This window comes from Bradyrhizobium cedriense (assembly GCF_054602315.1).
Genome location: NZ_JBTSWB010000011.1, coordinates 55535 through 111590 on the forward strand (window position 1 = coordinate 55535; position 56056 = coordinate 111590).

Below are 56056 nucleotides of genomic sequence, written 5' to 3' on the forward strand. Positions count from 1 at the left end.
GATTTATACACTGCGCCAAAGGCGAAAACGTAAGCCATGACGCAAAACCCGAAAATCGACGCGGCATCCCAATACTGAAATCGCGGGACAACGAAGATTCCGAGCATCACGCCGAGACCATGTGAAACGACCGCGGCGATCGCGAGCAGGGTCACGGGGCCGAGCGACCATGCGCGAGCGCGGGCCAGGAACTGCAGGGCAGGCGCAAGCAGGGCGAAGGCGATCACGGCGGCGAATCCGACAGCGAAGGACATCGTGCCGCTCACCCAAGGCCCGTCGACAGACGAACAAGTTTGACGAGACGCGCGACCGCCACCCCCTTGGCCGTCGGGGCGAGCCCGCCGCCCGCCGTGATCACCATCCCCGCGCCGACCAGGAGCTTCAGGCGGTTGTGCGTGAACATGCCGAGATCTCCGCCCTGCATGTAGGCCTCGGCCCATTGCTCGAGGGTGAGGGGACGTTCGGCCTGCACCAGTGCCGTGAGTAGCGTCAGCGTGAAGCCCCACGCCAGCAGGCTGAACAGGATGTAGCAGAACATCATCGCCGTTCCCAACAGCAGCAAACCGCCAAGCACGTCGTCGAGGCGGCGTTGTCCTGGAAGCGCGATACAGACGATCGCGAAGAGCACGATGACGCTGACGCAGCCCAGCCGGAAGCGGCGGCCGGATCCGCCGGTAGCGGCAATACGCGCGTAACACAGCAACAGCAGTGGAAAAGCGATGCTGAGACCAATCGCAGCGGCTTGCGCCGGGCCCGGTAGCATGTTCATTGCGGCAAACGTCCCGGATGCCTCTCAGGCCCAGTGAAGGTCTATAGGAGGTCGCATTTTTGCGGTCAAGGGAGCCCGAAGCCCCGCACTTGCGGTCGTCATGTGGGCGTGCAAATCCTTGCCGGCGATGTCCGCCCTTTCCCGTCCGAGCTTCCCCCCCTTGCTGCGCGCGATAGCCATTCTGATCGCCGTGTTGCTGATTGCGCACGCGCCGATGCTCGTGAATGACGGCCTCTTCATGGACGACTGGCTGGTGCTCAAGCCGCGTCCTGACTATCTCGTCGACATCGATTTCCTGCTGAATGGCGCCGGCCATCCGATCTTTTACAGCTACGACACGTTCGCGAACTGGACGGGGGCGCCGGTTGTCGTGATGGTATCGCTGGCGCTCGCCGGAATTGTCTTCGGCGCGGTGTGTCTGATGCTGACGGCGACACGTCTCGATCTGCTCGACCGCGCCGAGGCGGTCGGCTTCGCGCTGATCGTCTGGACCTATCCCGGCTATCAGCTTTGGGCAGGCAAGGCCAACGCGGTCTACGTTTTCAGCCTCGGACTTCTGTTCATCGGTACATGGCTGTTGACGCTCGCGTTCGGCGCACGCGGCCTGCGGCGTGTGTTGCTTCGCATAGCCGCCGCGCTGGTGTTCCTGCTGAGCTTCGCGCTCAACTCGACAATTGTGCTCTATGCCTTCGTGGTGCTCGGCCTGTTCCTTGCGATATGGCGGGGCGGTGACGCGACGCAGGGCTTGGCTCGCCGCACCTGGCTCGCAGCTTGGCGCTGTACCCTGCGCTATCCGGAATTGATGTTGCTTCCTCTGATCTATTGGGGCGCGCTCAATATCTGGTTCAAGCGGATCGGCGTCTACGCACAGCACTATGACGCCCACCTGCCGACGCTCGGCGAATTGGCCAGGGGATGGTGGGCTTTCTTCCTCACGGGCTACTGGGACGTGGTGAGCCACGCGATTCGAGCTGGGATTCAGGTCCCAACGCTCTTCATCGCGGCTGCGGTCCTCGCCGGCATCGTCTTGCTGCTGCTGCGCTCGGACACGAGGTCGAGCGCGTCCAGAGGCGCGATCACCGTCCCGATCGCACTCGCCGTGGTCTTGTTCCTCGCATTGTCATCGCCCTATCTGATCGCCGGCCTGCGGCCGTCTTCCACGCATTTCTACGAGAGCCGTCATCTGCTGATGTTCGGCGTGCCGTTGGCGCTGACACTGCTCGGGTTCAAGCGACTGGCCGAACGTTGGACCGCCCCACGCGCCGCCTTTGCGGTCATGTTCGGAGTGGGCTTGATCGTGTCGATCGGCATGCTGTGGAGCGACTACGTCTTCATGCAGGCGAGAACCCTGAAGCAGCAGGCCCTGGCACGCGACCTTGCCGGCCGTGTGCAGCCGGCGGCAACGGTTTATGCGCTCGATGACGGCTTCTTCGACTACCCGTCTCGGCATGTGCCGTTCGGCCTCGCCGAAGTCACCGGCATGCTTCGCCTCGCCTGGGGCAATCAACCATTCTTCGGATTTGCCCTGCGTGCCGAGCGGCCCGACATCCTCCGTGGGATGGACGAGGCACGGAAAGCTCCGGGAAGTGCATTCCGTCACTTCGACCCCTCAGGGCCGCAGGCGACGATCTCGTTGCAGCCGGGCCCTGGAGCCGCGCCGAACCAGACCTTGGTCCGGAAGTACTACGTGTGCCGGTTGCTGGCGCGCTGCGATGTTGCAGAGCTTCTGGCTCAGCTTGCGCAGGTCACGATCAAGGTGGGCCCGATTGCGGGCGTCTTGCCGCTCGAGGCCGCAAGCAAGAGTGTCACGCCTCGTCGCTAATTCGCCGCTTCCAGACCGCCTCTGCAAGCGCGATGTCGGTTACCGAGTCCTCGCCGGAAGCCAGGGGCTTGCGTCGTTCGGCGATATCGGAAACGAAGGCGTCGGCCTGGCGCCGAAATGCCCAGCTCACTTCACCCGTCAGCCGCGTGCTGTGACCATCGTGCTCGAGGATGACCTCCGCCGCTTGCTCGGCAAAGGGCGGGGGCAATTTCAACGTCACCGCGCCACGCTCAAAATCGATCGTCAGTCCCTCGCGCCAGGCGCCCTCGGACCCGTTCACGAGATCAAGCGTGCAAGCGATGCCGTCGAAGTCAAGGGTGATGCGTGCGGCTCCCGATGTCTCGACAGAGCTTTCGGCGACCGCTGGCGACGATCCGAGCAGGTAACGCGCCAGATTGATGATATGGCTGAAGACATTCAGAAAATTGTCGTAGCCGGGGCGCATCGCGCGCGGCATCCAGTCGGGACCGTCCTGCCAGAGTTCGAGCCCGTCGGGACGCGCTTCGCCGGTCATCACGAAATTGTCCTGCGCCCGGCCCGTGTCGCCGCCGAAGCACCAGCCTCGCGCGGCGACGATGCGTCCGAGCGACTGGTCTGCGCGGACACGTGCCACCTCGGCCAGCGCGCGTGCCACGCCGGCGTCGTGTCGTTTCATATAGCCGATGCTGTAGATGAGGTCCTGTCGCCTGGCGGCTTCGACCAGCGTCTTGGCCTGAACCGTCGTGTAGGCCATCGGCTTTTCCGACAGCACATGGCGGCCGCTGTTCAACGCGTCCAGGACGATCGGCCCGGTCGCGCGCCGCTTCGTCACGACGACCACGGCCGACACGTCGCTGTCGGCAAGCAGATCCCGATGCGTGCCATAGACCCGCGAGATGCCGAACTTCCGTGCCGCGGCGGCGGCCAGATCAGGCCGGAGATCGGCGATCGCAACGACGCGGCAGGCAGGATTGGCGGCGAAGTTGGCAAGGTGGCACATCTGGCCGACCATGCCCGTTCCGATGATGCCAATGCCTGGCCTCACTGGCTATGATCCCTTGATGCGCTTCCGGATGACGAGGAAGTGCGCCGGCTGTCCCCAGGTGTTGATGAACGCTGTATCCGTCTGGGTGAGGGCAGTGACCGCGGACGCATCCCGTCGCCCGATCGCGCCAAAGATGCGATGGAAACTGTCGAGCGTTGCCGTGATGGATTCGATGTCGGCCGCATCGTCGGCGAGAATGCCCGTCGTCCGGATCGTCTCGCGCAAGGACGCAAGGCTCGCGATCACGCGCGGCAGGCTCTCGCCGAAGGGATCGTCGATCGTCGCGTCAACGTCGAGAACCAGCTCCTCGATCAATGCCGAGATCGCCTCCACGGCATCGGGCTTGCCGACCAGGTAGAGCTTTCGTCCGCCGAGGAAGCTCAGGCGGCTGCGGTCGAGATGGCGCGTTGCGCGCCGCAGCTTCTCGTCGTCGGGCAAGACTTTCTTGTGCCAGTAGACGTCCAGACTGTCGCGATAGGCCGGCCATGTCGAATGGACGTCGAATCCCTGCTGATGCGCCGCCATGCACAAAGTCGCCGCGTCGAGGAAGTACCGATGCCTGACGAATGGATTCTCGAGAACGTCCATCAGCCAGGATTCGAAGCTGCGGGTGTGCGGGATGCTGCTCCATTTCGCATCGAACAGCATCCTCGCCGTTTCGAGCGCAGGACGGCCCGTCAATACCTTTCCCGCCGCATGTATCGCCTTGAGCGCGAGCTCGAAGAAGCCGCCATAGCGCTCGTAGTACGAAACGACGGCGTAACCGTCCGGATTGAGCAGCCGGTGGAAGATGCCAAGCCAAGTTTCGGTCGGCTGCACCGTGTAGATGAATCCTTCGGCATCGATGATGTCGAACCTGCGGTCGCTGCGGAATCCCTCGACGTCGGCCAGTGCGAGCTCGCGGAGACGTTCGGTCAGGCCGAAATGCGCGAAATAGGCCTGGATCTTCGGATGCGCATGCCGGTTCGGCTCGGCGAGCGTCATGTTCGCGCCCCAGCCCGCAAACACCAGAGCGTTCTCGCCGGAATCAGGACCGAACTCGAGCACCTCGGCATTGCGGAACAGCCGCGGCGGCAGCACCAGCTTGTCCGAAAACAGTTCGCGCCGCTGAGTGGCGTAGGCTTCGAGCTCGGCGGACGACTTGAAATTTCCGAACGTCGGCAGAACGTCCTGACGTTCGTAGTAGTTGAAGAGCTTGTCCTCAGCCATGCCGCGACCCTGCGGTCGCCTCGAGACGATCGAGCTCGCTCCAGATGTCGGACGGCGCGAAGATTGAAACGATGTGCAGTGGACGCTTCACATTCTCGCGCAGCCGGCTGCTGACCTTGGCTTCGTTCTCCTGATTCACGGCGAGAAGACAGACGAGCGGGTCAGACTTCCCGGCGAGGTCTCCCGGCGAGCGGATCGGAATTCCGGTGCCGGGCAGGAACAAGCCTTGGCGCTCCTTCTGATCGTCGACCGAGAGGTCGACCAGATCGGCCAGCTCATGGGCATTTGTGAACGTGCAGGCGCGGCAACCGGCGCCGTAGATGGCGATTTCGGCGCCATTGGCGCGGGCCTTGGCGAGGATCGGACGAAGACGCGCGCCATATTCCCTTGCGCGTTGACCGAATTTCTCGCCGACGCCGGACGGCGCAGGTGGCGGCGTCACGTCGCCTGCGGCACGGCGGGCTGCGATCGCGAGGCTGCCACCGCTGAAATTGTACTTCTTCACGGACACCGCCTCGAAGCCGTGGCGCGCCAGCAGCGCAAGCAGGGTCGGCTCCGTGAAATAGCTGACGTGCTCCTCCCAGAGGACGGAGAGGTCTCCCGCCGTCGAGCCGGGCGCGAAATCAGGCACGTCGATGAACAGCAGCCCGTCCTCGCGCAGCGCGATCTTCACGCAGTCGAAGAAGTTCTCGAAATCGACGATGTGCTCCAGCACCTGTCGCGAGACGACGAGGTCGAACTTGCCAGCCTCGGCGACAGCGTCATTACACAGCGCCGGGCTGATCATGTCGGAATAGACCTTGATGCCACGCTCGCGCGCGATCTTGCCCGACACCGGGTTGGGCTCCACGCCGACCAGGACCTTCGCGCCGCGCTCGCGCAGCTTGTCCATGAACAGGCCATCGTTGCATCCGATCTCGAACACGGATTGATGCTTGGAGAACTTCGCGATGGTGTCGAGTTCGTCCGCTTGGTGCGGCTCCGGCTTCCAGCTGCTGAAATTGTAATTGAACTGGCGATACAGGATGTCCGGATCGATCGGCTTGACGATCTGCGGCAGGCCACACTCGCCGCACGCCAGCACCTCGAACGGATAGCGCTCCTCCTGCTCGCTCCGGCTGTGCCGAAGCCGATGTGCAATCGGCATCATGCCGAGGTCGATCACCGGACGCAGGTTGGTCGAATGGCAAAGGCGGCAATGGTCGGTCACGGCTTCAACTCTTTGCAGGAAAAGCCAGGGAACATCGGCGCCCCGGCGATGTATGGCGCATTTGAAGCCTATATAGGGCCACAGCCTGCGCCACAATTCTTAAGTTGCAGAGGGTAGGCTATTCACAACATCCGCGGCCCTCGGAAAGGCCGCAGTCCTCTGAGCGTCTTCTCCTCCCGCATTGGGGCCCGGGCGAAAATTCGGTTTTACGGACTCCAGTTACCGAAGGGGCGGGGAACCGGTGCGATTGTGGCAACGCATGCTTTAGTGGCACGTGGTTAGCTGCTCGAGCACCGCGATGTCCGCTCGCTTGCCGTTGGGGGCCGAACGGTGCTTGACCACCTCGAACGGTTCTATGCCATAGGCCTCCCGATAGATGTCTTTTGATCTCGTCCGCAACGCCGAGATGCCAGCCTCGACCTGTGGACTCAATGCTTGACCGCCATCCTTCCAGGTCAACATCCAATAGTTCGGGGTCTCGCTATGCAACGAGAACCGCTTCTCCAACTCGGCCTTTTGAAAAAGATCGGAAAAGCCGTTGAGCCAGAAATCGCAGTTCTGCTTCTGGACATAGAACAGCTTGACGTTTAGCTCCCGAAGAGCTGCCTCTGCCGTATCCGCCGGCCCCAGTGCAATCTTCCTGAAGTCGCGTGCAACGTCGCTCTGATAGGTGTGGATGACCTTGCCCCGCGTAAGCAGGGGTGAAAAATAGCAGGGGACCATGGCGCGGTAGCCATTGAGAGCGAGAATACGATCTGAACCCGTTGATTGCTGTAGTTCGTCGCAACGTTGCCAATTCAGGCTGACGCGAGGCATCTGATTGAGTGGACGCCCCTGCACAAAAGCGATCGCTCTGTCTTCCCTGAAGGTCTGCCAGGGATAGCTGACAACCATCCAGGCGCAGGTGACCAGCAGCGCAGCGAGTACGGCATGGGGAGCGAAGCGTCCCGCGAACCAAGCGGGTTTGAATCGCCCCAGCAGGACGAGACCCCAGCAAGCGATACCGGCGGTCGCGAGCGGGAAGAGCGCGTTCACATGAATGGACAACCTGATCAGGCTGGGGATATTCAGTGTCATATCCAGCAGCCGGACGCCGGCGATGTAGGCGACAACGATGAAAAGTCCCGCAGGATTGGGCAGTGGCGGCAGCTTCGATTCGCTTCGTCGATCGGGATTGAGCTTCGAGTCGGCAAACGCGACCACGGAGATCGCCAGCATGATGAGGAGGGCGACTGCGATAACCGACTTGGCTTGCCTGAAGAGATAGATAACTCCCGCCTTATTGAAAAAGTCGCTGACCTCTACCGACTGTGCCATCACGAAAAAATCCAGGATGTCGAGGCTGCCGAACTTCGAAAAGCGCTCGACAGACACGACATGCCGAAACAGCGAGTATGGATTCGTCGCGGGAATTCCGAGGTAGAAATAGTTGAAGGAGAAGGCCAGGACGCATCCTGTGAATGCCCCCAATCCCAGCAGGATGCTGGTGACGAGGCCGGATCGGTCTTGTTGAAGTGCCTTGGTGAATACGCCCAACGATGAAATCAGGAACACTAGTGATGCGTACAGCGGATAGGAAGCGGCTACGGCGAAGCCGCAAATGCCTGCAGCAAACCTGTCGCGGCTTTGAGATGATCGGATGACCACCAGCAGAAAGTAGACGAAGAACGCCGCCGTCTGAATGTGATACTTGCCGAACTCCATGACATGGAGGCCGGCCTTGACGCTCGGCGATGTTCTCGGCCACGCAAGCCCGAGGACGGCGAGGCCGACAGCAATCGGTATCGTTGCGTCCAGCCACCGCCGTCCAAGAGCCTGCAATGGCACGACGATGCGGGCGAGCTCGAAAATGACCGCGCCGATTCCGACGAAGTAGAGAAATGAGATGATCTGGGCGACATGGGGAGGCAGAAACGTCGCCAGCAACAAGTGCAATCCATTTCCATGGCCGATTTCGAAGTCGGAAAAGATGGGATTGTCGTTCGCGAGCCAGATGCTGTGATTTCTCGCAACTTCCGCAAGATATGGTGCGTAGAGCTGCTGAACGTCGGTGGAAACGACGTCGGGCATCACGGCGCGATCCAGAAACACCGTTGTCAGAAGCCAAAGACCGAGCAGCGATGTCGCGATCAGCGAGAGACTCAGCGCGAGCTTCTGCGGCTTCCACACGCGCCGAAGATCCCACAAGAGAACTGCGATCGACAATCCGAGCACGATTTGCGGATATAGAAGTGACAGAACGCCGAGCCCGAATCCCGTCAATATGAGTGTGGCTGCACCGACGAAGAATTCGTCCACTCGCTGAGCGGGTTCGTGCTTGATGAGCGAGAACGTCAGGCGGCCGGTCGCCATGATGAGCCAGCCAAGATACGGTGTCAGGACGATCCAGGCGACAACGTAGAATCGCGTTGTCCAACCGCCGTCGAAGATCAGCGTTCGGTAAGTGTCGGGCCGATTCAGACACCAGATCGAGATGGCGGCCGGCACGAATATGAGCACGCGCCACAGCCACGCCTCGAGGATGGGGGGCACCTTGGCAACTCCCTTGGCTTGATCTTGTCTGCTATCGCCCATCGCTAGACCGATGCAGCGTCAGTTGGTTCGGCGACGGCCCTTGCGCGGTCCGTGCTGAAGTTCGCGCGCTCCGGTGCAGCCAGCCAAACCAAGCCGCCGAACAGTCCCACGATCAGGCCGCCGAGTCCGAGCAGAACCGATATCGCGAGCGCCTTGTCTGATGCGATCCCAGCGAGGCCAAGGGCAGCAACCATTGCGCCTTCTCGCACGCCCCATCCTCCGATCGAGATCGGCACTGCGGAGGACAGAATGACAAGCGGAACAAGAACGAACGCATCAACCGGGGAGAGTGGCGCGTCGATTCCGACCGCAAGGATGTAACAGGCTGCGACCGTGACCAGGTGGATGATGATGGCTGCGGTGATCAGCGTTCCGCGCGCTTTAGCTGCCAGCGGAGCCCTGATCAGCATCGCAAATTGCACGATCCGTTCGGGCAGAGCAGCGACGATGCGGGGCGGCCAGCGATCCAGCGCGAGCAGGGCTATCAGGCCGAAACACGCAAATACGAGAGTGATGACGATCGCGAACAGGAGCGAGTGATCGCGGATCCTTGTCAGCAGAAACGGCATTCCTGCTAATATGACGGCAGCAAGAGCCAGCAGCGCAAGGAGACGATCGGCCACGGTGCTGCTGATCGTTGGCGACCATTGAACGCCGTGCCGGCGCAGCATCCAGATCCGGACCGCGTCACCGCCCGCAGGCAGCACCTGATTGAAGAAGTTGCTCACTATGAGGATGCGCCAGCCCGCCAGCCAGTCGAGAGGCACGTTCATGGCGCGGAGGATCAGGATCCAGCGGTGACAAAGCAAAAAAGTCTGAGCGAACAGCAGCAGCACCGCAAGTGCCAGCATGTCCAACCGGACCGCGAGAAGGTCGGCTTTCAGGGACGACAAGTCCTGCGCCCGCAACAATAATACGAGAATACCGATCGAGACTGCGAACTTGGCCAGAGTCACCAGTACTTTTGCAGGCGGCTTCATCGGCTGTTGTCGTCCTCGTTCGTTCACGGCGGGATCGTCGAGCAGCGATAGCAGTCGGAGTTATCTTCTCGCCAGATGCTCCGCGGCGAGCGTAGCAGTTCTCGTGACATAAGTCTGGACCGCCGCAGCGTCGCTGCCGTCGGGCGCCCAGTCGGGAAATGCGGTGCGGGAGGGATCGAACGGGCCGGCGGTGGTCTCGTGAAACACCAGCCACTCCGAGGTGATCAGGATCGAGTGGAAGACCTTTTCGGGCATCCGATAGTAGCAGCGCTTGCCCTGGCCGTAGGGCGCCATCTCGAGCACGTCGCGAATGCGGCCGTCATCCTCGAAGATCACGACCTGCGCGGTGCCCTCGATCACGTGAAACGATTCAGGTTTGCCAAAATGCATGTGGGGCCGCACATAGGCTTCGCGATGATGCACGATGAGCATCTCGTGCAGGCCGGAAGAGGGATCGGGATGCGTGCATAGCCGGCTGCGCAGACGCGGGTTGGTGGCGGCGATGCGCTTCAGCTCCGCGATCGTGGCGTCGTCCGCCGTGACGATCGCGTCGTCCGAATAGTACACTTCGGGATTTTGCGCGCGTAACGATGTCGGCCGGCGCAGGCCTGCCTCACTCGAAGAAGATGAACCCATGGTCACCCCGGTATCCGCATTTGTCGTAGATCCAGGCCCATGTCTCAGGACCGTGGAAGCTCAGGCAGGTGAGCTGCCAGTAAAGCAGATTCGCCTTCTCGCGCTCGTTGCGGAAGGATTCGACCATCAGATATTTCGAGGTTCCGCGTCCGACCCGCTCGATCTCCGATACGGCGCGGAATACGTCCTCGAGCGGAAGATTGTGCAGCACGCCGAGCGATACGACGAGATCGAAGCTCTGATCAGGATAGGGGAGCTCGACGGCGCTGCCAACCTTCAACCGTGGCCGCACCTCCTCCTTGGCGCTGGCGATACCATATTCGGAGATGTCGATGCCGGCGACTCTTAGATCGGGGACGAGCTGGGTGAACTCGTAGAGCAGGTAGCCCTTGCCGCAGCCGACGTCGAGCACGCTCATGCCCGGCTTGATGCCGTAGCGATCGATCAGGGTCTGGGCCAGCGGACGCCACCGGCCGTCATAGCGATAGCCGCCGTAGCCGTAGCGCCGGTCGCCGTCCCAATAGTCGCGTCCCCATTGCCGCGCGATGGTGGCGGATTCCGCCTTGTCGTGCTCGATGACCCGCTGCACGTAGTTCCGCTTGGTCGACGCGTGCATCGGCTGCAGCAGGTTGATCTCGGCCATGATCGTCAACCGCTCCGCGCCATCGTCACAGGATGGTCGCGAATTTATTGACGAGCAGGATGTCCTCGACCGCCTGGACGTCCTTCTGCGACGACAGCGTGATCTCCTCGACCGCGGCGTGGAGGTCACAGCCCTCGCGCAGCACGCGGTCGTAGATCTGACGCCGACGCGCCTCCTCGGGCGGCAGCATGAAGATGCTGTAGAGGATCAGGCCGCGCAGCCGCGGCAGCTCGTCCAGGATGTCCTCGAGCACCATGTAGCTGCCGGGCATGGTGTGCTCGGCGGCGCTCAGCAGATAATGCAGGTTCTTCCGCCGCGCATAGTCGCGGATCACGATGTTCTGGACGTGCTGCGGGGTGCGGCTGCCGTTCAGCGGCCGGGCGCCGATATAGCCGCGGTGGCCGGCTCGCTCAGCCATGGAAACCTCCCGGCAGCTTGTATTGCATGCCGACCCGCGTCGCCGGCCGCAGCAGGATCGGCTCGAAGAACTCGCCGAAGCGTTTGTCCGCGTAGGGTGACATGATGCTCTTGAAGCGGCAGTTCATGCTCCAACGCGTGCCGGCTTCCTCGTTGACGCGATTGCCGTGCATCAGGGTCTGGTTGAACAGCATCACGTGACCGTAGGGGATCTCGATGAAGGTCGCGTGCGGCTTGATCGTCTTGTACAGCTCTTCGGCGCTGCGCAGGCTGGCCATTCGGTCCTGCATCTCGCCGTTCAGGGATGGCGGCAGCAGGTACATCGATTTGGTGCGGCGCACGTCGACCAGAGGCACCCACACCACGACCTCGAACGGCGAGTCGCCCGACCAGACGTCGGAGTGGGTGGCGAGCAGCGACGAGCTGTCGCCGGGGAGCTGGATGCTGAGATTGACGCGGCGCTGCATGCAGAGCTCGTTGCCGACGATCGTTTCGATCGTCGAGCGCGCCAGGCGAAAGTAGGTCGGCCGGAACCACGGTTCGGCGTTGAGGCCGTTGAAGACGTGCAGCCGGAGGCCGTTCAGATCATCCACGCTCACCCGCGTGTGGATGGTGTCGAGCATCGCGTAGGGATCGTTGCTGTGCGGCAGCTTGAGATAGTCCGCCGCAAGTTCGGCGGCACGACGCTGGATCCGGTCGAGCCCGGCGCGATCGTCGGCCGGCGTGGTGACGAAGCCATCGTCGATGAAGCGCTGCGCCAGGGCCTGCTCGTCGGCGTGCAGGAAGTCCGTATCCGTCATGCAAAATACTCCCGGGCGGTCGTGCAAATATAGCTGATATCGGAGACCGAGAGGAACTGGTTGATGGGAAGGGTGAGGATCTGGTCTGCCTGCCGTTCCGTCACCGGGAACGTGCCGCGGCCATGACCCAGATGCGCCGCTGCCGGCTGCAGGTGGATCGGGACCGGATAGTGGATCGCGGTCTCGATGCCCTTGTCGGCAAGATATTTCTGGAAATCGTTGCGACGGTCGGTCTGCACGACGAAGGTGTGGAACGTGTTGAATTCGATGTTGCGGCAGGGCGGAATGAACAGCGGCAGGCCGGCGAGCTCGGTGCGGTATTGCGCGGCGTTGCGCCGCCGGCGTTCGATCACCGACGGCAGATGGCGCAGACGAATGCGCAGCACCTCGGCCTGAAGCGTGTCGAGCCGCGAGACGATGCCCCATTCCTGGACGTCACTGCGGTTGATGAGGCCGTGATTGCGCAGCCGGCGAATTCGCGCGGCGAGCTCGGCATCAGCGGTGACGAGGAAGCCGGCATCGCCCGCGGCGTTCAGGTTCTTCAAGGGGTGAGCGGAGAAGCAGCCGAACGTGCCGATGGTGCCGCTCATCCGGCCGTCATAGGTCGAGCCGATCGCCTGAGCGCTGTCCTCGATTACGGCGAGCGCGTGCTTGTTCGCGATCGCCATCAGCTGGGTCATGTCGGCCATGCGCCCGGTCAGATGCACCGGCATGATCGCCTTGGTCCGCGGGGTGACGGCAGCCTCGACCGCGGCCGGATCGATGTTCTGGTCCGGAAGCACGTCCGCAAACACCGGCGTGGCGCCGACCGCGATGATCGCGGCGGTCGATGCCACGAACGAATTCGGCGGGGTAATGACCTCGTCGCCGGGACCGATGTTGAGCGCACGCATGGCGAGGATCAGCGCGTCGGTGCCGGAATTCAGCGTCACGACATGCGGCGAGCCGAGATAGGCGGACAATTCCTCCTCGAGCCTTGCAACCGCCGCTCCGCCGATGAAATCGCCGCGCTGGAAGACGCCCTCGACCGCCTGCATGATCTCGGCGCGTTCTTCCTCGAATTGCGCCGGAAGATTGACGTAACCGATGCGCCGGCGGCCGGTATCAGCGTCCATGGCAGAACTTCCTGACGGTCTCGATGACGCGGTCCTGCTGTGCGCGCGTCAGATGCTGGTCGACGGGGAAGCTGATGACTTCCTTGGCGTGGCGATCGGTGACCGGGAAGGTGCCGGGTGCGTAGCCGAGATGCTTGAGGCCTTCCTGCTGATACAGCGGGATCGGGTAGTGGATCTTGGCCTCGATGCCGTTCTCCAGGCAGTATTTGTAGAGCTCGTCGCGGCGTTCGGCGAATACCATGTAGAGGTGGTAGACGTGCTTCACGTTGGGCCGGCGCGGCGGGATGCGCAGGCCGGGCAGGCCGGCGAGGCCCGCATCGTAATGGGCCGCATTCTCGATCCGGCGTCGCGTGATCTCGCTGGTCTGGCCGATCAGCCAGTTGCCGACCACCGCCTGAAGGGAATCGAGCCGCGAATTGCAGCCGAGGATCGCGATCTCGTCGCGGTTCTTCATGCCGTGGTTGCGGATGAGACGGAGACGCTCGTTCATCCCGTCGTCATTGGTGACGACGACGCCGGCATCGCCCCAGACGTTGAGGTTCTTGAGCGGATGCAGGGAGAAGCCGGCCGCGATGCCGTGGGTGCCGGAGCGCTTCCCGGCAAACTCGGACAGGATGCCCTGGCAGGCATCCTCGACCACGGGAAGGTTGTGACGTTGCGCGATCGGCATCAGCTTGCCCATGTCGGTGACCTCGCCGGTGAGCTGAACCGGCATGATCGCCTTGGTCTTCTTGGTGATCGCGGCTTCGACCTGGTCGACATTCATGCAGAAGGAATCATCGCAGTCGACCAGCACCGGTGTGGCGCCGGTTTCCGCGATCGCGCCGACGGTGGCGATGAAAGTGTTGGCGGCGGTGATGACCTCGTCGCCATGACCGATGCCCAGCGCCTTGAGCGGCAGCTTGAGCGCGTCAGTGCCCGATCCGACGCCGATGGCGTGACGCACGCCGATCAGTTCGGCAAACCGCTTCTCGAATTCGGCGACGGGCTTGCCGAGGGTGAAGTCACCGGTCGCAACCAGCCGGCCGATCTCGGCCAGGATCGGAGCGGGGTCGGCGAATTGCTCGAGCAGATAGGAATATCGAACGTCGTACATGTGACCCGTCAGGTGGAATGAAGTTGAGGGGAGGTGCGCGAGGCGGCGAGCGCATGCTCGATCGAGGTCGCGATGGCACCGGCGGAAAGGCCGTGCTTCTTCAGGAGCGAGTCCTGCGAGCCGTAATTGTGCATGAAGCGGTCCGGCAGCGACAGACGCAGCATCGCAGGGAAGCCGGCGCCGAGCTTGTCGATCAACGCCTCCGCGACGGCGCTGCCGAGGCCGCCGGCGGGCACATGCTCCTCCAGCGTCGCCACGAGCCTGGTGCCGCGGATGGCCTGCAGCAGCGCCTCGGTGTCGAGCGGCTTGACGGTGTGCATGTGCAGGATGCCGGCGCGAATGCCTTGCGCTGCCAGCAGGTCGGCCGCAGCGAGGGCGCGCTGGAGCATGATGCCCGTGGTCACCATGAGGACGTCGCCCTGCGGGCGCATCAGGATGGCCTTGCCGATCTCAAAGCCGTGCTCGGCCTTGGAGACGATGGCGTCGCCGCCCTTTCCGAGCCGGATGTAGATCGGACCCTTCCAGTCGAGTGTCTGCTCCATCATGCGTGCCGCCTCGTCAGCGTCGCATGGGCAGATCACCGTCATGTTCGGCAGCGCGCGCATGATGGCGATGTCCTCGATCGCCTGGTGCGTGGGACCGAGCGGCGCGTAGACGAGCCCGCCGCCATTGGCGATCAGCCGCACCGGCAGATTGTGCAGGCAGAGGTCGACGGCCACCTGTTCGTAGCAGCGGCGGGTGAGAAAGGTTGCGATGGTGTTGACGTAGGGCACGAAGCCTTCCATCGCGAGGCCGGCCGACATGCCGATGATGTGTGCTTCCGAGATGCCCTCGATCAGGTGGCGCTTGGGAAACTCCTTGCTCATCGCACGCAAGGTGCCCGCGCCGGGATCGGAGCCGATGTAAAGCACCCGCTCGTCGCGCGCGGCGAGCTTGTGGACCATGTTCATGGCTGTGTTGCGCATGGGGAGCCGATCAAAAATCGCCGACGGCGACGCGGATGGCGTCGAGCTCGCTGTCGGTCAGCTTGTTCTTGTGATGCCAATCGGCGTTGGATTCCGCCGGTGGCAAACCCTTGCCCTTGACGGTATGGCAGATGATCGCGGTGGGTTTGCCCGAAACGGCCGGGACCTGCTTCAGGACGGTGCGCAGCGCGCCGACGTCGTGGCCGTTGAGCTCCTGCACGGCGAAGCCGAAGCTGCGCCACTTGTCCGCAAGCGGCTCCAGCGGCAGGACGTAGTCGGTCGGCCCGTAGCTCTGGAGCTTGTTGTAGTCGATCATCGCGACCAGGTTGTCGAGCCCGTGCTTGGCCGCGCCCATGGCGGCTTCCCACACCGATCCCTCGTTGATCTCGCCGTCGCCAAGCAGCACGAAGGTCCGGTAGCTGCGCTCGCGCATGCGTGCGGCGAGCGCGAGGCCGACACCGATCGACAGGCCGTGGCCCAGCGCACCGGTCGACGCCTCGACGCCCGGCACCATGCCGTATTCGGGATGTCCGCCGAGGATACTGTCGGGCCCGCAAAAGCCTTCCAGTTCCGACAGCGGGAAGAAGCCGCGATCGGCCAGGAGCGCATAGAGCGCCAGACAGCCGTGTCCCTTGCTGAGGATCGCGCGATCGCGATTGGGATCGCGCGGGTTCTTGGGATCGATCCGCAACACTTCATCGTAGAGCACGCGGACCATCTCGATCAGCGACAGAGCCGGACCGACATGTCCGCGTCCGGCAGAGCGGACAGAACCGAGTACCAGGCGGCGCAAATAAAGGCTGCGCTCGTCCAGCGTGCAGGTGAGAGCGGCTTCAGCGTGGGGTGAGATCTGGATCACGTTGGCAAATCATTTGATGGAGCCGGCGGGCTTTGTCGAGCTGGCCGGCAAGGCGGACCGTCAGATCGCCACCTAGCGCAGCCAGGGCGCGCCGGGAGCGGCTTTCCGGCAAAAAGGCATTCAGGACAATCAGGCACCAAATCGCCCCGAACACAGGATACAGTACGTCACGGCGGATCGCAAACGCGTCATCCCCGGCCTCGAAGGCGCGCGAGAGCCGCTCGATCAGTCTCTTCGCGCCGGCCTCGGGCAGATCGCTGCCGGGATGGATCGCGGTGTCGGACACCAGCTTCACCGGATCGTCCCAGCCGAAATATTCGAAGTCGATGAATTGCAATGTGCCGTCTTCGGCGCGCAGCGCGTTGTGCAGTCCGAAATCCGACGGGCTCAGTGCGCGATGAGCGGGCGCGAGGTCCGCCGCGGGATTCAGGCCCAGTTCCGCATAGCGCCGGCGGAGTTGCCGGATTGCGATGGCAGTGCTGGGAACCAGGCTGCCGTCGATGAATGCACACAGGTCCGGATGATCCTGCGACGCGCGCCTCAACCCGTCCAGGCGCTGCTCGTACTGCGCGATGGCTTCCTCGGGCGAAAAGATGCTGGCTGACGCGTTCCGCAAAGCCCGCGCGCCCTCGGCATTCCGCAGCCTTTGCAGTTCGATCAGGAAGTCGGCCAACTGGTCGGCATCGTCGGGCTGGGGGCGCAGGACCGCGGCCTCACCGTCAAACCATTGATACAGTGCGCAGAACGCAGCCGGATCCTGCGCCATGGGGCGCGGCGTCGATGTGATGCCGTGTCGCGACAGGAAGGAGAGCGCGTCATATTCCTGTCCCAGGCGATCACGCCCGTCGGACGGATAGTGCTTGAGGGCGAGGGGCGGTCCCTGCGCCATTTCCAGCCGAAACACCCGGTTGTTGCCGCCGGAGCGCGCCGGTTGTGCGGCCGCGACGCGTGCTCCAGAGAGGCGGCTGCCGATCGAGATCGCATCCTGGACGCTGATGTCGGGCTCGCTCATTGCGCGAACACTCCGCGGCGGATATCGGCCCAGGTCGCGATCGGCTCGCAATGCGCGGGATGGGGAGGTCGCGACTGGGTGAACAGGATCGATCGCGTCGTCTTCGGAAAATGCGGCTGCTCGAAGACATCGACGAGATCGTCAATGAAGACATCGAGCCGCAGGCTTGCGAGCCGCTCGACCTTCGCTGTCAGCGTATCCTCGAAATAGACGTTGCCCACGGCCAGCGCTGTGTCGGCGACGTCGATGAGACCCGCCCCCCTCAGCCAGCCGCGCGCGGCCTCGCGCAAGTCGACGCGATCCGGGTCCTGATGTCCGAACTGCGTCTTGTGACTGACGACGTAGACGTTCGCGCCGGCCTTGCGGCAGGCGGCGAGGAACTCGCGGACTCCAGGATAAATCTCGGCGCCGCCAATTCCCTTGCCGTAGACGAAGCCTTGCAGTCCCTGCCAGGCAAGCTCGCCGCCGGCGCGGGATCGCAGATAGTCACGGACGTCGGTCTTCAGCCCGTCCCAGCTCTCCGGCACCAGCCCACGCTGGCGCGCGACGGCGGCAAAGACCTTGTCGTAGCAGATGATCGTATTGTCGAAATCGATGCCGATCCGCACGCCGCTCACTTGAGGCTGATGTTCTGCATCATCTTGATGTTGAAATACCTGGGATCGTTGAGCGAGTTCGGCAGGCGGCCGGCCTTGAAGGCGTCCACGAGGCCGGACACGGCCTGTTCGATCGTGTGTGTCGGCGCAAATCCGAGCTCGCGGCGGATCTTCTCCGAAGACACGTGATAGGAGCGCAGATCGTCGGTGGGCTCGACGGCCACGTCGACGCTGCTTCCGACCACTGATTTGACGATGTCGGCGATCTTCATCAGCGAGTGGTTCTCGTAGCCGATGTTGTAGGTCTTGCCGTCGATCTTCGCGTCATCCTGCTGAAGCAGGAACAGATAGGCCGCGGACATGTCCTCGATGTGCAGATTGGGCCGCTTCTGCGTTCCGCCGAACACGCGGATGCGGCCGGTGTTGACCGCCAGATTGGTCAGGATGTTGACGACGACGTCGAGGCGCTGCCGCGGTGCGTAGCCGCAGACGGTGGCAGGACGAACTGTGCAGGTGACGAAGCCGGATGCGGCTTCGTCGGCAAGATCGGTCTCGCACATCGCTTTGAACTTCGAGTAGTCCGTGAGCGGCTCGCATGACAGCTCCTCGGTCACCTCGGCCTCGTCCTTGATGCCGTAGACGCTGGACGAGGACGCATAGATAAAGCGCTTGATGCCGGCCTTCTTTGCGGCGCGCACCATCGGCCGGAAGCAATCGTAGTTGATGGATTTGCCGAGCGTCGGATCCAATTCGAAGGAGGGGTCGTTCGAGATGCAGGCGAGGTGGATCACGGCATTGTTGCCGCGCAGGGCCTCGTTGACCGCGGCCTCATCGCGGATGTCCCCCTTGATCAGGCGCAGGTTCGGATTGTCGCGAACGGCGTTGAAGACGTCCTCGCCATACATGAACAAGTCGAGCACGGTTACCTTGTGGCCCGCCGCAAGCAGCTGGGGAACCAGCACGCTGCCGACATAGCCGGCGCCGCCGGTGACCATCACATTCCATTTCTGATCAATCACTGTGCTCTCCGAAATTTCTCTCTTGCGCTATTTCAACAGCGCGGTGACGAATTTGACCAGCGGGGCCTTTTCGACCGAGCTGCGGTGGCCGACGATGCCGACCTTGATCGCGCCCGCGGCGTTGCCGATGAAGGCGACGTCCTCGATATTGCCGCCGGCTGCCACCAGCGGCGCCGTAATCGTCAGGAAGGCATCGCCCGCGCCGACGGTATCGACGACGGTCTTGGTGAAAGCGGGTACGCGCGCGACGCCGGTCTTCGACGAGAAGGGGTAGCAGCCGAAGGAGCCGTGCGTGATGATCATGTTGTCGCAGGCGATCTTGCGGTGCAGGCCGTCCTCGATCACCGATGCGATGTCGCTGAACTTGTCGGTGGCGGCCAGGCGCGCTTCCGGTGCGTCGATGCAGATATAGTCGGCCCGCGGATACTTCGTGATCAGGTTATAGCCGTGGTTTCCGCTGTTGCTCTGGGCGTTGACTGCCAGGAATCTGGAGTTCGCGATCAACGTCTCGATCGTGCTGGATGCGATCATGCCGTGACCGAAATCCGTGATGATGACCACGTCGGCCTCGCGCACGCGATCCGCTGTGACCTCGTCGATCTCCTTCCGCTGGCTATCGCTGACCGGCGTGTCGTTCATGGTGTAGACTTCGAACAACTTGTGCAGGTAGCCGAGCTCGACGTAACGCAGCTTGCGGGTCGTCGGGCGGTTCTCGACGCGGATCGGCGTCAGCTTGACGTTCGGGCGGATATGAGCGCGCAGGAATGCTTCGGGATAGTCCTCGCCGCCCAGCGTCGTGACGACCTCGACCGACTTGCAGAAGCTCGCGACGTGGTTCGCCGCGGCGATCACGCCGCCGGCGAACTGCTCCCGGTTCTTGAACAGGGTCGCGACGATGTTTTCCTTGGATGCCTTTCCAAGCGCCGTGACATACTGGTACTCGTCGATGATGGTGTCTCCGACCAGCACGACGTGCATGTCCTGGATCTTGTCGATCAGCTTCAGCAGGCGTTCGGCGCCGCCGCCTTCGCGCACCTTCTGGAGGTAGTCGCGCAGAGGGGGATCGTAGATGTCGAAGTAGCGGTTCAGCAACGACGACGAGCTGAAGGTCACGTCGCGCGTAAAGACGATACGGCCGCCGTGGCGCTCGACGGCCTCGCGCTCGGTGGCGATCTTGCCGGTGACGTCATCCTCGGGATTCTCGTAGTCCGAGCCCTTCACGTAGATGTCGGGGCGGACTGCATCGAGGACCGGCTCGGCGCTCGAAGTCCGGTTGATGCCGACCCAGTCGACCGTGCCGAGCGCGGCCAGCATCTCGGCCCGCATATTCTCCGGAAAGATCGGCCGTCCAGGACCCTTGTTGACGTAACGGTCGGCGGTGATGGTCACGATGACCACATCGGCTTCGTTGCGCGCCGCTAGGATGTGCCGGACATGGCCGAGATGCACCAGATCGAATACGCCGTGGCACAGCGCGACGGTCAGGCCCTTTGCCTGTGCGGCGCGCGCAATCTCGCCCAACTCCTCGATCGTCTTGATCTTCTCGTGCGGTGCCGGATGGCCGGTCGGCTTGTCTGTCGCAGCATTACTCATGTGAATTATCCAAAGCGCCGGTAGGCCTCAGGTGGCCGGCCCGGAAATAATCGGCTAGCGGCAAATATCGGGCGTGAACGCACCTGCTCAACGGCTCGCCTTCGGCGTGGCCTCGTCGTCGCCGAGATATTTGAACCAGTCCTTGGTAGCGTCGGCGATCTTGTCCACCGTCCACAGCGGAGCGTCCTTGTACTGGTCCATCGATTTCAACATCGTCGCAACGCCGTCCTCGAATTTCACCTTCGGCGACCAGCTCAGCCACCGCTTGATCTTGGTGATGTCGGCGTAGGTGCAATCGGGCTCGCCAGGACGCTTGGGAATGTGGAGCTTGTCGCCGCCGAGCAATTCCACCAGCCGATTGACGCTGTAGGTGTTGTCCGAACCGACGTTGAATATCTCGTGCGAGACATCGGAGCGCGCGGCAGTCACGAAGGCATCGGCGACATCGCTGACGAAGGTGAAGTCGCGGGTCTGCTCGCCATCGCCGACCACCGTGAAGGGCTTTCCCGCGAGCTTCTGCGCCATGAACACGCCGAACACGGCGCCGTAGGTGCCCGTGGTTCGATGACGCGGTCCGTACACGTTGAACAGCCGCAGCGCGACGGCGGGCAACTTGTAGACCTGGCACCAGTGCATGACGCACTGCTCGCCGAGATTTTTGGTGAGCGCGTAGGGATACATCGGCCGGATCTCGGCGCTCTCCGGCGTCGGATAGACGTCCGGAATACCGTAGCAGGATGACGAGGCCGCATAGACGAAGCGGCGGGCGCCCGCGTGCCGCGCCGCCTCGAGAACGTTGACCGTGCCGTCGACATTGGCGCGATGGTAGGGGATCGGCGACTCGATCGAGGGAACGATGTCGGCCAGTGCCGCGAGATGGAAGACCCAATCGACCCCGTGGAAATACGGTTTGATCGCGTCGAGGTCGGTGACGTCCGCACGCACGACCTTCAACTGACTCGAACCGGCGCGCGCGGCGAGATTTTCGGCGCGTCCGATGACGAAATTATCGAGCGCGATGACCTCATGGCCGTCATCGAGCAGGCGATCGACGAGGTGGCTTCCAATGAAACCGGCGCCGCCAGTTACGATGCATTTCATGGGGAACATCCGTGACGCGAATGCCCAGCGAAACAGGCTCGCCAATGTTGAGTGAAACCCGAAAGCCGACTACCAGCCGCTCGCAAACTTTGCAAGTATTATACCTTTGCAATCCTTGGTAATAGCCGGTATCACCCGGACATGTTGCAATCGAGCCGCCAGCCCATGCCTGACCAGTCCGTCGACCCCGAGCACAAGGCGTTCCTCGACGACTACGTGGGCCGCCTGCATCGCGCGACGGCGATCGACGACGGTATTTTCGCCAGGATCTCCGCCACGCGCGCGTCCTGGTTGCGCACGCGAGAGCAGGGCGGTCGCGTCATCTTCATCGGTAATGGCGGCTCGGCCGGGATCGCCTCGCATCTGGCGATCGATCTGGCGAAGAATGCGTCGGTGCCTGCACTCTGCTTCAGCGATGCGAGCATGATGTCGTGCCTTGCCAACGATTACGGCTTCGAAGACTGGATCGCGCACGCCGTGCGGCTGAATGCCCGCGCCGGCGATTGCCTGGTCGCGATCAGCTCGTCCGGACGTTCGAAGAACATACTCAATGCAGTTGCGCAGGCGCGCACGATGAAGCTCGACGTGATCACGCTGTCGGGCATGAACGCGGACAATCCGCTGCGTAACCTCGGCGACGTCAATTTCTGGGTCGACAGCCGCAGCTACAACATCGTCGAGACCACGCACCAGTTCTGGATGATGGCCGCAATCGACCTCGTCATCGGTCGTGCGGAATATCCGGCGTCCTGAGGCGGGCATCTGATGCAGTCGCGATTCAAGCATGCGGCCCTGTTTTCGGTGAAGCTGCTGCTGTCGATCGCCGTGCTGGTCTACATCGCGCGTGGTCTCGACCTGCGCCAGTTGCGAGATCATCTCGTCTCGGTCGATCCCTTCCTGTTCGTCGTCGCGCTTGCGCTGATCTTCTTCCAGACCTTCGTGCTCAACGGCCGATGGGAGCTGATCATGCGCGCGCTCGGCGTGTCGTTGGACTGGCTCGCGGGGTGGCGGATCCTCATGATCAGCCTCTGGTTCAATCAGGTGTTGCCGTCGTCGGTCGGCGGGGACGCGGTGCGGATGTGGTTGCTGCGCCAGCGTGGCGTGCAGTGGCCGGAGGCGGTCAAGGGCGTTGCAGCAGACCGCTTCACCGCATTGATCGGGCTGATCGTGCTGATGGTGGCCGGATTGCCGTTTCTGTTGTCGCGCGTGTCCAATCAGCCCGCGATCCTGGCCATCAGTGGACTGACGCTGGCGGGCGTCGCCGGCACCGTGGTCCTGTTGACGCTTGACCGTCTGCCCAAACGTCTCATCGCGCTTCGCGCGGTCGCAAGCTTCGTCCGGTTCGGAACGCTCGTCAGGTTTCTTCTCCTGCAGTCCGAGCGCCGCGCGCTGCTTTTCGGATCGGCGCTCCTCATTCATCTCGTGACTGCGGCGGCCTGCTACACGTTGGCGCGCGGTGTCGGAGCGCAGCTCTCGATCCTGGATGCAATCATCCTGATTCCGCCCGTGGTGCTGTTGACGGCCGTCCCGATCTCGATCAGTGGCTGGGGCGTTCGCGAAGGGGCGATGGTCGCCTGCCTCGGTCTTGCGGGTGTGTCGTCCGAGGAAGCGCTGTCGGTTTCGCTCCTGCTGGGCGCCATCAGCGTGATCATCGGGCTCGTCGGCGGCGTCATCTGGCTGGCGAGTCCGGAACGCGGTTCGTATGCGGCGGCCAAGGCGGCCAAGGCGACGGAAGCCCCCGGCTACGAGTTGGGCAAGGAGGTCTCGAGCCACCCATGATCCGCTTGAGCCCACCACCGATCTGGTCTTCACAGGGTGGGATTATCTCACTCGTTCGGGTATCTCATTTTTCGGTTTCACGATGAAAAACCTGTTCTACGTCCGCCATACCTGCCGCCTCTGTCATTCGGACAAGCAAGAGCTGGTCGTCCCGATGGCAGGCATGCCCATTGGCACGCCGAACTTCCAGGTGCCGAACGCCAGCGTCGACGATCCCGTCTTCCGCGCTGCGGTACCGATGGCGCTGCATCTGTGCAGGGACTGCGGTCACCTCCAGATTCTCCATGTCGGCAATCCGGAGATCCAGTACCGCAACTACGTCTATACCACCTCGCTCTCGCTCGGCCTGCGGGAGCATTTCGCGGGCTACGCGAACGATGTGGTGAGTCGCTTCGGCGTCGCGCCGGGCTCGCTGGTCGTCGAACTCGGCAGCAACGACGGCTCGCTGCTCGGCTTCTTCAAGGAGCGCGGCATGCGCGTGCTGGGCGTCGATCCCGCCGTCGACATCGCGCGGCGCGCAACGGAAGCCGGGATCGAGACCATCGGCGATTTCTTCACCGATGCCATCGGGCGCCGCATCCTGCAGAGCCATGGTGCGGCGAGCGTCGTGATCGCCAACAATATGATCGCCAATGTCGACAATCTCGATCCGCTGGTGATCGGGGTTCGCGACGTGCTCGCACCGGACGGATTGTTCGTCTTCGAAACGCAATACGGCGTCGACGTGACCGAGAAGAACCTGCTCGACACCGTCTATCACGAGCATCTGTCGTATTTTAACATCAAGCCGCTGACGCGCTTCTTCGCCCGGCTCGGGATGGAAGTGATCGACGTCCAGCACATCTGGACCAAGGGTGGCTCGATCCGCGTGACGGTTCAGCGCGCCGGCGGTGCGAAGAAGCCGTCCGCGGAGGTCGCGAAGTTCGTCGCCGAGGAGGACCGGCTCGGTGTCGATCAGCCGGCCTATTACGCGCCCTATGTGAAGAGGATCGCCGCCATCCGTGACGAACTCGTCGCGATGGCCGACGCTGCCCACGCGCGCGGTCAACTCGTCGCCGGCTATGGCGTCTCGGTGGGTACCACGACCCTGCTTCCACAGTTCGGCCTTGAGGACAAGATCGATTTCCTGGTGGACGACGACCCCAAGAAGGGGAACGTGATGGCTGGCCCGGGTTACGACATTCCGATTCTGCCCCCGGCCGCCCTTTACGAGCGCAAACCCGCCTTCGTCGTGGTCTTCGCCTGGCGCTACGTCGACCCGATCCGGGCCAAGCACGCCCGCTATTTCGCCGAGGGTGGAAAGTTCGTGGTGCCGCTGCCGGGCATTTCCATGGTCGACCGGGCCGACTGAGTGCCGGTGCCGATGGACTCCCGAGATGGCGCCTTGCCGGCGGCGGATAACCCCTTGATCCACATGGCCTCTGCATGGTCGTCCGGGGCAGGGCGGCTTGCCCGCGCGTGCCCCCTATACCTTGACCTTTGGCCGCATCCGCAGTAGATACCCCGCACTCGCAGCCGGCCCGTTAGACGCGGATCTCCGGCGCGGCTTTGAAATCCCCGAACAATCGAGCCCGGTTTCCGGCTCATCCTTCGAGACAGAGGGCTGGGCCAACGGCGGCTGTTCGGATCCCTGAAATTCATTCGCGTCCGTCGACGGACGTTGGACATCAAGCGATGGCAGTCAGCCCGTTCAAGTTCTTGCAGGAAGTGCGCTCGGAGACTGCCAAGGTCACTTGGCCGACCCGCCGCGAAACCACGATCACCACGATCATGGTGTTCGTCATGGTCGCCGTGGCCTCGATCTTCTTCTTCGCCGCCGACCAGATCATCCGTTACCTCATCACCTTCCTTCTGGGCATTCACTGATGGCAACAGCAACCGCTCAAGTGTCCGACAAGCGCTGGTACATCGTCCACGCCTATTCGAACTTCGAGAAGAAGGTCGCCGAATCGATCCGCGAGCAAGCCAAGCAGCGCGGGCTCGAGGAGTTGTTCGAACTGGTGCTGGTCCCGACCGAGAAGGTCACGGAAGTGCGCCGCGGCCGCAAGATCGACGCCGAGCGCAAGTTCTTCCCGGGCTACGTGCTGGTGAAGATGAAGCTGACCGACGAGGCGTTTCATCTGATCAAGAACACGCCGAAGGTCACGGGCTTCCTCGGCGCCGAAAACAAGCCGATGCCGATTTCGGAATCCGAGGCCATGCGCATCCTGCATCAGGTGCAGGAGGGCGTGGAACGGCCGAAGGCGTCGGTGTCGTTCGAGATTGGCGAGAACGTGCGCGTGGCCGACGGCCCGTTCGCCTCGTTCTCGGGTGTGGTCGAGGAAATCGACGAGGCGCGCTCGCGCGTGAAGGTCGCGGTGTCGATCTTCGGCCGCGCTACACCTGTCGAACTGGAATTCGGTCAGGTCGAGAAGGTCTGACCGGGTAGCGCGTGAAGCCGAGAGGTTTCGCGCAAAGTGAGGCCGTGGGAGGGAGAGGGCGGTTGCCAGCCGCATCCGACCCAGACCACGAACCTGAAACCGCCGGCGGCATGCCGGCACAACAGGAGTGATACATGGCAAAGAAAGTGACCGGATACCTGAAGCTTCAGGTCCCGGCCGGTGCGGCGAATCCTTCGCCCCCGATCGGTCCCGCGCTTGGTCAGCGCGGTCTCAACATCATGGAGTTCTGCAAGGCGTTCAACGCCCAGACCCAGAAGGAAGAGAAGAACACCCCGATTCCCGTCGTGATCACGATCTACGCCGATCGTTCGTTCACGTTCGAGATGAAGACCCCCCCGATGTCCTTCTTCCTCAAGCAGGCTGCGAAGATCCAGTCCGGTTCGAAGGCGCCGGGCCGTGACAAGGCCGGCAAGGTGACCAAGGCGCAGGTGCGCGAGATCGCCGAGAAGAAGATGAAGGACCTGAATTGCGATACCATCGAATCGGCCATGAAGATGGTCGAGGGCTCCGCCCGTTCGATGGGTCTGGAAGTTGCGGGGTAAGCGGTTATGGCAATCGGAAAGCGTTTGAACAAGGCCCGCGAAGGCATTGACCGCGAAAAGCTCTACCCGCTCGCGGACGCCATCAAGATGGTCAAGGAGCGCGCGAAAGCGAAGTTCGACGAGACCATCGAGGTCGCAATCAATCTCGGCGTCGATCCGCGCCACGCCGACCAGATGGTCCGCGGCGTCGTGACCCTGCCGAACGGCACCGGCCGTACGCTCCGCGTCGGCGTCTTCGCCCGTGGCGCCAAGGCTGACGAGGCCAAGGCGGCTGGTGCCGACGTCGTCGGCGCCGAGGATCTGGTCGAGAAGGTGCAGAACGGCACGATCGATTTCGACCGCTGCATCGCCACCCCGGACATGATGCCGCTGGTCGGCCGCCTGGGTAAGGTGCTCGGCCCGCGCGGCCTGATGCCGAACCCGAAGATCGGCACCGTGACCATGGACGTCACCGGTGCGGTGAAGGGTGCCAAGGGCGGTTCGGTCGAGTTCCGCGTCGAGAAGGCCGGCATCCTCCAGGCCGGCGTCGGCAAGGCTTCGTTCTCCGAAGAGAAGCTGGTCGAGAACATCAAGGCTCTCGCGGACGCCGTCTCCAAGGCGAAGCCGGCCGGTTCCAAGGGTACCTACATCCAGCGCGTTGCGGTGTCCTCGACCATGGGCCCGGGCGTGAAGGTCGAGCCGGGTACGATCCTCGGCTAAGGCTTGCCTCGGCTAGAGGTTCGGAAATTGCATGAGGCGAGGGGCGGAATTGGGCAACCGATTCCGCCCCTCGTCGTTTGTGACGGCTTTCACCGGAAACAAGAGCAATGGCTGACAAGGTCCTGATCTACTCGCGCTTTCCCAAGACGATGATGGCGCGTTTCGCTGAACGGTTCGAGTTGCTCGATACCGGTGGCAAGCCCGCGCACGAAGTGTTTTCGGCCGATGAGCTGAGCGGCATCCGCGCGATGCTGACGGCGGGCGGCACCCCGCTCGGCGCGGAGGCGATGGACCGCTTTCCAAAGCTCGGCGCCATCGTCTGCTATGGCACCGGCTATGACGGAATCGACTTGAAGGCGGCAGCCAGCCGCAACATCGCGGTCGGCCACAGCCCGGGCGCCAATGCGGCCTCTGTCGCCGATATTGCGATGACCTTGATGCTCGCGGCGACGCGGCGGCTTCTGGTCGCCGACCAGTATGTCCGCAGCGGCGACTGGTCGGCGTCGAAACAGTCGCCGATGATGCGGCCCCAGGCCGGCATGCCCGGCCGCCGAATCGGGGTCTACGGCATGGGCGAGATCGGCCGCAAGATCGCGGCGCGCTGCGCCGCCTTCGAGAGCGAGGTCGGCTATTTCAACCGCACCAGGTACGATCTGCCCTATCAATATTTCCCGACGCTGGAGGCGCTCGCCGACTGGTGCAGCGTCCTGATGATTGCGGTCCGGGCAGGGGCCGAGACCGAGCATGTCGTCAATGCCGATATCCTGAGGCGCCTTGGCGCGGACGGATATGTCGTCAATATCTCCCGCGGCTCGGTGATTGACGAGAAAGCCCTGGTCGCGGCGCTCACTGATAAGACCATCGCGGGCGCCGGCCTCGACGTCTTTGAGAAGGAACCGCACGCCCCTGACGCTCTGACTGCGCTGCCCAACGTGGTGTTCGCCCCGCATATTGGTGGTCACACGCTGGAATCGCACGTCGCCATGCAGAGCTGCGTGCTGGCGAACCTGACGGCGTTCTTCGAGGGCAAGCCGCTGCCTCATGCCGTCAAATCTGCCTGAATCGGTCCTTGGCCAATTCAAGCCCCGCCGGCAGCGGATTGGAACTGGTGTGAATTTTGCTCTTGGCAAGCAGGCAGAGAGCGGCTAAAGAACCGCTTCCGGACGTGCCGGCCTCGGCTGGCGCGTTCGTGCACGCATTCCGAAAACTCGACAGGCGGGAGATCATTCCTTCTCAGGACGTCCGTAAGGATTTGCCGGAAAAGGAAGGAAAATCCGTCGGTTGGTGGAATGCGGGCAGAGGTCGGGCGGTACGCCGTCTGGCCTTGTCCTGTCCAAGACTGCAGGCGCCTGCGAGAAATTTCGATTTCTCAACGGCTTAATCGCATGGCCTGCATAGACGGGTGAAGACCGGATTTCACTTCGCACCCAGCTTCAACGGCTGGTTTCGCGAAACGGGTCTGGTTCGGACCTCGACACGCCGTGGGCCTCATGGGCTCCCGGAGGGCAGGCTTTGAATTGTCGTCTTGCCCGGCGTGTCCTGGGGGATTTGGCCCCGAGGTTCAGGTTTGGGCGGGACGATGGGTGCAACCCGGCGGTCCCGCTTTTGCGATGACCGCCAACCGGAAAGAGCTTGCTGTGGAACGAGCGGCAAAAAAGGAAGCGGTCGAACAGCTCAACGAGGTCTTCAAGACCACGAGCGTCGCGATCGTTGCTCAATATTCCGGCCTGACCGTCGCCCAGATGCAGAAGCTGCGCACGCAGATGAAGCAGGCTGGCGCCTCGGTGAAGGTCTCGAAGAACCGTCTCGCCAAAATTGCTCTTGAAGGCACCGACGTCGTTGCCATTGGCCCCATGCTGAAGGGGCCGACCGTGATCGCGACTTCCAACGATCCGGTAGCGGCGCCGAAGGTCGCCATCGAATTCGCCAAGGCGAACGAAAAGTTCGTCATCATCGGCGGCTCGATGGGCAAGACCGTCCTGAATGTCGACGGAGTGAAGGCGCTTGCCTCGCTGCCGTCGCTTGACGAACTGCGCGGCAAGATCGTCGGCCTCATCGTGGCCCCGGCGACCAAGCTGGCCCAGCTCGCCAACGCGCCTGCGGGCAAGCTCGCGCGCGTCATCCAGGCTCATGCCTCAAAGGGCGAAGCGGCCTGACGCCCTTCGCAAAACTCAAACCCGAACCAGACTTACACTCAAGGAAACTGAACAATGGCTGACTTGCAGAAGATCGTTGACGACCTCTCGAGCCTCACCGTGCTCGAAGCTGCCGAACTCGCGAAGCTCCTCGAAGAGAAGTGGGGCGTTTCGGCTGCCGCGGCTGTCGCCGTGGCCGGCCCGGCCGGTGGTGGCGCTGCCGCCGCTCCGGTGGAAGAGAAGACCGAGTTCACGGTCGTTCTCGCCAGCGCCGGCGACAAGAAGATCGAGGTCATCAAGGAAGTCCGCGCCATCACCGGTCTCGGCCTGAAGGAAGCAAAGGACCTCGTCGAGGGTGCTCCGAAGCCGCTGAAGGAAGGCGTGAACAAGGAAGAAGCCGAGAAGATCAAGGCGCAGGTCGAGAAGGCCGGCGCCAAGGTCGAGCTCAAGTAAGCAACGCTTGCTGGCGGGATTCCGGCCGCGCGTCGGCGAGGCCCGGGATCCCGGTCGGCCCCTCAAGAGGGTGGGTCGGATGCAAAAGGCGTGCGACGGAACGTCCCGACGCGGGCCGAACACGAAAAAGTGTGGGGATTTGAGGGGCTGACCCTCGAATCTACACTATTGTCGCCCCATATCGGGTCGGCAGCACGAAAGCGCGGTGGGCAGGGATCCGGATTTCCCTGTAAGCCGTTGGGAGAGCAAGCTATTTCGGGCTTTTTCAGTCCGTGAAGACGATCGTTGTGACGGGCGGGCGCGCGCTTGCGCCCCGCGCGTCGTTTTGCGTTTTGAAGGTCTGAAGAACAGATTCAGGACATTCGCACCTGAACTGCGTTTCTGGCCCCCAAGACGGGTTCGAAAATTCAACCCGGAGAGCGGCGGCAGCCGCGTTCCGGACGGCGCGCCCCCAGCGGGCGACGAAAATGAGAGGCCACGATGGCGCAGCAGACATTCACCGGTCGCAAACGTGTTCGCAAGTTCTTCGGACACATCAAGGAAGTCGCCGAGATGCCGAACCTCATCGAGGTTCAGAAGGCGTCCTATGACCAGTTCCTGATGGTCGACGAACCCTCGGGCGGCCGTCTCGACGAGGGTCTGCAGGCGGTGTTCCGCTCGGTGTTCCCGATCTCCGACTTTTCGGGTACCTCGATGCTGGAATTCGTCCGCTACGAGTTCGAGCAGCCGAAATACGACGTCGATGAGTGCCGCCAGCGCGGCATGACCTTCGCTGCCCCCCTCAAGGTGACGCTGCGCCTCATCGTGTTCGATATCGACGAGGAAACCGGCGCCAAGTCGGTCAAGGACATCAAGGAGCAGGATGTCTACATGGGCGACATCCCGCTCATGACGATGAACGGCACCTTCATCGTCAACGGCACCGAGCGCGTCATCGTCTCGCAGATGCACCGGTCGCCCGGCGTTTTCTTCGACCACGACAAGGGCAAGACCCATTCCTCGGGCAAGCTGCTGTTCGCCGCCCGTGTCATCCCGTATCGCGGCTCCTGGCTCGACATCGAATTCGACGCCAAGGACATCGTCTATGCGCGTATCGACCGTCGCCGCAAGATTCCGGTGACGTCGCTGATGTTCGCCCTCGGCCTCGACGGCGAGGCGATCCTGTCCACGTTCTACAAGAAAATTCTCTACAAGCGGACCAAGGAAGGCTGGCGCGTTCCGTTCGACGCCAATCGCTTCCGCGGCTACTCGACGGTCAACGACCTGATCGACGCCGACACCGGCAAGGTCGTGCTCGAGGCCGGCAAGAAGCTTACCGTCCGTGCCGCCCGCCAGCTCCAGGAGAAGGGGCTGAAGGCGTTGCGCATGGTCGATGAGGAACTGGTCGGCAACTACGTCGCCGAGGATCTCGTCAACCCGAAGACCGGTGAGATCCACGCCGAAGCCGGTGAGGAAATCACCGACAAGTCGATGAAGGTGCTCAACGAGCACGGCTACAAGGAGCTGCCGCTGCTCGACATCGACCACGTCAATGTCGGCCCCTACATCCGCAACACGCTCGCGGCCGACAAGAACATGACGCGCGAGGACGCGCTGTTCGACATCTACCGCGTGATGCGTCCGGGCGAGCCGCCGACGCTCGAATCGGCGCAGGCGATGTTCCAGTCGCTGTTCTTCGATGCCGAACGGTATGACCTCTCCGCGGTCGGCCGCGTCAAGATGAACATGCGCCTCGACCTCGATGCGCCCGACACCCAGCGCACGCTGCGCAAGGAGGACATCCTATCGGTCATCAAGACGCTGGTGGACCTGCGCGACGGCAAGGGCGAGATCGACGACATCGACCATCTCGGCAACCGCCGTGTTCGCTCGGTCGGCGAGCTCATGGAGAACCAGTACCGTATCGGCCTCCTGCGCATGGAGCGCGCGATCAAGGAACGCATGTCCTCGGTCGATATCGACACGGTCATGCCGCAGGACCTGATCAACGCCAAGCCGGCGGCCGCCGCCGTGCGCGAGTTCTTCGGCTCCTCGCAGCTCTCGCAGTTCATGGACCAGACCAACCCGCTGTCCGAGATCACCCACAAGCGCCGCCTGTCGGCGCTCGGACCGGGCGGTCTGACCCGCGAGCGCGCCGGCTTCGAGGTGCGCGACGTGCATCCGACGCATTACGGCCGTATCTGCCCGATCGAGACACCGGAAGGTCCGAACATCGGCCTGATCAACTCGCTCGCGACCTTCGCGCGCGTGAACAAGTACGGCTTCGTCGAGACGCCGTACCGCAAGGTCAAGGACGGCCGCGTGACGGACGAGGTCGTGTACCTGTCGGCGATGGAAGAGGGGCGCTATTCGGTGGCCCAGGCCAACGTGCCGATCGACGCCAAGGGCCGCTTCACCGAAGACCTGGTGGTCTGCCGCTCCAGCGGCACCCGCGACGTCGTACCGATGACGCCCGACAAGGTCGACTACATGGACGTGTCCCCGAAGCAGCTCGTTTCGGTCGCCGCGGCGCTGATCCCGTTCCTCGAGAACGACGACGCCAACCGCGCGCTGATGGGCTCGAACATGCAGCGCCAAGCGGTGCCGCTGGTTCGCGCCGAGGCACCGTTCGTCGGCACCGGCATGGAGGGCGTGGTTGCGCGTGACTCGGGTGCCGCGATCGCCGCGCGCCGCTCTGGCGTGATCGACCAGATCGACGCCACCCGCGTCGTCATCCGTGCCACGGAAGATCTCGATCCGACCAAGTCGGGCGTCGATATCTACCGTCTCATGAAGTACCAGCGCTCGAACCAGTCGACCTGCATCAACCAGCGTCCGCTGGTGAAAGTCGGCGACATCGTCAAGAAGGGCGACATCATCGCTGACGGTCCGTCGACCGATCTCGGTGAGCTCGCGCTCGGCCGCAACGTGCTGGTCGCGTTCATGCCGTGGAACGGCTACAACTTCGAAGACTCGATCCTGCTCTCCGAGCGGATCGTGAAGGAAGACGTCTTCACCTCGATCCACATCGAGGAGTTCGAGGTGATGGCCCGCGACACCAAGCTCGGGCCTGAGGAAATCACCCGCGACATTCCGAACGTCTCGGAAGAAGCGCTGAAGAACCTCGACGAAGCCGGTATCGTCTACATCGGTGCGGAAGTGCGCGCCGGCGACATCCTGGTCGGCAAGATCACGCCGAAGGGCGAGAGCCCGATGACGCCGGAGGAGAAGCTCCTGCGCGCCATCTTCGGCGAGAAGGCCTCCGACGTCCGCGACACCTCGCTGCGCGTTCCTCCGGGCGTGCAGGGGACGATCGTGGAAGTGCGCGTGTTCAACCGTCACGGCGTCGACAAGGACGAGCGTGCGCTGGCGATCGAACGGGAAGAGATCGAGCGTCTGGCCAAGGACCGCGACGACGAGCAGGCGATCCTCGACCGCAACGTGTACAACCGTCTTGCCGAGCTGCTCGAAGGGCGGCAGGGCATCGCCGGACCGAAGGGCTTCAAGAAGGACACCAAGATCACCCGTTCGGTGCTCGAGGAGTACCCGAAGTCGCAGTGGTGGCTGTTCGCCTCGCCCAACGACAAGCTGATGGCCGAGATCGAGGCCATGCGGAAGCAGTACGACGAGTCGAAGAAGGGGCTGGAACAGCGCTTCCTCGACAAGGTCGAGAAGCTTCAACGCGGCGACGAATTGCCGCCCGGCGTGATGAAGATGGTCAAGGTCTTCGTCGCGGTGAAGCGCAAGATCCAGCCCGGCGACAAGATGGCCGGCCGCCACGGCAACAAGGGCGTGGTGTCGAAGATCGTGCCGATCGAGGACATGCCGTTCCTCGAAGACGGCACGCATGCCGACATCGTGCTCAATCCGCTCGGCGTGCCCTCGCGCATGAACGTCGGGCAGATCCTCGAGACCCATCTCGGCTGGGCCTGCGCCGGCCTCGGCAAACGTATCGGCCAGACCGTCGATGCCTATTTGTCGAAGCAGGACATCAAGCCGCTGAAGGAAACCTTGAAGAAGGTCTACGGCGAGGACGAGACGATCAAGTCGCTCAACGACAACGAGCTGCTCGAACTCGGCCATAACCTCAGCCGCGGCGTGCCGATCGCGACGCCGGTGTTCGACGGCGCCAAGGAAGCCGACATCGAGGAGATGCTGAAGCTTGCCGGTCTCGACGCTTCGGGTCAGTCGACCGTCTATGACGGCCGCACCGGCGATCCGTTCGATCGCAAGGTGACGGTGGGCTACATCTACATGCTCAAGCTGCACCATCTGGTCGACGACAAGATCCATGCGCGTTCGATCGGTCCGTACTCGCTCGTCACCCAGCAGCCGTTGGGCGGCAAGGCGCAGTTCGGCGGCCAGCGCTTCGGCGAAATGGAGGTGTGGGCGCTCGAGGCTTACGGCGCGGCGTACACGCTCCAGGAGATGCTGACGGTGAAGTCGGACGACGTCGCCGGCCGTACCAAGGTGTACGAGGCGATCGTGCGCGGCGACGACACGTTCGAGGCCGGTATTCCGGAATCGTTCAACGTGCTGGTCAAGGAAATGCGCTCGCTCGGCCTCAACGTCGACCTGCACAACTCCAAGGTTGGACCGGCGCCGACGTCGGAAGCGGCCGAGTAATTCGACCTGTCATGCCCGGCCTTCGCGGCCGGGCATTGGCGCTCTTCCCGATGCCTTGAGGGCAGGGCGCGCCGATAAATGATTTTCGAATTTGCGGCCGGAGGCGACCGGCACGCGAGGAGAAGACGATGAACCAAGAAATTATGAATCTCTTCAACCCGACGACGCCGGCTCAGGTCTTCGACCAGATCCGGATCTCGATCGCGTCCCCCGAGAAGATTCTGTCCTGGTCCTACGGCGAGATCAAGAAGCCGGAGACCATCAACTACCGTACCTTCAAGCCCGAGCGCGACGGCCTGTTCTGCGCCCGCATCTTCGGGCCGATCAAGGACTACGAGTGCTTGTGCGGCAAGTACAAGCGCATGAAGTACAAGGGCATCATCTGCGAGAAGTGCTCGGTCGAGGTCACGCTGTCGCGCGTCCGGCGCGAGCGCATGGGTCATATCGAGCTGGCGGCTCCCGTCGCCCACATCTGGTTCCTGAAGTCGCTGCCCTCGCGCATCGGCCTTCTGCTCGACATGACGCTGAAGGATCTCGAGCGGATCCTCTACTTCGAATATTACGTCGTGCTGGAGCCGGGCCTCACCGCGCTCAAGGACCGTCAGCTGCTGTCGGAAGACGAGTATCTGAAGGCGCAGGACGAGTACGGCCAGGATTCCTTCACCGCCATGATCGGCGCCGAAGCGATCCGCGAGCTGCTCAAGGGCATGGACCTCGAGAAGCTCGAAGCCACCTTGCGCCTCGAGATGCAGGAGACCGACTCCGACATCAAGCACAAGAAGCTCGCCAAGCGCCTGAAGATCGTCGAAGCGTTCCGCCACTCCGGCAACAAGCCGGAATGGATGATCATGACCGTGGTTCCGGTGATTCCGCCGGACCTGCGTCCGCTGGTGCCGCTCGACGGCGGCCGCTTCGCGACCTCGGACCTCAACGACCTCTACCGCCGCGTCATCAACCGCAACAACCGCTTGAAGCGGCTGATGGAGCTGCGCGCGCCCGACATCATCATCCGCAACGAGAAGCGCATGCTTCAGGAGGCCGTCGACGCGCTGTTCGACAACGGCCGCCGCGGCCGGGTCATCACGGGCGCCAACAAGCGTCCGCTGAAGTCGCTCGCCGACATGCTCAAGGGCAAGCAGGGCCGGTTCCGTCAGAACCTGCTCGGCAAGCGCGTCGACTATTCGGGCCGTTCGGTGATCGTGGTCGGTCCCGAGCTGCGCCTGCACCAGTGCGGCCTTCCGAAGAAGATGGCGCTCGAGCTGTTCAAGCCGTTCATCTACTCGCGGCTTGATGCCAAGGGCCTGTCCACCACGGTGAAGCAGGCCAAGAAGCTGGTCGAGAAGGAGCGTCCCGAGGTCTGGGACATCCTGGACGAGGTCATCCGCGAGCATCCCGTGCTGCTCAACCGCGCGCCGACGCTGCATCGCCTCGGCATCCAGGCGTTCGAGCCCGTGCTGATCGAGGGCAAGGCGATCCAGCTCCATCCGCTGGTCTGCTCCGCGTTCAACGCCGACTTCGACGGCGACCAGATGGCCGTGCACGTTCCGCTGTCGCTCGAAGCGCAGCTGGAAGCGCGCGTCCTGATGATGTCGACCAACAACATCCTGCATCCGGCGAACGGCCAGCCGATCATCGTGCCGTCGCAGGACATCGTGCTCGGTCTCTACTACGTCTCGATCATGCGCGAAGGCCTGCCTGGCGAGGGCAAGGTGTTCGGCGACATGGCCGAGCTCGAGCACGCGCTGCACGCGAAGGTCATCCACCTCCACACCAAGATCAAGTACCGGTGGGAAGGCATGGACGAGACCGGCAAGGTCTCCAGGCGGTGGATCGAGACCACCGCCGGCCGCGTCATGCTCGGCAACCTGCTGCCGAAGAACCCGCGCATCTCATACGAGATCATCAACAAGCTGATGACCAAGCGCGAGATCTCCGGCGTCATCGACCAAGTCTACCGCCACTGTGGCCAGAAGGAGACCGTGATCTTCTGCGACCGCATCATGGCGCTCGGCTTCTACAACGCGTTCAAGGCCGGCATCTCGTTCGGCAAGGACGACATGGTCGTGCCGCACGGCAAGTGGAAGATCGTCGACACCACCCGTACGCTGGCGAAGGATTTCGAGCAGCAGTACAACGACGGTCTGATCACCCATGGCGAGAAGTACAACAAGGTCGTCGACGCCTGGTCGAAGGCCACGGAAGAAATCGCCAAGGCGATGATGAAGGAGATCTCCGCCACCAAGAAGACGGCGAGCGGAGCCGACGCCGACATCAACTCGATCTATATGATGGCTCACTCCGGTGCCCGCGGTTCGCCGGCCCAGATGCGCCAGCTCGCCGGCATGCGCGGCCTGATGGCCAAGCCGTCGGGCGAGATCATCGAGACGCCGATCATCTCGAACTTCAAGGAAGGCCTCTCGGTGCTCGAGTACTTCAACTCGACCCACGGCGCCCGCAAGGGCCTCGCGGACACGGCGTTGAAGACCGCGAACTCCGGCTACCTGACCCGTCGTCTCGTCGACGTGGCGCAGGACTGCATCATCACGCAGAGCGATTGCGGCACCAAGCTCGGCATCAAGATGCGCGCCATCGTCGATGCAGGCACCGTGGTCGCTTCGCTCGGCTCGCGCATCCTCGGACGCACGGCCTGCGAAGACGTGCGTGACAGCTCGGGCAAGGTGATCATCAAGCGCGATACGCTGATGGAAGAGAGCCATCTGGAGGCCATTCAGCAGGGTGGCGTGCAGGAGGTGAAGATCCGCTCGGCACTGACCTGCGAACTCGTCAACGGCATCTGCGGCAAGTGCTACGGCCGCGACCTCGCCCGCGGCACGCCGGTCAACCACGGCGAAGCAGTCGGCGTCATCGCGGCGCAGTCGATCGGCGAGCCGGGCACCCAGCTCACCATGCGCACCTTCCACATTGGCGGTGCGGCGCAGCTCAACGAGCAGTCGTTCGTCGAAGCCAATTTCGACGGCAAGATCGTGATCAGGAACAAGGCCATCGCCCGTAACAGCGAAGGTCACCTGATCGCGATGGTGCGCAACATGGTTGTCGCGATCGTCGATGCCGACGGCACCGAACGTGCGACGCACCGTATCCAGTACGGATCGCGCCTGCACGTCGACGAGGGCGACATGGTCAAGCGCGGCCAACGCATCGTCGAGTGGGACCCCTACACCCGTCCGCTTCTCACCGAAGTGGAAGGCACCATCGGCTTCGAAGATCTGGTGGAGGGACAGTCGATCTCGGAAACGCTCGACGAAGCCACCGGCATCGCCAAGCGCGTGGTCATCGACTGGCGCTCGACTCGCGGCGGCGCGGATCTGCGTCCGGCCATCGTGGTGAAGGGCAAGGACGGCAAGGTGCTCAAGCTCGCCCGTGGCGGCGATGCCCGCTACATGCTGTCGGTCGATGCCATTCTTTCGGTCGACATCGGAGCCAAGGTACAGCCGGGCGACATCCTCGCCCGTGTCTCGACCGAAAGCGCCAAGACGCGTGACATCACCGGCGGTCTGCCGCGGGTGGCGGAACTGTTCGAGGCTCGGCGCCCGAAGGATGCGGCGATCATCGCCGAAATCGCGGGCACCATCCGGTTCGGGCGCGACTACAAGAACAAGCGTCGCATCTCGATCGAGCCGATGGACAAGACCGACGAGGCGCGCGAGTACCTGATCCCGAAGGGCAAGCACATCCACCTTCAGGACGGCGACGTCGTCGAAAAGGGCGACTTCATCGTGGAAGGCAACCCGGCGCCGCATGACATCCTTGCGGTGAAGGGCATCGAGGAGCTCGCGGCCTATCTGGTCAACGAGATCCAGGAGGTCTACCGGCTGCAGGGCGTGCTCATCAACGACAAGCACATTGAGGTGATCGTCCGTCAGATGCTCCAGAAGGTGGAAATCACCGATCAGGGCGATACGGACATGATCTCCGGCGAGCAGGTCGACAAGATCGAGTTCGACGCGCTGAACGTGAAGGCCAAGGAAGAGGGCAAGAAGCCCGCTACGGGAACGCCGGTTCTGCTCGGCATCACCAAGGCGAGCCTCCAGACCCGGTCCTTCTTCTCGGCGGCATCGTTCCAGGAGACCACGCGCGTCCTCACCGAAGCGGCGGTCAACGGCAAGATCGATCCGCTCGAAGGTCTCAAGGAGAACGTCATCGTCGGCCGGCTGATCCCGGCAGGCACCGGCGCCTCCATGGCCAAGATCCGCGAAGTCGCCATGAAGCGCGACAAGCTGATCCTGGACGAGCGCGAGAAGCAGGCGGCCGTCGTGTCGCCGGCACCGGAAGCCGAGCTTCCTGCGCTGCCGCCTGCGGAATGATGGTTCATCCGTAGGAATACCGAGGACAATGAAAAGGCCGGCTTTCGCCGGCCTTTTTTGCTGCTTCCATTGCTTGCTGCAGTGCGGCATCAACCCTTGTTCATCTTTCCTTCAGTCGCAAAAGCGCTTCTGCTAGGAGAGCTTAAGACCGGTGGTCCCGTGAAGGGGGCAGGCCGGAGACCACGGAACTCCCATGCTTGATCTCGCAATCGTAGGCGGCGGCCCCGGCGGGCTGATGAGTGCTTGGTATCTGAAGCGTAAGCTCGGCGATCTCTGTCGCGTTACCATTTTCGAGGCGTCCGACCGGCTCGGCGGCAAGATCGTCACGCGTAAATTCGATTCGGCGCCCGCGATGTACGAAGCCGGCGTTGCCGAGATCTACGATTACTCGATGACGGGCCCGGACCCGCTGCGCGAACTGATCCAGCATTTCGGCCTCCAGACCATTCCGATGGACGCCGAGCAGGTACATTTCGGCGGCGAGCTCCTTAATGACGTGCCCGGCATGCGCCGCAGATATGGCGCCGAGACCGCGGCCGCGATCGAGGCGTTCCGCAAGCGCTGTACCGAGGTGATGTCTCCGATCGAGTATTATGAAGGTGTCGGTGCGCACGACAACGAGAATCCCTGGGCCTACAAGACCGCCGAGCAGGTGCTCGACGAGGAGGTCGAGGACGAGACGGCAAAGCGTTTCTTCAAGGTGATGGCGCGCTCCGACATCGCGACCGAGAGCCACAACACCAACGGTCTCAACGCGCTTAAGAACTATCTGATGGACGTCGACGGCTATATCGGCCTCTATTCCATCCAGAATGGCAACGAGCAGCTGATCGAATGCCTGCAGTCGGAGGTCAATGCCGACATCCAGCTCAATCACCGCGTACTCACCGTCGGCAAGGCGCCGACCGGCCGCTATCAGCTCAAGATGATGAACGGCAAGGGACCGGAGACCCGCGACTTCGATCTCGTCCTGGTCTGCCTGCCGCATTCCTGGCTCGCTACCGTCGGCTGGGAAGGCGAGCAGCTCCGCAAGTCGATGGTCAAGCACGTCTCGTACTTCGACCGTCCCGCGCACTATTTGCGCGTCTCGATCCTGTTCGACACGCCGTTCTGGGGCGAGAAGATTTCCGGCGCCTGGTTCATGTCGGAGGCGTTCGGCGGATGCTGCGTCTACAACGAGGGCGCGCGCCACGACGTCGGCAAGCACGGCGTCCTGAACTGGCTCATTCCGGGCTCCGACGCGCTGGCTTTCGCCAATCTGTCGGACCAGGAGCTGATCGATGCTGCCCTGAAATCGCTGCCGGCTTCTCTCGGCGATGCGCGCTTGCACTTCATGGAAGGCAAGATCCACCGCTGGCTGTCGTCGGTGAACGCAATTCCTGGCGGTCTGCCGGTGCGCGACGTCATGACCAATCACCGGCCCGAGCCGAAGGAGCATCCCGGCATCGTGGTGGTCGGCGACTATCTGTTCGACTCGACGCTGAACGGCCTGCTCGATTCTTCCGATGCGGCGACCGACATCATCCTGACCGAGATGATGCGCCTGCGCCGAGAGCGCGCACAGGACGACAAGCCGCTGTCGGACAAGATCGATCGCGACTATTTCGAGAACTATCGAGGCCTCGGTCCCTATCATGAGGCGTGGCGGCACTTCACCGATCCCGATTACCTCACGAGGCTGATCGGAATCGTGTGGGGCAGGGCGACGGGCGCCAAGCTGCTGGTCGCGGGCTCGGCCAGCGGCGAGCTGGTCGGCGCACTGCGCGATCGCGGCATCGATGCGTGGGGAATCGAGAACAACCGCGTCATCCATGCCAAGACGCCGAAAGCGCTGAAGAAGTACAACAAGCTCGGGTCGATCACCGACATGCCGTTCAAGGACGGTGCGTTCGACTTCGTATTCGAGACCAGCCTCTGCCACGTTTCCCCGAAGCAGGTGGTCCGCGCGATCCGCGAGCTGAACCGCGTGGTCAAGACCGGTCTCGTGTTCGGTTCGGTCACCTCGGACATGGCGCCGGCACTGATCGACCGCTACGACCTCTTGCGTGGGGTCAAGAAGCTCGGCACCTGGTGGGAATGGTCCGAGCTGTTCTTCGGCAACGGCTTCGACCTGTCGATGCACCGCAAGGACTGCACCGATGCGCTCTGGGAGGCGACGCTCGCCGCCAACAAGGGGCCGGGGCAGTGGTACGCCGACGCCGACAGCTTGCGCTATTCCTTCTTCGACAAGGTCGAGGAGGAGGACTAATCGCGGAGCGCGGATCGAATTCGCCAATTGTTTTGCCGAATTCATCCTGATCGCATAGAATCGGTGGAATAGCGGTTGCCGCTATTTCCTGCATTCTCTGCGGTCATGCCGGCCGTCAGCATCGGTTGGTTTCATGGCGTCCAAGCCTTTCTCGCCCGGCGACAAGCCCCTCCCGCCCCACAAACAGAAGCTCGCTGCGGAAGATGCGGTTGAGCTCAACGACAAGCTCGCCTCCGCGGCAAAGCCGGATCACGAGGACGACGAGGACGCCGAAGACGAGGGGGATGACGAGCTGGAGCTCGACGAGGACGATGAGGACGAGGACCTCGTCGTCTATACCGCGCGTGAAGCCGCCGGCGCGCTCGCCACCATCGTCGGGTTCGTCAGGCCCTATCTGACCAACTACAAGCGGATGTTGTCCTACGTGGCGTTCGGCGTGTTCGTCGAGACGCTATTCAACGTCATCATGCCGCTCAGCCTGAAGTACCTGATCGACGACGCGCTCGGTGAGGAGGATTTCCAGGCCCTCTACAAGATCCTCGGCGTGCTCGCGGTCGCCGGCATCTTCACCTCGATCGTTGCCGTCTGGTACGAGCGCTGGGACGCGCGGCTGGCTGCCTGCATCATCTCCGATGTCCGCAAGCGCCTGTTCGAGCACGTCCAGGACCTGCCGGCGGCCTATTTCGGCCGCACCAGGCGCGGCGAAATCCTGTCGCGCTTCTCGGTCGATCTCTCGGCCTTCGAAGGCTCGGTCAAGACGTTTGCCAACAGCGCCGCGCTGCCGTTCCTGGAACTGATCGCCGGCATCATCCTGATGCTGTTCCTCAACTGGCAGCTCGCCGTCGTCGCGCTGCTGGTGTTCCCGATCACACTGATCGGACCGCGGATCCTGACGCCCAAGGCAGTGCAGGCCAACTACGAGCAGAAGCTCAATGAGTCGGCGCTGCTCGGCATGGTGCAGGAGAACGTGGCCGCCCAGGCTGTGATCAAGGCGTTCAGCCTGCAACGCAGGATGTTCGGCTTCTTCACCTTGCGCAACGACGAGACCCGCAACAAGATCGCCTCGGCCGCGTTCCTCTCGACCATGGTGGAGCGGACGGTCACCATCTCGGTGCTCCTCCTGCACCTCGTGGTGCTCGCGATCGGCGCGTATCTCGCGACCAAGGGCCAGATCACCATCGGCACCTTCGTCACCTTCGAGAGCGCGTTCTGGGAGGTCTCCTACAACATCGCTCATGTGATGCACTATGTCCCGGTGTCGATCTCCTCGGCCGCCGCGATCCGCCACATCCAGGAACTGCTCGACGAGCCGACCCGCGGCGCCGATCGCCCCGGCGCACCCGATCTGCCGCGCATCACCAACGACATTACTTTCGATCACGTCACCTTTCGGTACGAAGGCAGCCAAACCCCGGTGCTGGACAATCTCAGCCTCAAGCTCAACGCCGGCAAGCGCATCGCCATCGTTGGTCCGAGCGGCTCCGGCAAGAGCACGCTGCTCAACCTGATCCTGAGGCTCTACGTGCCCGACGAAGGCCGCGTCACCATCGACGGTGTCGATGTCCGCAAGGTGACGCTGGATTCGCTGCGCCGGAGCATGGCGGTGGTGTTCCAGGAGAACATGCTGTTCAACATGTCCATCCGCGAGAACATCCGGCTCGGCAAGGAGGGGGCGACCGACGAGGAGGTGGAGGAGGCGGCCAAGAAGGCCGAGATCCACCGCTACATCATGAGCCTGCCGCAGCGATACGACACGCCGGTCGGCGAGCGCGGCGACACCCTGTCGGGCGGCCAGCGCCAGCGCATCGCGATCGCGCGCGCGATCATCCGCAACCCCTCGGTGCTGCTGCTGGACGAAGCCACCTCGGCGCTCGACCAGACCACCGAAGCCGCGATCAACCGCACGCTGCTCAAGGTCGCCAAGGGCCGCACCATGATCTGGTCGACCCACCGCCTGACCTCGGTGGTCGAGATGGACGAGATCATCGTGATCTCAGGGGGCAGGGCGATCGAGCGCGGCTCCCATGCCGAGCTACTTGCCAAGAACGGCGCCTATCGCAAGCTGTGGAACGACCAGATCCACCAGCCCCATGGCGCTGCGGCTCATGCCGGAGGTGACAGATACGCCGAGGACGAAGACGATCTCGATGAGGACGACGAGGAGGAGTGACCGGCGGCGCGCCCGGCTTCGAAGGAGCGTTTTGTCCGATTCTCGTCGCCCAAGGGCGCCCGCCGGCAGCGATTCTCCCTGACGCGAGACGTTTGGCCGACGCGATGCCGCCGGCTTTTCTCCACCTCGCAGACCGACCCTCACTGCCAAATCTCTCCAGGCGACCGGGCACCGCGCGCACGCCAGAGAGTTGAAAAAGCCTGCCGCCCGCCGGCAGATCTGTGCAGGGGCAGGAAAAAGCCCAGAGGGCAGTAATAAAACTATATTTAATCCGGGTATAATGGTGTTTGGGCCTGGCGAACCAAGTGCCGCGTTCCTATATCGCATAGGCTCGGGGAGGCGGCCATGAGCCGATCAAGATCGGATTTCTGCAGGCCCCTGAAGCGCTTTGTGACTGTCGTTTCACCTTGACTTGACCGATTCTCGCTTATAGAAAGCGCCTCACTTAACGACAGGCGGTGAGCATCGCCAGCGTCGGAACGGGCCACCCGTTTGATCCCCAAGGATTTGATCCGCGAGGGTCACCAAGGCGGGCACCAACCTCGACGAATGCCGCTCAAACGCTGTCGATCATAGCTAGGCAATGCCAGTGCGACTTTAGTTCTCTTGAGCACGTTCTCTCGAGATCGAATTCGGATGCATGACCTCAGTGTGCGGGCCGCGGCACTACGCCGAGCGGTCTCGATGCTGCGGTCCTCTGTGGCGTCGAAGCGCTTTCCGCTCGCTGATGGAGTGGTTGGCGCAATTTCGCTTTGCGTGGGTTATTTCGCGCAAGGTGGCCCCCTCGGGCGGGTAGCCCGAACAGGATTGCGGACCCGGTGACGGGCCGCGGCAAGACAGCGGACCCGCGAGGGGCCGCGGCAGAAAAAGGGTGAAGGCCAGAATGCCGACGATCAACCAGCTGATCGCTCAACCGCGGGAAGTGCAGAAGTCGCGCAAGAAGGTGCCGGCGCTGCAGCAGTCGCCGCAGAAGCGTGGTGTTTGCACGCGCGTCTACACCACGACCCCGAAGAAGCCGAACTCGGCGCTTCGTAAGGTTGCCAAGGTCCGTCTGACCAATGGCTTCGAGGTGATCGGTTACATCCCCGGCGAGGGTCATAACCTCCAGGAGCACTCGGTGGTCATGATCCGCGGCGGCCGCGTCAAGGACTTGCCCGGCGTGCGCTACCACATCCTCCGCGGCGTTCTGGATACCCAGGGCGTCAAGAACCGTAAGCAGCGTCGTTCGAAGTACGGCGCCAAGCGTCCGAAGTAAGCGGGAACCTCGTCCATGTCTCGTCGCCATTCTGCTGAAAAGCGCGAAGTCCTTCCCGATCCGAAGTTCGGGAACATCATCGTCACGAAGTTCATGAACTCGGTGATGTATGCCGGCAAGAAGTCGGTCGCCGAAGGCATCGTCTATGGTGCATTCGGAATCATCGAAGCCAAGACCAAGCAGAGCCCGCTCGGCGTGTTCGAGCAGGCGCTTGAGAACGTCATGCCGACGATCGAGGTTCGCTCCCGCCGCGTCGGCGGTGCGACCTACCAGGTTCCGGTCGAGGTTCGCTCGACTCGCCGGCAGGCGCTGGGCATCCGCTGGCTGATCGCCGCCGCGCGCGATCGCAACGAGAAGACCATGACCGAGCGGCTCTCGGCCGAGCTGCTGGACGCATCGAACAACCGCGGGAACGCCGTCAAGAAGCGTGAAGACGTGCACCGGATGGCGGAAGCCAACCGCGCCTTCTCGCACTATCGCTGGTAACGGCGACACACTCGGACTCGCAAGGAACCACCCATGCCCCGCCAACATGCCATCGAGGACTACCGTAATTTCGGTATCATGGCGCATATCGACGCCGGCAAGACCACGACGACCGAGCGCATCCTCTATTACACCGGCAAGAGCCACAAAATCGGCGAAGTGCACGAAGGTGCCGCGACGATGGACTGGATGGAGCAGGAGCAGGAGCGTGGCATCACGATCACCTCGGCTGCGACCACTGCGTTCTGGGCCGGCAAGCGCCTGAATATCATCGACACCCCCGGCCACGTCGACTTCACCATCGAAGTCGAGCGTTCGCTGCGTGTGCTCGACGGCGCCGTCTGCGTGCTCGACTCGAACCAGGGCGTCGAGCCTCAGACCGAGACCGTCTGGCGCCAGGGCGACAAGTACAAGGTTCCGCGCATCGTCTTCGCCAACAAGATGGACAAGACCGGCGCCGACTTCTTCAAGTGCCTGTCCGACATCGTTGACCGCCTCGGTGCCAAGCCGATCGCGATCCAGCTTCCGATCGGTGCCGAGAACAACTTCAAGGGTCTCGTCGATCTCGTGAAGATGAAGGGCATCGTCTGGAACGACGAGGCGCTCGGTGCGAAGTTCGACTACGTCGACATTCCGGAAGATCTCGTCGATCAGGCAAAGGAATACCGCGAGAAGATGGTGGAGGCCGCCGTCGAGCTCGACGACGACGCGCTGGCCGCCTTCCTCGACGGCATCGAGCCGGACGAAGCGACGCTGAAGCGGCTGATCCGCAAGGCAGTGCTGACTGGTGCGTTCTATCCCGTGCTGTGCGGCTCGGCCTTCAAGAACAAGGGCGTGCAGCCGCTGCTCGACGCCGTCGTCGACTATCTGCCGTCGCCGATCGACGTGCCCGCGATCAAGGGCACCGACGACCGCGGCAACGAGGTCGTGCGCAAGGCCGACGACAAGGAGCCGCTCGCGCTGCTCGCGTTCAAGATCATGGACGACCCGTTCGTCGGCACCATTACCTTCTGCCGCATCTACTCGGGCGTCCTGCAGAGCGGCACCGGCGTCGTGAACTCGACGCGCGAGAAGAAGGAGCGCATCGGGCGCATGCTGCTGATGCATGCGAACAACCGCGAAGACATCAAGGAAGCCTATGCCGGCGATATCGTCGCGCTGGCGGGCCTGAAGGAAGCGCGCACCGGTGACACGCTGTGCGATCCCGACAAGCAGGTGATCCTCGAGAAGATGGAATTCCCCGAGCCGGTCATCGAGATCGCGATCGAGCCGAAGTCCAAGGCCGACCAGGAAAAGCTGGGCGTGGCGCTGGCCAAGCTCGCCGCTGAGGATCCGTCCTTCCGCGTGTCGACCGACCAGGAGTCCGGCCAGACCATCCTCAAGGGCATGGGCGAACTCCATCTCGACATCAAGGTCGACATCCTCAAGCGCACCTACAAGGTCGACGCCAACATCGGCGCGCCGCAGGTTGCGTTCCGTGAGCGCGTCACCAAGAAGGCCGAGGTCAAGTACACCCACAAGAAGCAGACCGGCGGTACCGGTCAGTTCGCGGAAGTGTCGATCGTGGTCGAGCCGAACGAGCCCGGCAAGGGCTACGAGTTCGAGTCCAAGATCGTCGGCGGTGCGGTTCCGAAGGAATACATCCCCGGCGTCGAAAAGGGCCTCAACAGCGTGATGAGCTCTGGTGTCGTTGCGGGCTTCCCCGTGGTCGACGTCAAGGTTCAGCTCGTCGACGGCAAGTATCACGACGTCGACTCGTCGGCGCTGGCCTTCGAAATCGCATCGCGCGCGGCATTCCGCGAAGCCTTGCAGAAGGGTAAGTCCGTCCTGCTCGAGCCGATCATGAAGGTCGAAGTGGTGACCCCGGAAGACTACACCGGTTCGGTCATCGGCGACCTGAATTCGCGGCGCGGTCAGATCCAGGGTCAGGACATGCGCGGCAATGCCAACGTCATCAACGCGATGGTGCCGCTCATGAACATGTTCGGTTACGTGAACAATCTGCGCTCGATGAGCCAGGGTCGCGCGACCTTCACCATGCAGTTCGACCACTACGCAGAAGCGCCGGCCAACGTGTCGGCAGAAGTCCAGAAGAAGTTTGCCTGATTGTCGTCGGTCTCAAGCTGACGATTGAACGGAGAGTCAAATGGCCAAAGCAAAGTTTGAACGTAACAAGCCGCACTGCAACATCGGCACCATCGGTCACGTCGACCATGGTAAGACGTCGCTGACCGCGGCGATCACCAAGATCCTCGCCGAGACCGGCGGTGCGACGTTCACCGCGTACGACCAGATCGACAAGGCGCCGGAAGAGAAGGCGCGCGGCATCACCATCTCGACCGCGCACGTCGAGTATGAGACGCAGAACCGCCACTACGCCCACGTCGACTGCCCCGGCCATGCCGACTACGTGAAGAACATGATCACCGGTGCCGCCCAGATGGACGGCGCGATCCTGGTCGTGTCGGCCGCTGACGGCCCGATGCCGCAGACCCGCGAGCACATCCTGCTCGCCCGCCAGGTCGGCGTGCCCGCACTCGTCGTGTTCCTCAACAAGTGCGACATGGTCGACGATCCGGAGCTGCTCGAACTCGTCGAGCTCGAGGTCCGCGAGTTGCTGTCGAAGTACGAATTCCCCGGCGACAAGATCCCGATCATCAAGGGTTCGGCGCTCGCCGCTCTCGAAGATTCCGACAAGAAGCTCGGCCACGACGCCATCCTCGAATTGATGCGCAACGTCGACGAGTACATCCCGCAGCCGGAGCGCCCGATCGACCAGCCATTCCTGATGCCGGTTGAAGACGTGTTCTCGATCTCGGGCCGCGGCACCGTCGTGACCGGCCGTGTCGAGCGCGGCATCGTCAAGGTCGGCGAGGAAATCGAGATCGTCGGTCTGCGTGCGACCCAGAAGACCACCGTCACCGGCGTCGAAATGTTCCGCAAGCTGCTCGATCAGGGGCAGGCGGGCGACAACATCGGTGCGCTGCTCCGCGGCACCAAGCGCGAGGACGTCGAGCGCGGCCAGGTTCTGGCCAAGCCGGGTTCGGTCAAGCCGCACACCAAGTTCAAGGCCGAGGCCTACATCCTCACCAAGGAAGAGGGCGGCCGTCACACCCCGTTCTTCACCAACTACCGTCCGCAGTTCTACTTCCGCACCACCGACGTGACCGGTGTCGTGCACCTGCCGGAAGGCACCGAGATGGTGATGCCGGGCGACAACATCGCGATGGAAGTGCACCTGATCGTGCCGATCGCGATGGAAGAGAAGCTCCGCTTCGCGATCCGCGAAGGCGGCCGCACCGTCGGCGCCGGCGTCGTCGCCTCGATCATCGAGTAACAAGCGAATAGGGAATGGGGAGTGGCGGATAGGGGATTCTATTCGCTACTCGCTACTCGCCACTCACTAGAGAAAGCACGGCAATGAACGGCCAAAACATTCGTATCCGTCTCAAGGCGTTCGACCATCGTATCCTCGATACGTCGACCCGCGAGATCGTGAACACGGCGAAGCGTACCGGCGCGCAGGTCCGCGGACCCATTCCGCTGCCGACGCGCATCGAGAAGTTCACCGTCAACCGTTCGCCCCACGTCGACAAGAAGAGCCGCGAACAGTTCGAGATGCGCACTCACAAGCGCCTGCTCGACATCGTCGATCCGACCCCGCAGACCGTCGATGCTTTGATGAAGCTTGACCTGGCCGCCGGTGTCGACGTCGAGATCAAGCTCTGAGCAAGACCCCGAGAAGTGGGCACCGGTTCTCGGACCGGGTCTTGCTCACTACGAAGATTAGCTAGTCCGCAAGGACAGAAAGAACAGGAAGCAAGCCGATGCGCTCCGGAGTGATCGCACAAAAGGTCGGGATGACGCGGGTCTTCACGGAGGCCGGCGAACATATTCCCGTGACCGTGCTGAAGCTCGGCAATTGCCAGGTCGTAGGCCACCGCACCGAAGAGAAGAACGGTTACGTCGCGCTCCAGCTTGGTTCTGGCAGCCGCAAGACCGTTTACATGCCCAAGGCCGAGCGCGGCCAGTTCGCGGTCGCAAAGGTCGAGCCGAAGCGCCGGGTCGAGGAATTCCGCGTCACCGCGGATGCCATGATCCCGGTCGGCGCCGAGATCCAGGCTGACCACTTCGTCGTCGGCCAGTTCGTCGACGTCACCGGCACCTCTGTCGGTAAGGGGTTCGCGGGCGGTATGAAGCGCTGGAACTTCGGCGGTCTGCGCGCCACACACGGTGTGTCGATCTCGCATCGCTCCATCGGTTCGACCGGTGGTCGTCAGGATCCCGGCAAGACCTGGAAGAACAAGAAGATGCCCGGCCACATGGGTGTCGACCGCATCACCACGCTCAACCTTCGCGTCGTCCAGACCGATGTCGAGCGCGGCCTGATCCTCGTCGAAGGCGCCGTTCCCGGCTCCAAGGGCGGTTGGATCCGTGTGCGCGACGCCGTCAAGAAGCCGCTGCCGAAGGAAGCTCCGAAGCCCGGCAAGTTCAAGGTTGCTGGCGACGCGGAAGCCGCTCCGGCTGCGCAGGAGGCTTGAGATGGAATTGAAGGTCACCACCCTCGAAGGTAAGGAAGCCGGTTCGGTCCAGCTTTCCGATGCCATTTTCGGCCTCGAGCCGCGCGAAGACATCATCGCGCGTTGCGTGCAGTGGCAGCTCAACAAGCGCCAGGCCGGCACGCACAAGGCCAAGGGCCGCGCCGAGATCTGGCGCACCGGCAAGAAGATGTACAAACAGAAGGGCACCGGCGGTGCTCGTCACGGCTCGGCCCGCGTGCCGCAGTTCCGTGGCGGTGGCCGTGCCTTCGGTCCGGTGGTGCGCTCGCACGCCACCGACTTGCCGAAGAAGGTCCGCGCGCTCGCCCTCAAGCATGCGCTCTCGGCCAAGGCCAAGGACGGCGATCTCGTCGTGATCGAGAAGGCCGCGCTGGAGGCCGCCAAGACCAAGGCGCTGCTTGGTCATTTCTCGGGTCTGGGCTTGACCAACGCGCTGATCATCGACGGCGCGGAGCTCAACAACGGCTTCGCCGCCGCGGCCCGCAACATCCCGAACATGGACGTGCTGCCGATCCAGGGTATCAACGTCTATGACATCCTGCGCCGTCAGAAGCTCGTTCTGACCAAGGCCGCCATCGATGCGCTGGAGGCGCGCTTCAAATGACGAAGAACATCGAGCCTCGCCACTACGACGTGATCCTGTCACCGGTCGTGACCGAGAAGGCGACGATCGCCTCGGAGCACAACAAGGTGCTGTTCAAGGTGGCCGCGAAGGCGACCAAGCCGCAGATCAAGGAAGCGATCGAGAAGCTGTTCGACGTCAAGGTCAAGAGCGTCAACACGCTGGTCCGCAAAGGCAAGACCAAGGTCTTCCGCGGCAATCTCGGTTCGCAGTCGAACAGCAAGCGCGCGATCGTGACCCTCGAAGAGGGCCACCGGATCGACGTGACCACCGGTCTGTAAGGTCGTACGACGATGGCACTGAAGACATTCAATCCCACGACGCCGGGCCAGCGCCAGCTGGTCATGGTCGATCGTTCGGCCCTGTACAAGGGCAAGCCGGTCAAGGCGCTTACCGAAGGCAAGCACTCCTCGGGCGGTCGCAACAATACTGGTCGCATCACCGTGCGCTTCCGCGGCGGCGGTCACAAGCAGACCCTGCGCACCGTCGACTTCAAGCGCGACAAGGTCGATGCGCCCGCGACGGTCGAACGGCTGGAATACGATCCGAACCGCACCGCGTTCATCGCGCTGGTCAAGTATGAGGACGGCACCCAGGCCTATATCCTGGCGCCGCAACGCTTGGCCGTCGGCGATACCGTGGTTGCCGGCAACTACGTCGACGTGAAGCCAGGCAACGTCATGCCGCTCGGCAACATGCCGGTCGGCACCATCATCCATAACATCGAGCTCAAGATCGGGAAGGGCGGCCAGCTCGCCCGTTCCGCGGGCACCTACGCCCAGCTCGTCGGCCGCGACCAGGACTACGTGATCATCCGCCTGAACTCGGGTGAGCAGCGTCTCGTGCACGGCCGTTGCCGCGGCACGATCGGCGCGGTGTCGAACCCGGATCACATGAACACCTCGATCGGCAAGGCCGGCCGGAACCGTTGGCTGGGCCGCAAGCCGCATAACCGCGGCGTTTCGATGAACCCGATCGACCATCCGCACGGCGGTGGTGAAGGTCGGACCTCGGGCGGTCGCCACCCGGTCACACCGTGGGGCAAGCCGACCAAGGGCAAGAAGACCCGCTCCAACAAGTCGACCAACAAATTCATTCTCCTAAGCCGCCACAAGCGGAAGAAGTAAGGAACGCCGGACATGGTTCGTTCAGTCTGGAAAGGCCCGTTCGTCGAGGGTTCTCTGCTCAAGAAGGCAGATGCCGCGCGCGCGTCCGGCCGTCACGACGTCATCAAGATCTGGAGCCGTCGCTCGACGATTCTGCCGCAGTTCGTTGGCCTGACCTTCGGCGTCTACAACGGTCAGAAGCACGTGCCGGTGGCCGTCAACGAGGAAATGGTTGGTCACAAGTTCGGCGAGTTCTCGCCGACCCGGACCTTCCATGGCCACTCCGGCGACAAGAAAGCCAAGAAGGCTTGAGGATTGAACGATGAGCAAACCTAAGCGCGAACGGAGCCTCGCCGAGAACGAGGCCAAGGCGGTCGCCCGGATGCTGCGGGTGAGCCCGCAGAAGCTCAACCTGGTCGCCCAGCTCATTCGCGGCCGGAAGGCGGCTTCTGCGCTCGCCGATCTGCAGTTTTCGCGCAAGCGGATCGCTGTCGACGTGAAGAAGTGCCTGGAATCGGCTATCGCTAACGCCGAGAACAACCACGACCTCGACGTCGACGATCTCGTCGTGGCGCAGGCCTTCGTCGGCAACGGCCTCGTGATGAAACGCTTTGCCGCCCGCGGCCGCGGCCGTTCGGGCCGTGTCTACAAACCATTTTCGCAGCTGACGATCATCGTTCGTCAGGTCGAAGCCGAAGCAGCGGCCTAAGGGACGCAGGAGCACACGATGGGTCAAAAGATCAATCCGATCGGTCTGCGTCTCGGCATCAACCGGACCTGGGATTCCCGCTGGTTCGCCGGCAAGCAGGAATACGGCAAGCTGTTGCACGAGGACGTCAAGATCCGTGAGATCCTGCACAAGGAGCTCAAGCAGGCGGCTGTCGCCCGCATCGTGATCGAGCGTCCGCACAAGAAGTGCCGTGTCACGATCCACTCGGCTCGTCCGGGCGTGGTGATCGGCAAGAAGGGCGCCGACATCGACAAGCTGCGCAAGAAGGTCGCGGACATCACTTCGTCCGACGTCGTCATCAACATCGTCGAAATCCGCAAGCCGGAACTCGATGCAACGCTGGTGGCGGAATCGATCGCGCAGCAGCTGGAGCGCCGCGTGGCTTTCCGCCGCGCCATGAAGCGCGCCGTGCAGTCGGCGATGCGTCTCGGCGCGGAAGGCATCCGCATCAACTGCTCGGGTCGTCTGGGCGGTGCGGAAATCGCGCGCATGGAGTGGTACCGCGAAGGTCGCGTGCCGCTGCACACGCTGCGCGCCGACATCGACTACGGCGTTGCGACTGCGTTCACGACCTTCGGCACCTGCGGCGTCAAGGTCTGGATCTTCAAGGGCGAGATCCTCGAGCATGATCCGATGGCCCAGGACAAGAGAATGGCCGAGGGCGAGACGGGCGGCAGTGGCGATCGCGGTGGCCGTCAGCGCCGCGACACGGCTGCAGCCTGAGCTGCACCAAGAATTTGAGGGCTTGAAGCCATGATGCAACCTAAGAAAACGAAGTTCCGGAAGGCGCACAAGGGCCGCATCCACGGCGTTGCGTCTTCGGGCGCGACGTTGGCGTTCGGCCAGTTCGGCCTGAAGGCGACCGAGCCTGAGCGCGTCACCGCACGCCAGATCGAAGCCGCCCGCCGCGCGCTGACCCGCCACATGAAGCGCGCCGGCCGCGTCTGGATCCGCGTGTTCCCCGACGTTCCGGTGTCGAAGAAGCCGGCTGAGGTCCGCATGGGCTCCGGCAAGGGTTCGCCGGAATTGTGGGTCGCGCGCGTCAAGCCGGGCCGGGTGCTTTTCGAGATCGACGGCGTCAACACCCAGACGGCCCGTGAGGCGCTGACCCTGGCGGCAGCCAAGCTGCCGATCAAGACGCGCTTCGTCGAGCGCATTGCGGAGTAATGGCCATGGCCCAGATGAAGATCGAAGACATCCGCGCGATGAGTCCCGACCAGCAGGATGACGCCATCCTGAATCTGAAGAAGGAGCGCTTCAACCTGCGCTTCCAGCGCGCCACCGGGCAGCTCGAGAACACCTCGCGCCTGCGCGAGGCCCGCCGTGACATCGCCCGGATCAAGACCGTCGCCGCGCAGACGCGCGCGAAGAAGAAGTAAGAGGCTTACGAAGATGCCGAAACGTACTTTGCAGGGCGTGGTCGTCAGCGACAAGCAAGCCAAGACCATTGTCGTGCGTGTCGATCGCCGCTTCACGCACCCGATCTACAAGAAGACGATCCGCCGTTCGAAGAACTACCACGCGCACGACGAGAGCAACCAGTTCAAGCCGGGCGACATGGTGTGGATCGAGGAATCGAAGCCGATTTCGAAGTTGAAGCGCTGGGTCGTGATCCGGGGCGAACACAAGAAAAGCGCCTGATCTGTTGGCTCTAGCCGACTGACTTCAGGGAAATGTTGAGCGCCGGCTGGGCTGGCGCAAAGAGAAAGAGGACGAGGTGCATCAATGATTCAGATGCAGACCAACCTCGACGTGGCCGACAATTCTGGCGCACGCCGTGTCATGTGTATCAAGGTGCTCGGGGGCTCCAAGCGCCGCTACGCCACGATCGGCGACATCATCGTCGTGTCGATCAAGGAAGCGATTCCGCGTGGCAAGGTGAAGAAGGGCGACGTGATGAAGGCCGTCGTGGTGCGCGTCCGCAAGGACATCCGCCGCGCTGACGGTTCGGTCATCCGCTTCGACCGCAACGCCGCCGTCCTGATCAACAACCAGTCCGAGCCGGTTGGCACCCGTATCTTCGGGCCCGTGCCCCGCGAGCTGCGCGCCAAGAACCACATGAAGATCATCTCGCTCGCGCCGGAGGTGTTGTAATGGCTGCGAAGATCCGCAAGGGCGACAAGGTCGTCGTGCTGACCGGCCGCGACAAAGGCCGCACCGGTGAAGTGTTCGAAATTCGTCCCGACGCCGGCACCGCGCTCGTGCGCGGCATCAACGTGGTCAAGCGTCACCAGAAGCAGACGCAGGCCCAGGAGGGCGGCATCATCTCGAAAGAGGCGCCGATCCAACTGTCCAACATCGCGTATGTCGGCAAGGACGGAAAGCCGACCCGCATCGGATTCAAGATTCTGGCGGACGGCAAGAAGGTCCGCATCGCCAAGAGCTCGGGAGCTGAGATCGATGGCTGAGGCCGCTTACACGCCGCGCCTGCGCGCGGAATACGATGCGAATATCCGCACGGCTCTGACCGAGAAGTTCGGTTACGAGAACGTCATGCAGGTTCCGCGTCTGGACAAGGTCGTGCTGAACATGGGCGTGGGCGATTCCGTCAACGACCGCAAGAAGGCCGAGACCGCCGCCGCCGAACTGACCCAGATCGCCGGCCAGAAGGCGATCGTGACCTATTCGCGCATCGCGATCGCGACCTTCAAGCTGCGTGAGAACCAGCCGATCGGCTGCAAGGTCACGCTGCGCAAGGCCCGCATGTACGAGTTCATCGATCGCCTGGTGACGGTCGCGCTGCCGCGCGTCCGCGACTTCCGCGGCCTGAACCCGAAGAGCTTCGACGGCCGCGGCAACTACTCGCTCGGCATCAAGGAGCACATCATTTTCCCCGAGATCGACTTCGACAAGGTCACGGAAGCCCGCGGCATGGACATCACGGTCTGCACCACGGCCAAGACCGACGAAGAGGCGAGGGCCTTGTTGACCGCTTTCAATTTCCCGTTCCGGCAGTGAGACGCTGACTTAAAGCCTCTCAAACGCGGATACCCAGGAGCCAAGCATGGCAAAGAAGAGTTCAGTCGAGAAGAACAACAGGCGCAAGCGGATGGTGAAGAACGCCGCCGCCAAGCGCGAGCGCTTGAAGGCGATCATCGCCGACAAGACGCTGCCGATGGAAGAGCGGTTCGCCGCGACCCTGAAGCTGGCGGAAATGCCGCGCAACTCGTCGGCGACCCGCATCCGCCTGCGCTGCGAGCTGTCGGGCCGCCCGCGCTCGAACTACCGCAAGAACAAGCTGTCCCGTATCGCGCTGCGCGACCTTGGCTCCAAGGGCATGGTCCCGGGCCTCGTGAAGTCCAGCTGGTAAGGAGGGTCGTTTAGATGTCTACGCACGATCCAATCAGCGATCTGATCACCCGCATCCGCAACGCGCAGATGCGCTCCAAGAGCAAGGTCTCCACGCCCGGCTCGAAGATGCGCGAGAACGTGCTCGAGGTGCTGAAGAGCGAAGGCTACATCCGTGGCTATGCCACGGTCGAGCATGCCTCGGGCCGCAGCGAGATCGAGATCGAGCTGAAGTATTTCGACGGTGAGCCCGTCATCCGCGAGATCGAACGGGTCTCCAAGCCTGGGCGTCGGGTGTATGCCTCGGTGAAGGCTCTGCCGCGGGTCAACAATGGGCTCGGCATTTCGGTGTTGTCGACGCCGAAGGGGATCATGGCCGACCACAGCGCGCGCGACGCGAATGTGGGCGGTGAAGTCCTCTTCACGGTGTTCTGAGAAGGATTTTTGATCCATGTCACGTGTTGGCAAAAGGCCGGTTCCGGTACCATCGGGTGTTACCGCGACCGTCGATGGGCAGACTGTCAAGATGAAGGGGCCGAAGGGCCAGCTTCAGTTCATCGTTCATGACGACGTCGAGGTGAAACTCGAGAACGGCCAGGTCACGGTCAAGCCGCGTGCCGAGACCAATCGCGCGCGGGCGCTGTATGGCACCGCTCGCGCTCAGGTCGCGAATCTGGTCGAAGGCGTCACCAAGGGCTTCGAGAAGAAGCTCGAGATCACCGGCGTCGGCTATCGCGCGGCGATGCAGGGCAAGAACCTGCAGCTCGCGCTCGGCTACAGCCACGACGTGATCTATACGATCCCCGAAGGGATCACGATCACGGTGCCGAAGCCGACCGAGATCACGGTGACCGGCAGCGACGTCCAGCGCGTCGGTCAGGTCGCAGCCGAAATTCGCGCTTATCGTCCGCCGGAGCCCTACAAGGGCAAGGGCGTGAAGTATGTGGGCGAATTCATCTTCCGCAAGGAAGGCAAGAAGAAGTAACGGAGCCGGTCATGTCGAAAGCCAAGGTTACGAATGCCCGGCGCAAGCGGAGTGTGCGGCTGAAGCTGCGCCGCTCCGCCGGCGGCCGTCCGCGTCTGTCGGTATTCCGCTCGTCCAAGCACATCTACGCCCAGGTCATCGACGACCTGAAGGGCGAGACGCTGGCCTCTGCCTCCTCGCTCGAGAAG

Annotated in this window: 57 protein-coding genes (2 of these 57 cut by a window edge); 37 read left to right on the forward strand and 20 right to left on the reverse strand. The window is 62.9% G+C overall.

Features of this window, described 5'->3' with window-relative positions:
• Nucleotides 1–227 carry the 5' end (the start) of a hypothetical protein gene (locus ACYCVF_RS34075; protein ID WP_459604088.1) on the reverse strand. Its footprint begins 253 nt before the window's first position, so only the first 227 of its 480 coding nucleotides appear in the window; the start codon lies at nt 225–227; its stop codon lies beyond the left edge, outside the window.
• 35 nt (nt 228–262) lie between these two features.
• Nucleotides 263–769, reverse strand: coding sequence for a hypothetical protein (locus tag ACYCVF_RS34080; RefSeq protein WP_459604089.1), 507 nt, complete (start codon nt 767–769; stop codon nt 263–265).
• Between the two features lie 160 nt (nt 770–929).
• Here ACYCVF_RS34080 and ACYCVF_RS34085 point away from each other — a divergent pair, with 160 nt between their 5' ends.
• On the forward strand, nt 930–2591 hold the full coding sequence (locus tag ACYCVF_RS34085; protein WP_459604090.1) for a hypothetical protein: 1662 nt from the start codon (nt 930–932) through the stop codon (nt 2589–2591).
• Here ACYCVF_RS34085 and ACYCVF_RS34090 read toward each other — a convergent pair.
• The 18 genes from ACYCVF_RS34090 to ACYCVF_RS34175 all read right to left on the reverse strand — a co-directional run bounded on the left by ACYCVF_RS34090 (nt 2575) and on the right by ACYCVF_RS34175 (nt 21440).
• Nucleotides 2575–3615 carry a Gfo/Idh/MocA family protein gene (locus tag ACYCVF_RS34090; RefSeq protein WP_459604091.1) on the reverse strand — a complete coding sequence of 347 codons (1041 nt, stop codon included), beginning with the start codon at nt 3613–3615 and terminating at the stop codon, nt 2575–2577. The two genes, ACYCVF_RS34085 and ACYCVF_RS34090, sit on opposite strands and share 17 nt — an antisense overlap.
• Before the next feature lie 3 nt (nt 3616–3618).
• Complete coding sequence (locus tag ACYCVF_RS34095) at nt 3619–4824, reverse strand: class I SAM-dependent methyltransferase (protein WP_459604092.1); 1206 nt, start codon at nt 4822–4824, stop codon at nt 3619–3621.
• Nucleotides 4817–6034 carry a class I SAM-dependent methyltransferase gene (locus tag ACYCVF_RS34100; RefSeq protein WP_459604093.1) on the reverse strand — a complete coding sequence of 406 codons (1218 nt, stop codon included), beginning with the start codon at nt 6032–6034 and terminating at the stop codon, nt 4817–4819. Before ACYCVF_RS34100 ends, ACYCVF_RS34095 begins: the two co-directional genes overlap by 8 nt.
• A gap of 264 nt (nt 6035–6298) precedes the next feature.
• Nucleotides 6299–8566: a hypothetical protein gene (locus tag ACYCVF_RS34105; RefSeq protein WP_459604094.1), complete on the reverse strand. Its 2268-nt coding sequence runs from the start codon at nt 8564–8566 to the stop codon at nt 6299–6301.
• Nucleotides 8567–8610: 44 nt separating this feature from the next.
• A complete protein-coding gene (locus tag ACYCVF_RS34110) occupies nt 8611–9588 on the reverse strand; it encodes a lysylphosphatidylglycerol synthase transmembrane domain-containing protein (protein WP_459607320.1) in 978 nt (325 codons plus the stop codon).
• Between the two features lie 60 nt (nt 9589–9648).
• Nucleotides 9649–10224 (reverse strand): WbuC family cupin fold metalloprotein, encoded by a 576-nt coding sequence (locus ACYCVF_RS34115; RefSeq protein WP_459604096.1) that lies wholly within the window; start codon nt 10222–10224, stop codon nt 9649–9651.
• Entirely contained in the window at nt 10202–10867 is a 666-nt protein-coding gene (locus ACYCVF_RS34120) for a class I SAM-dependent methyltransferase (protein WP_459604097.1), read from the reverse strand. The genes ACYCVF_RS34115 and ACYCVF_RS34120 overlap by 23 nt, the downstream gene beginning before the upstream one ends.
• A 25-nt stretch (nt 10868–10892) precedes the next feature.
• Nucleotides 10893–11285, reverse strand: a complete 393-nt coding sequence (locus ACYCVF_RS34125; RefSeq protein WP_459604098.1) for an LIC12192 family sporadic carbohydrate cluster protein — start codon at nt 11283–11285, stop codon at nt 10893–10895.
• Complete coding sequence (locus tag ACYCVF_RS34130; RefSeq protein ID WP_239624485.1) at nt 11278–12084, reverse strand: sporadic carbohydrate cluster 2OG-Fe(II) oxygenase; 807 nt, start codon at nt 12082–12084, stop codon at nt 11278–11280. Before ACYCVF_RS34130 ends, ACYCVF_RS34125 begins: the two co-directional genes overlap by 8 nt.
• Nucleotides 12081–13199: a DegT/DnrJ/EryC1/StrS family aminotransferase gene (locus ACYCVF_RS34135; RefSeq protein WP_459604099.1), complete on the reverse strand. Its 1119-nt coding sequence runs from the start codon at nt 13197–13199 to the stop codon at nt 12081–12083. The genes ACYCVF_RS34130 and ACYCVF_RS34135 overlap by 4 nt, the downstream gene beginning before the upstream one ends.
• Complete coding sequence (locus ACYCVF_RS34140) at nt 13189–14295, reverse strand: DegT/DnrJ/EryC1/StrS family aminotransferase (protein ID WP_459604100.1); 1107 nt, start codon at nt 14293–14295, stop codon at nt 13189–13191. Before ACYCVF_RS34140 ends, ACYCVF_RS34135 begins: the two co-directional genes overlap by 11 nt.
• Before the next feature lie 8 nt (nt 14296–14303).
• Nucleotides 14304–15260, reverse strand: coding sequence for a transketolase family protein (locus ACYCVF_RS34145; protein ID WP_459604101.1), 957 nt, complete (start codon nt 15258–15260; stop codon nt 14304–14306).
• Nucleotides 15261–15270: 10 nt separating this feature from the next.
• Nucleotides 15271–16119 carry a transketolase gene (locus ACYCVF_RS34150; RefSeq protein ID WP_459604102.1) on the reverse strand — a complete coding sequence of 283 codons (849 nt, stop codon included), beginning with the start codon at nt 16117–16119 and terminating at the stop codon, nt 15271–15273.
• A complete protein-coding gene (locus ACYCVF_RS34155) occupies nt 16094–17131 on the reverse strand; it encodes a phosphotransferase (RefSeq protein ID WP_459604103.1) in 1038 nt (345 codons plus the stop codon). Before ACYCVF_RS34155 ends, ACYCVF_RS34150 begins: the two co-directional genes overlap by 26 nt.
• Complete coding sequence (locus tag ACYCVF_RS34160) at nt 17128–17739, reverse strand: HAD family hydrolase (RefSeq protein WP_459604104.1); 612 nt, start codon at nt 17737–17739, stop codon at nt 17128–17130. The genes ACYCVF_RS34155 and ACYCVF_RS34160 overlap by 4 nt, the downstream gene beginning before the upstream one ends.
• Nucleotides 17740–17744: 5 nt before the next feature.
• Nucleotides 17745–18746: an NAD-dependent epimerase/dehydratase family protein gene (locus ACYCVF_RS34165; RefSeq protein ID WP_459604105.1), complete on the reverse strand. Its 1002-nt coding sequence runs from the start codon at nt 18744–18746 to the stop codon at nt 17745–17747.
• Between the two features lie 27 nt (nt 18747–18773).
• Nucleotides 18774–20339, reverse strand: coding sequence for a PfkB family carbohydrate kinase (locus ACYCVF_RS34170; protein ID WP_459604106.1), 1566 nt, complete (start codon nt 20337–20339; stop codon nt 18774–18776).
• A gap of 87 nt (nt 20340–20426) precedes the next feature.
• Nucleotides 20427–21440 (reverse strand): SDR family oxidoreductase, encoded by a 1014-nt coding sequence (locus ACYCVF_RS34175; protein ID WP_459604107.1) that lies wholly within the window; start codon nt 21438–21440, stop codon nt 20427–20429.
• Nucleotides 21441–21605: 165 nt separating this feature from the next.
• On the opposite strand from ACYCVF_RS34175, the gene ACYCVF_RS34180 reads away from it, so the two are divergent.
• The 36 genes from ACYCVF_RS34180 to rplR all read left to right on the forward strand — a co-directional run.
• Nucleotides 21606–22193, forward strand: a complete 588-nt coding sequence (locus tag ACYCVF_RS34180) for an SIS domain-containing protein (RefSeq protein ID WP_459604108.1) — start codon at nt 21606–21608, stop codon at nt 22191–22193.
• 12 nt (nt 22194–22205) lie between these two features.
• Complete coding sequence (locus tag ACYCVF_RS34185) at nt 22206–23219, forward strand: lysylphosphatidylglycerol synthase transmembrane domain-containing protein (RefSeq protein ID WP_459604109.1); 1014 nt, start codon at nt 22206–22208, stop codon at nt 23217–23219.
• Between the two features lie 82 nt (nt 23220–23301).
• On the forward strand, nt 23302–24570 hold the full coding sequence (locus tag ACYCVF_RS34190) for a methyltransferase domain-containing protein (protein ID WP_459604110.1): 1269 nt from the start codon (nt 23302–23304) through the stop codon (nt 24568–24570).
• 323 nt (nt 24571–24893) lie between these two features.
• Nucleotides 24894–25085 (forward strand): preprotein translocase subunit SecE, encoded by a 192-nt coding sequence (gene secE / locus ACYCVF_RS34195; protein ID WP_007611620.1) that lies wholly within the window; start codon nt 24894–24896, stop codon nt 25083–25085.
• Entirely contained in the window at nt 25085–25639 is a 555-nt protein-coding gene (gene nusG / locus ACYCVF_RS34200) for a transcription termination/antitermination protein NusG (RefSeq protein ID WP_275511150.1), read from the forward strand. The genes secE and nusG overlap by 1 nt, the downstream gene beginning before the upstream one ends.
• Nucleotides 25640–25773: 134 nt before the next feature.
• The gene (rplK, locus tag ACYCVF_RS34205) at nt 25774–26202 is read left to right on the forward strand and encodes a 50S ribosomal protein L11 (RefSeq protein WP_008136439.1); all 429 of its coding nucleotides are present in this window, start codon (nt 25774–25776) and stop codon (nt 26200–26202) included.
• A 6-nt stretch (nt 26203–26208) separates the two neighbouring features.
• Nucleotides 26209–26901: a 50S ribosomal protein L1 gene (rplA, locus tag ACYCVF_RS34210; protein ID WP_025037003.1), complete on the forward strand. Its 693-nt coding sequence runs from the start codon at nt 26209–26211 to the stop codon at nt 26899–26901.
• 107 nt (nt 26902–27008) lie between these two features.
• Nucleotides 27009–27962 carry a 2-hydroxyacid dehydrogenase gene (locus ACYCVF_RS34215; RefSeq protein ID WP_459604111.1) on the forward strand — a complete coding sequence of 318 codons (954 nt, stop codon included), beginning with the start codon at nt 27009–27011 and terminating at the stop codon, nt 27960–27962.
• A gap of 576 nt (nt 27963–28538) precedes the next feature.
• The gene (rplJ, locus tag ACYCVF_RS34220) at nt 28539–29057 is read left to right on the forward strand and encodes a 50S ribosomal protein L10 (RefSeq protein WP_370140311.1); all 519 of its coding nucleotides are present in this window, start codon (nt 28539–28541) and stop codon (nt 29055–29057) included.
• Between the two features lie 54 nt (nt 29058–29111).
• On the forward strand, nt 29112–29489 hold the full coding sequence (gene rplL / locus ACYCVF_RS34225) for a 50S ribosomal protein L7/L12 (protein WP_448031241.1): 378 nt from the start codon (nt 29112–29114) through the stop codon (nt 29487–29489).
• 480 nt (nt 29490–29969) lie between these two features.
• Nucleotides 29970–34094, forward strand: coding sequence for a DNA-directed RNA polymerase subunit beta (rpoB, locus tag ACYCVF_RS34230; protein ID WP_459604112.1), 4125 nt, complete (start codon nt 29970–29972; stop codon nt 34092–34094).
• A gap of 128 nt (nt 34095–34222) precedes the next feature.
• Entirely contained in the window at nt 34223–38419 is a 4197-nt protein-coding gene (gene rpoC, locus ACYCVF_RS34235; protein ID WP_459604113.1) for a DNA-directed RNA polymerase subunit beta', read from the forward strand.
• A 193-nt stretch (nt 38420–38612) separates the two neighbouring features.
• The gene (locus ACYCVF_RS34240; protein WP_459604114.1) at nt 38613–40667 is read left to right on the forward strand and encodes an FAD-dependent oxidoreductase; all 2055 of its coding nucleotides are present in this window, start codon (nt 38613–38615) and stop codon (nt 40665–40667) included.
• 133 nt (nt 40668–40800) lie between these two features.
• Complete coding sequence (locus ACYCVF_RS34245) at nt 40801–42837, forward strand: ABC transporter ATP-binding protein (RefSeq protein WP_459604115.1); 2037 nt, start codon at nt 40801–40803, stop codon at nt 42835–42837.
• 883 nt (nt 42838–43720) lie between these two features.
• Nucleotides 43721–44092: a 30S ribosomal protein S12 gene (gene rpsL / locus ACYCVF_RS34250; protein WP_007603006.1), complete on the forward strand. Its 372-nt coding sequence runs from the start codon at nt 43721–43723 to the stop codon at nt 44090–44092.
• 15 nt (nt 44093–44107) lie between these two features.
• Nucleotides 44108–44578 carry a 30S ribosomal protein S7 gene (gene rpsG, locus ACYCVF_RS34255; protein ID WP_459604116.1) on the forward strand — a complete coding sequence of 157 codons (471 nt, stop codon included), beginning with the start codon at nt 44108–44110 and terminating at the stop codon, nt 44576–44578.
• Nucleotides 44579–44611: 33 nt separating this feature from the next.
• Nucleotides 44612–46684 carry an elongation factor G gene (gene fusA, locus ACYCVF_RS34260; RefSeq protein ID WP_459604117.1) on the forward strand — a complete coding sequence of 691 codons (2073 nt, stop codon included), beginning with the start codon at nt 44612–44614 and terminating at the stop codon, nt 46682–46684.
• 40 nt (nt 46685–46724) lie between these two features.
• A complete protein-coding gene (tuf, locus tag ACYCVF_RS34265) occupies nt 46725–47915 on the forward strand; it encodes an elongation factor Tu (protein ID WP_459604118.1) in 1191 nt (396 codons plus the stop codon).
• 83 nt (nt 47916–47998) lie between these two features.
• Entirely contained in the window at nt 47999–48307 is a 309-nt protein-coding gene (gene rpsJ, locus ACYCVF_RS34270; protein ID WP_002712302.1) for a 30S ribosomal protein S10, read from the forward strand.
• Between the two features lie 98 nt (nt 48308–48405).
• A complete protein-coding gene (gene rplC / locus ACYCVF_RS34275; protein WP_025036993.1) occupies nt 48406–49119 on the forward strand; it encodes a 50S ribosomal protein L3 in 714 nt (237 codons plus the stop codon).
• Between the two features lies 1 nt (nt 49120).
• The gene (rplD, locus tag ACYCVF_RS34280) at nt 49121–49741 is read left to right on the forward strand and encodes a 50S ribosomal protein L4 (RefSeq protein ID WP_018647243.1); all 621 of its coding nucleotides are present in this window, start codon (nt 49121–49123) and stop codon (nt 49739–49741) included.
• On the forward strand, nt 49738–50040 hold the full coding sequence (locus ACYCVF_RS34285; protein ID WP_008136362.1) for a 50S ribosomal protein L23: 303 nt from the start codon (nt 49738–49740) through the stop codon (nt 50038–50040). The genes rplD and ACYCVF_RS34285 overlap by 4 nt, the downstream gene beginning before the upstream one ends.
• A 12-nt stretch (nt 50041–50052) precedes the next feature.
• Nucleotides 50053–50886: a 50S ribosomal protein L2 gene (gene rplB, locus ACYCVF_RS34290; RefSeq protein ID WP_459604119.1), complete on the forward strand. Its 834-nt coding sequence runs from the start codon at nt 50053–50055 to the stop codon at nt 50884–50886.
• Nucleotides 50887–50898: 12 nt separating this feature from the next.
• Nucleotides 50899–51177: a 30S ribosomal protein S19 gene (gene rpsS, locus ACYCVF_RS34295; protein WP_008136357.1), complete on the forward strand. Its 279-nt coding sequence runs from the start codon at nt 50899–50901 to the stop codon at nt 51175–51177.
• Nucleotides 51178–51187: 10 nt separating this feature from the next.
• Nucleotides 51188–51574 (forward strand): 50S ribosomal protein L22, encoded by a 387-nt coding sequence (rplV, locus tag ACYCVF_RS34300; RefSeq protein WP_092034894.1) that lies wholly within the window; start codon nt 51188–51190, stop codon nt 51572–51574.
• 18 nt (nt 51575–51592) lie between these two features.
• Nucleotides 51593–52318 (forward strand): 30S ribosomal protein S3, encoded by a 726-nt coding sequence (gene rpsC, locus ACYCVF_RS34305; protein ID WP_014494500.1) that lies wholly within the window; start codon nt 51593–51595, stop codon nt 52316–52318.
• A gap of 30 nt (nt 52319–52348) precedes the next feature.
• On the forward strand, nt 52349–52762 hold the full coding sequence (rplP, locus tag ACYCVF_RS34310; RefSeq protein WP_008136349.1) for a 50S ribosomal protein L16: 414 nt from the start codon (nt 52349–52351) through the stop codon (nt 52760–52762).
• A 5-nt stretch (nt 52763–52767) separates the two neighbouring features.
• Complete coding sequence (gene rpmC / locus ACYCVF_RS34315; RefSeq protein WP_011088144.1) at nt 52768–52974, forward strand: 50S ribosomal protein L29; 207 nt, start codon at nt 52768–52770, stop codon at nt 52972–52974.
• Between the two features lie 13 nt (nt 52975–52987).
• On the forward strand, nt 52988–53236 hold the full coding sequence (rpsQ, locus tag ACYCVF_RS34320) for a 30S ribosomal protein S17 (protein WP_097658742.1): 249 nt from the start codon (nt 52988–52990) through the stop codon (nt 53234–53236).
• Nucleotides 53237–53320: 84 nt separating this feature from the next.
• On the forward strand, nt 53321–53689 hold the full coding sequence (gene rplN, locus ACYCVF_RS34325; RefSeq protein WP_007603030.1) for a 50S ribosomal protein L14: 369 nt from the start codon (nt 53321–53323) through the stop codon (nt 53687–53689).
• Nucleotides 53689–54003: a 50S ribosomal protein L24 gene (gene rplX, locus ACYCVF_RS34330; protein ID WP_459604120.1), complete on the forward strand. Its 315-nt coding sequence runs from the start codon at nt 53689–53691 to the stop codon at nt 54001–54003. Before rplN ends, rplX begins: the two co-directional genes overlap by 1 nt.
• Nucleotides 53996–54553 carry a 50S ribosomal protein L5 gene (rplE, locus tag ACYCVF_RS34335; RefSeq protein ID WP_028137019.1) on the forward strand — a complete coding sequence of 186 codons (558 nt, stop codon included), beginning with the start codon at nt 53996–53998 and terminating at the stop codon, nt 54551–54553. The genes rplX and rplE overlap by 8 nt, the downstream gene beginning before the upstream one ends.
• 46 nt (nt 54554–54599) lie before the next feature.
• Nucleotides 54600–54905: a 30S ribosomal protein S14 gene (rpsN, locus tag ACYCVF_RS34340; protein ID WP_024342455.1), complete on the forward strand. Its 306-nt coding sequence runs from the start codon at nt 54600–54602 to the stop codon at nt 54903–54905.
• 14 nt (nt 54906–54919) lie between these two features.
• Complete coding sequence (rpsH, locus tag ACYCVF_RS34345; protein ID WP_459604121.1) at nt 54920–55318, forward strand: 30S ribosomal protein S8; 399 nt, start codon at nt 54920–54922, stop codon at nt 55316–55318.
• A gap of 16 nt (nt 55319–55334) precedes the next feature.
• Complete coding sequence (gene rplF / locus ACYCVF_RS34350; RefSeq protein ID WP_459604122.1) at nt 55335–55868, forward strand: 50S ribosomal protein L6; 534 nt, start codon at nt 55335–55337, stop codon at nt 55866–55868.
• Between the two features lie 11 nt (nt 55869–55879).
• On the forward strand, nt 55880–56056 hold the 5' end (the start) of the coding sequence (gene rplR, locus ACYCVF_RS34355) for a 50S ribosomal protein L18 (protein ID WP_025036986.1). The gene runs 186 nt beyond the window's last position; only the first 177 of its 363 coding nucleotides appear in the window; its start codon is at nt 55880–55882; the stop codon falls past the right edge of the window.

What these genes read in the sequence shown, in the direction of transcription:
- ACYCVF_RS34080 (WP_459604089.1), bottom strand. Translation starts at nt 769, where the DNA reads ATGAACATGCTACCGGGCCCGGCGCAAGCCGCTGCGATTGGTCTCAGC.
- ACYCVF_RS34095 (WP_459604092.1), bottom strand. Translation starts at nt 4,824, where the DNA reads ATGGCTGAGGACAAGCTCTTCAACTACTACGAACGTCAGGACGTTCTG.
- ACYCVF_RS34110 (WP_459607320.1), bottom strand. Translation starts at nt 9,588, where the DNA reads ATGAAGCCGCCTGCAAAAGTACTGGTGACTCTGGCCAAGTTCGCAGTC.
- ACYCVF_RS34115 (WP_459604096.1), bottom strand. Translation starts at nt 10,224, where the DNA reads ATGGGTTCATCTTCTTCGAGTGAGGCAGGCCTGCGCCGGCCGACATCG.
- ACYCVF_RS34120 (WP_459604097.1), bottom strand. Translation starts at nt 10,867, where the DNA reads ATGGCCGAGATCAACCTGCTGCAGCCGATGCACGCGTCGACCAAGCGG.
- ACYCVF_RS34125 (WP_459604098.1), bottom strand. Translation starts at nt 11,285, where the DNA reads ATGGCTGAGCGAGCCGGCCACCGCGGCTATATCGGCGCCCGGCCGCTG.
- ACYCVF_RS34130 (WP_239624485.1), bottom strand. Translation starts at nt 12,084, where the DNA reads ATGACGGATACGGACTTCCTGCACGCCGACGAGCAGGCCCTGGCGCAG.
- ACYCVF_RS34135 (WP_459604099.1), bottom strand. Translation starts at nt 13,199, where the DNA reads ATGGACGCTGATACCGGCCGCCGGCGCATCGGTTACGTCAATCTTCCG.
- ACYCVF_RS34140 (WP_459604100.1), bottom strand. Translation starts at nt 14,295, where the DNA reads ATGTACGACGTTCGATATTCCTATCTGCTCGAGCAATTCGCCGACCCC.
- ACYCVF_RS34145 (WP_459604101.1), bottom strand. Translation starts at nt 15,260, where the DNA reads ATGCGCAACACAGCCATGAACATGGTCCACAAGCTCGCCGCGCGCGAC.
- ACYCVF_RS34155 (WP_459604103.1), bottom strand. Translation starts at nt 17,131, where the DNA reads ATGAGCGAGCCCGACATCAGCGTCCAGGATGCGATCTCGATCGGCAGC.
- ACYCVF_RS34170 (WP_459604106.1), bottom strand. Translation starts at nt 20,339, where the DNA reads ATGAGTAATGCTGCGACAGACAAGCCGACCGGCCATCCGGCACCGCAC.
- ACYCVF_RS34175 (WP_459604107.1), bottom strand. Translation starts at nt 21,440, where the DNA reads ATGAAATGCATCGTAACTGGCGGCGCCGGTTTCATTGGAAGCCACCTC.
- ACYCVF_RS34180 (WP_459604108.1), top strand. Translation starts at nt 21,606, where the DNA reads ATGCCTGACCAGTCCGTCGACCCCGAGCACAAGGCGTTCCTCGACGAC.
- ACYCVF_RS34185 (WP_459604109.1), top strand. Translation starts at nt 22,206, where the DNA reads ATGCAGTCGCGATTCAAGCATGCGGCCCTGTTTTCGGTGAAGCTGCTG.
- ACYCVF_RS34190 (WP_459604110.1), top strand. Translation starts at nt 23,302, where the DNA reads ATGAAAAACCTGTTCTACGTCCGCCATACCTGCCGCCTCTGTCATTCG.
- secE (WP_007611620.1), top strand. Translation starts at nt 24,894, where the DNA reads ATGGCAGTCAGCCCGTTCAAGTTCTTGCAGGAAGTGCGCTCGGAGACT.
- nusG (WP_275511150.1), top strand. Translation starts at nt 25,085, where the DNA reads ATGGCAACAGCAACCGCTCAAGTGTCCGACAAGCGCTGGTACATCGTC.
- rplK (WP_008136439.1), top strand. Translation starts at nt 25,774, where the DNA reads ATGGCAAAGAAAGTGACCGGATACCTGAAGCTTCAGGTCCCGGCCGGT.
- rplA (WP_025037003.1), top strand. Translation starts at nt 26,209, where the DNA reads ATGGCAATCGGAAAGCGTTTGAACAAGGCCCGCGAAGGCATTGACCGC.
- ACYCVF_RS34215 (WP_459604111.1), top strand. Translation starts at nt 27,009, where the DNA reads ATGGCTGACAAGGTCCTGATCTACTCGCGCTTTCCCAAGACGATGATG.
- rplL (WP_448031241.1), top strand. Translation starts at nt 29,112, where the DNA reads ATGGCTGACTTGCAGAAGATCGTTGACGACCTCTCGAGCCTCACCGTG.
- rpoB (WP_459604112.1), top strand. Translation starts at nt 29,970, where the DNA reads ATGGCGCAGCAGACATTCACCGGTCGCAAACGTGTTCGCAAGTTCTTC.
- rpoC (WP_459604113.1), top strand. Translation starts at nt 34,223, where the DNA reads ATGAACCAAGAAATTATGAATCTCTTCAACCCGACGACGCCGGCTCAG.
- ACYCVF_RS34240 (WP_459604114.1), top strand. Translation starts at nt 38,613, where the DNA reads ATGCTTGATCTCGCAATCGTAGGCGGCGGCCCCGGCGGGCTGATGAGT.
- ACYCVF_RS34245 (WP_459604115.1), top strand. Translation starts at nt 40,801, where the DNA reads ATGGCGTCCAAGCCTTTCTCGCCCGGCGACAAGCCCCTCCCGCCCCAC.
- rpsL (WP_007603006.1), top strand. Translation starts at nt 43,721, where the DNA reads ATGCCGACGATCAACCAGCTGATCGCTCAACCGCGGGAAGTGCAGAAG.
- rpsG (WP_459604116.1), top strand. Translation starts at nt 44,108, where the DNA reads ATGTCTCGTCGCCATTCTGCTGAAAAGCGCGAAGTCCTTCCCGATCCG.
- fusA (WP_459604117.1), top strand. Translation starts at nt 44,612, where the DNA reads ATGCCCCGCCAACATGCCATCGAGGACTACCGTAATTTCGGTATCATG.
- tuf (WP_459604118.1), top strand. Translation starts at nt 46,725, where the DNA reads ATGGCCAAAGCAAAGTTTGAACGTAACAAGCCGCACTGCAACATCGGC.
- rpsJ (WP_002712302.1), top strand. Translation starts at nt 47,999, where the DNA reads ATGAACGGCCAAAACATTCGTATCCGTCTCAAGGCGTTCGACCATCGT.
- rplC (WP_025036993.1), top strand. Translation starts at nt 48,406, where the DNA reads ATGCGCTCCGGAGTGATCGCACAAAAGGTCGGGATGACGCGGGTCTTC.
- rplD (WP_018647243.1), top strand. Translation starts at nt 49,121, where the DNA reads ATGGAATTGAAGGTCACCACCCTCGAAGGTAAGGAAGCCGGTTCGGTC.
- ACYCVF_RS34285 (WP_008136362.1), top strand. Translation starts at nt 49,738, where the DNA reads ATGACGAAGAACATCGAGCCTCGCCACTACGACGTGATCCTGTCACCG.
- rplB (WP_459604119.1), top strand. Translation starts at nt 50,053, where the DNA reads ATGGCACTGAAGACATTCAATCCCACGACGCCGGGCCAGCGCCAGCTG.
- rpsS (WP_008136357.1), top strand. Translation starts at nt 50,899, where the DNA reads ATGGTTCGTTCAGTCTGGAAAGGCCCGTTCGTCGAGGGTTCTCTGCTC.
- rplV (WP_092034894.1), top strand. Translation starts at nt 51,188, where the DNA reads ATGAGCAAACCTAAGCGCGAACGGAGCCTCGCCGAGAACGAGGCCAAG.
- rpsC (WP_014494500.1), top strand. Translation starts at nt 51,593, where the DNA reads ATGGGTCAAAAGATCAATCCGATCGGTCTGCGTCTCGGCATCAACCGG.
- rplP (WP_008136349.1), top strand. Translation starts at nt 52,349, where the DNA reads ATGATGCAACCTAAGAAAACGAAGTTCCGGAAGGCGCACAAGGGCCGC.
- rpmC (WP_011088144.1), top strand. Translation starts at nt 52,768, where the DNA reads ATGGCCCAGATGAAGATCGAAGACATCCGCGCGATGAGTCCCGACCAG.
- rpsQ (WP_097658742.1), top strand. Translation starts at nt 52,988, where the DNA reads ATGCCGAAACGTACTTTGCAGGGCGTGGTCGTCAGCGACAAGCAAGCC.
- rplN (WP_007603030.1), top strand. Translation starts at nt 53,321, where the DNA reads ATGATTCAGATGCAGACCAACCTCGACGTGGCCGACAATTCTGGCGCA.
- rplX (WP_459604120.1), top strand. Translation starts at nt 53,689, where the DNA reads ATGGCTGCGAAGATCCGCAAGGGCGACAAGGTCGTCGTGCTGACCGGC.
- rplE (WP_028137019.1), top strand. Translation starts at nt 53,996, where the DNA reads ATGGCTGAGGCCGCTTACACGCCGCGCCTGCGCGCGGAATACGATGCG.
- rpsN (WP_024342455.1), top strand. Translation starts at nt 54,600, where the DNA reads ATGGCAAAGAAGAGTTCAGTCGAGAAGAACAACAGGCGCAAGCGGATG.
- rpsH (WP_459604121.1), top strand. Translation starts at nt 54,920, where the DNA reads ATGTCTACGCACGATCCAATCAGCGATCTGATCACCCGCATCCGCAAC.
- rplF (WP_459604122.1), top strand. Translation starts at nt 55,335, where the DNA reads ATGTCACGTGTTGGCAAAAGGCCGGTTCCGGTACCATCGGGTGTTACC.